The organism is Streptomyces sp. SID13666 (assembly GCF_010548325.1).
In the GTDB taxonomy this organism is placed as follows: Bacteria; Actinomycetota; Actinomycetes; order Streptomycetales; family Streptomycetaceae; genus Actinacidiphila; species Actinacidiphila fildesensis.
Genome location: NZ_JAAGLX010000032.1, coordinates 56,206 through 98,830 on the forward strand (window position 1 = coordinate 56,206; position 42,625 = coordinate 98,830).

The 42,625-nt window shown below is 69.5% G+C and carries 38 protein-coding genes, 1 tRNA gene and 2 pseudogenes (1 of these 41 cut by a window edge); 22 read left to right on the forward strand and 19 right to left on the reverse strand.

Annotation, left to right across the window (positions count from 1 at the left end; translation table 11 throughout):
• The 4 genes from murJ to G3I60_RS31210 all read right to left on the reverse strand — a co-directional run.
• Window positions 1–1,418: the 5' portion of a murein biosynthesis integral membrane protein MurJ gene (gene murJ / locus G3I60_RS31195; protein WP_164294633.1), read on the reverse strand. It extends 298 nt beyond the left edge of the window; the window shows 1,418 of its 1,716 coding nt (coding positions 1–1,418); its start codon is at window positions 1,416–1,418; the stop codon falls past the left edge of the window.
• On the reverse strand, window positions 1,415–2,692 hold the full coding sequence (locus tag G3I60_RS31200) for an O-antigen ligase (protein WP_239070476.1): 1,278 nt from the start codon (window positions 2,690–2,692) through the stop codon (window positions 1,415–1,417). The genes murJ and G3I60_RS31200 overlap by 4 nt, the downstream gene beginning before the upstream one ends.
• 95 nt (window positions 2,693–2,787) lie before the next feature.
• Complete coding sequence (locus G3I60_RS31205) at window positions 2,788–4,260, reverse strand: sugar transferase (RefSeq protein ID WP_138351297.1); 1,473 nt, start codon at window positions 4,258–4,260, stop codon at window positions 2,788–2,790.
• Entirely contained in the window at window positions 4,257–5,441 is a 1,185-nt protein-coding gene (locus G3I60_RS31210) for a glycosyltransferase family 4 protein (RefSeq protein WP_164608042.1), read from the reverse strand. Before G3I60_RS31210 ends, G3I60_RS31205 begins: the two co-directional genes overlap by 4 nt.
• Before the next feature lie 568 nt (window positions 5,442–6,009).
• Between G3I60_RS31210 and G3I60_RS31215 the strand changes: the two genes are divergently transcribed.
• The 6 genes from G3I60_RS31215 to G3I60_RS31240 all read left to right on the forward strand — a co-directional run bounded on the left by G3I60_RS31215 (window position 6,010) and on the right by G3I60_RS31240 (window position 9,556).
• Window positions 6,010–6,249, forward strand: coding sequence for a chaplin (locus tag G3I60_RS31215; RefSeq protein WP_138351299.1), 240 nt, complete (start codon window positions 6,010–6,012; stop codon window positions 6,247–6,249).
• A gap of 125 nt (window positions 6,250–6,374) precedes the next feature.
• Window positions 6,375–6,785, forward strand: coding sequence for a rodlin (locus G3I60_RS31220; protein WP_138351300.1), 411 nt, complete (start codon window positions 6,375–6,377; stop codon window positions 6,783–6,785).
• A 292-nt stretch (window positions 6,786–7,077) separates the two neighbouring features.
• Complete coding sequence (locus tag G3I60_RS31225; protein WP_138351301.1) at window positions 7,078–7,311, forward strand: chaplin; 234 nt, start codon at window positions 7,078–7,080, stop codon at window positions 7,309–7,311.
• Between the two features lie 136 nt (window positions 7,312–7,447).
• Window positions 7,448–8,218 carry a chaplin gene (locus tag G3I60_RS31230; protein WP_164294632.1) on the forward strand — a complete coding sequence of 257 codons (771 nt, stop codon included), beginning with the start codon at window positions 7,448–7,450 and terminating at the stop codon, window positions 8,216–8,218.
• A gap of 471 nt (window positions 8,219–8,689) precedes the next feature.
• Window positions 8,690–9,025, forward strand: coding sequence for a hypothetical protein (locus tag G3I60_RS31235; RefSeq protein ID WP_138351303.1), 336 nt, complete (start codon window positions 8,690–8,692; stop codon window positions 9,023–9,025).
• 117 nt (window positions 9,026–9,142) lie between these two features.
• Window positions 9,143–9,556, forward strand: coding sequence for a rodlin (locus tag G3I60_RS31240; RefSeq protein ID WP_138351304.1), 414 nt, complete (start codon window positions 9,143–9,145; stop codon window positions 9,554–9,556).
• A 110-nt stretch (window positions 9,557–9,666) separates the two neighbouring features.
• Here the strand turns inward: G3I60_RS31240 and G3I60_RS31245 are convergent, their stop codons facing one another.
• Window positions 9,667–10,116, reverse strand: a complete 450-nt coding sequence (locus G3I60_RS31245) for a hypothetical protein (protein ID WP_138351305.1) — start codon at window positions 10,114–10,116, stop codon at window positions 9,667–9,669.
• Entirely contained in the window at window positions 10,113–10,592 is a 480-nt protein-coding gene (locus tag G3I60_RS31250) for a hypothetical protein (RefSeq protein ID WP_164294631.1), read from the reverse strand. Before G3I60_RS31250 ends, G3I60_RS31245 begins: the two co-directional genes overlap by 4 nt.
• Before the next feature lie 39 nt (window positions 10,593–10,631).
• Between G3I60_RS31250 and G3I60_RS31255 the strand changes: the two genes are divergently transcribed.
• From G3I60_RS31255 to G3I60_RS31265, 3 genes are all read left to right on the forward strand, one after another.
• Window positions 10,632–11,588: a YafY family protein gene (locus G3I60_RS31255; protein ID WP_164294630.1), complete on the forward strand. Its 957-nt coding sequence runs from the start codon at window positions 10,632–10,634 to the stop codon at window positions 11,586–11,588.
• A 48-nt stretch (window positions 11,589–11,636) separates the two neighbouring features.
• Window positions 11,637–12,611 (forward strand): DUF389 domain-containing protein, encoded by a 975-nt coding sequence (locus G3I60_RS31260; protein ID WP_138351308.1) that lies wholly within the window; start codon window positions 11,637–11,639, stop codon window positions 12,609–12,611.
• A 229-nt stretch (window positions 12,612–12,840) separates the two neighbouring features.
• Window positions 12,841–14,847 carry a glycosyl hydrolase family 28-related protein gene (locus tag G3I60_RS31265; protein ID WP_239070468.1) on the forward strand — a complete coding sequence of 669 codons (2,007 nt, stop codon included), beginning with the start codon at window positions 12,841–12,843 and terminating at the stop codon, window positions 14,845–14,847.
• 29 nt (window positions 14,848–14,876) lie between these two features.
• On the opposite strand, the gene G3I60_RS31270 is transcribed toward G3I60_RS31265, so the two are convergent.
• Window positions 14,877–15,338, reverse strand: coding sequence for a DUF4267 domain-containing protein (locus G3I60_RS31270; protein ID WP_164294628.1), 462 nt, complete (start codon window positions 15,336–15,338; stop codon window positions 14,877–14,879).
• 70 nt (window positions 15,339–15,408) lie between these two features.
• Window positions 15,409–16,089 (reverse strand): hemerythrin domain-containing protein, encoded by a 681-nt coding sequence (locus G3I60_RS31275; RefSeq protein ID WP_198357286.1) that lies wholly within the window; start codon window positions 16,087–16,089, stop codon window positions 15,409–15,411.
• Window positions 16,090–16,260: 171 nt separating this feature from the next.
• Between G3I60_RS31275 and G3I60_RS31280 the strand changes: the two genes are divergently transcribed.
• The 3 genes from G3I60_RS31280 to G3I60_RS31290 all read left to right on the forward strand — a co-directional run bounded on the left by G3I60_RS31280 (window position 16,261) and on the right by G3I60_RS31290 (window position 21,449).
• Window positions 16,261–19,809 carry a BTAD domain-containing putative transcriptional regulator gene (locus G3I60_RS31280; protein ID WP_343241134.1) on the forward strand — a complete coding sequence of 1,183 codons (3,549 nt, stop codon included), beginning with the start codon at window positions 16,261–16,263 and terminating at the stop codon, window positions 19,807–19,809.
• 12 nt (window positions 19,810–19,821) lie between these two features.
• The gene (locus tag G3I60_RS31285; RefSeq protein ID WP_138351312.1) at window positions 19,822–20,739 is read left to right on the forward strand and encodes a MurR/RpiR family transcriptional regulator; all 918 of its coding nucleotides are present in this window, start codon (window positions 19,822–19,824) and stop codon (window positions 20,737–20,739) included.
• Between the two features lie 320 nt (window positions 20,740–21,059).
• A complete protein-coding gene (locus G3I60_RS31290; RefSeq protein ID WP_164294626.1) occupies window positions 21,060–21,449 on the forward strand; it encodes a hypothetical protein in 390 nt (129 codons plus the stop codon).
• 96 nt (window positions 21,450–21,545) lie between these two features.
• Here the strand turns inward: G3I60_RS31290 and G3I60_RS31295 are convergent, their stop codons facing one another.
• The gene (locus G3I60_RS31295) at window positions 21,546–24,419 is read right to left on the reverse strand and encodes a PKD domain-containing protein (protein ID WP_164294625.1); all 2,874 of its coding nucleotides are present in this window, start codon (window positions 24,417–24,419) and stop codon (window positions 21,546–21,548) included.
• Between the two features lie 193 nt (window positions 24,420–24,612).
• On the opposite strand from G3I60_RS31295, the gene G3I60_RS31300 reads away from it, so the two are divergent.
• Window positions 24,613–25,179, forward strand: coding sequence for a GNAT family N-acetyltransferase (locus G3I60_RS31300; RefSeq protein WP_239070470.1), 567 nt, complete (start codon window positions 24,613–24,615; stop codon window positions 25,177–25,179).
• Window positions 25,180–25,640: 461 nt separating this feature from the next.
• Window positions 25,641–26,225: a phosphotransferase gene (locus G3I60_RS31305; protein WP_164294623.1), complete on the forward strand. Its 585-nt coding sequence runs from the start codon at window positions 25,641–25,643 to the stop codon at window positions 26,223–26,225.
• Here the strand turns inward: G3I60_RS31305 and G3I60_RS31310 are convergent.
• Window positions 26,186–26,887 carry a response regulator transcription factor gene (locus G3I60_RS31310; RefSeq protein ID WP_164294622.1) on the reverse strand — a complete coding sequence of 234 codons (702 nt, stop codon included), beginning with the start codon at window positions 26,885–26,887 and terminating at the stop codon, window positions 26,186–26,188. The genes G3I60_RS31305 and G3I60_RS31310 overlap by 40 nt on opposite strands.
• Complete coding sequence (locus tag G3I60_RS31315; protein WP_138351319.1) at window positions 26,884–28,101, reverse strand: sensor histidine kinase; 1,218 nt, start codon at window positions 28,099–28,101, stop codon at window positions 26,884–26,886. The genes G3I60_RS31310 and G3I60_RS31315 overlap by 4 nt, the downstream gene beginning before the upstream one ends.
• 139 nt (window positions 28,102–28,240) lie before the next feature.
• Between G3I60_RS31315 and G3I60_RS31320 the strand changes: the two genes are divergently transcribed.
• Window positions 28,241–28,645, forward strand: a complete 405-nt coding sequence (locus G3I60_RS31320; protein ID WP_239070472.1) for a DUF4190 domain-containing protein — start codon at window positions 28,241–28,243, stop codon at window positions 28,643–28,645.
• Between the two features lie 182 nt (window positions 28,646–28,827).
• Complete coding sequence (locus G3I60_RS31325) at window positions 28,828–30,135, forward strand: alpha/beta hydrolase (RefSeq protein ID WP_343241131.1); 1,308 nt, start codon at window positions 28,828–28,830, stop codon at window positions 30,133–30,135.
• Between the two features lie 186 nt (window positions 30,136–30,321).
• Here the strand turns inward: G3I60_RS31325 and G3I60_RS31330 are convergent.
• A tRNA-Gly gene (locus tag G3I60_RS31330) sits at window positions 30,322–30,395 on the reverse strand.
• A gap of 465 nt (window positions 30,396–30,860) precedes the next feature.
• Here G3I60_RS31330 and dcd point away from each other — a divergent pair.
• Together dcd and G3I60_RS31340 are read left to right on the forward strand one after the other, a co-directional pair.
• Window positions 30,861–31,436, forward strand: a complete 576-nt coding sequence (gene dcd, locus G3I60_RS31335) for a dCTP deaminase (RefSeq protein WP_138351324.1) — start codon at window positions 30,861–30,863, stop codon at window positions 31,434–31,436.
• A gap of 1 nt (window position 31,437) precedes the next feature.
• Window positions 31,438–31,629: pseudogene (locus tag G3I60_RS31340) on the forward strand (phosphoribosyltransferase); the annotation flags it as partial.
• 202 nt (window positions 31,630–31,831) lie between these two features.
• Here the strand turns inward: G3I60_RS31340 and G3I60_RS31345 are convergent.
• A protein-coding gene (locus G3I60_RS31345) for an IS3 family transposase (RefSeq protein ID WP_164294620.1) occupies window positions 31,832–32,994 on the reverse strand; the annotation gives its coding sequence in 2 pieces (ribosomal slippage) (window positions 31,832–32,707 and window positions 32,710–32,994; 1,161 coding nt in all).
• 208 nt (window positions 32,995–33,202) lie between these two features.
• Here G3I60_RS31345 and G3I60_RS46915 point away from each other — a divergent pair.
• Window positions 33,203–33,301: pseudogene (locus G3I60_RS46915) on the forward strand (IS5/IS1182 family transposase); the annotation flags it as partial.
• Window positions 33,302–33,313: 12 nt separating this feature from the next.
• On the opposite strand, the gene G3I60_RS31350 reads toward G3I60_RS46915, so the two are convergent.
• Window positions 33,314–34,186, reverse strand: coding sequence for an aldo/keto reductase family oxidoreductase (locus G3I60_RS31350; RefSeq protein ID WP_164294619.1), 873 nt, complete (start codon window positions 34,184–34,186; stop codon window positions 33,314–33,316).
• A 130-nt stretch (window positions 34,187–34,316) separates the two neighbouring features.
• Between G3I60_RS31350 and G3I60_RS31355 the strand changes: the two genes are divergently transcribed.
• Window positions 34,317–34,763, forward strand: coding sequence for a helix-turn-helix domain-containing protein (locus tag G3I60_RS31355; RefSeq protein WP_164294618.1), 447 nt, complete (start codon window positions 34,317–34,319; stop codon window positions 34,761–34,763).
• Between the two features lie 106 nt (window positions 34,764–34,869).
• Here the strand turns inward: G3I60_RS31355 and G3I60_RS31360 are convergent, their stop codons facing one another.
• Window positions 34,870–35,712 carry an IS5 family transposase gene (locus G3I60_RS31360; protein WP_164294617.1) on the reverse strand — a complete coding sequence of 281 codons (843 nt, stop codon included), beginning with the start codon at window positions 35,710–35,712 and terminating at the stop codon, window positions 34,870–34,872.
• A gap of 483 nt (window positions 35,713–36,195) precedes the next feature.
• Between G3I60_RS31360 and G3I60_RS31365 the strand changes: the two genes are divergently transcribed.
• A complete protein-coding gene (locus G3I60_RS31365) occupies window positions 36,196–37,377 on the forward strand; it encodes a hypothetical protein (RefSeq protein WP_164294616.1) in 1,182 nt (393 codons plus the stop codon).
• Between the two features lie 136 nt (window positions 37,378–37,513).
• On the opposite strand, the gene G3I60_RS31370 is transcribed toward G3I60_RS31365, so the two are convergent.
• From G3I60_RS31370 to G3I60_RS44735, 4 genes are all read right to left on the reverse strand, one after another.
• Window positions 37,514–38,596 carry a methyltransferase domain-containing protein gene (locus G3I60_RS31370; RefSeq protein WP_343241129.1) on the reverse strand — a complete coding sequence of 361 codons (1,083 nt, stop codon included), beginning with the start codon at window positions 38,594–38,596 and terminating at the stop codon, window positions 37,514–37,516.
• Between the two features lie 92 nt (window positions 38,597–38,688).
• A complete protein-coding gene (locus G3I60_RS44730; protein ID WP_203674322.1) occupies window positions 38,689–38,829 on the reverse strand; it encodes a hypothetical protein in 141 nt (46 codons plus the stop codon).
• Between the two features lie 318 nt (window positions 38,830–39,147).
• Window positions 39,148–39,270 (reverse strand): hypothetical protein, encoded by a 123-nt coding sequence (locus G3I60_RS46570; RefSeq protein WP_269268894.1) that lies wholly within the window; start codon window positions 39,268–39,270, stop codon window positions 39,148–39,150.
• Window positions 39,271–39,350: 80 nt separating this feature from the next.
• Window positions 39,351–39,557: a hypothetical protein gene (locus tag G3I60_RS44735; protein ID WP_164294614.1), complete on the reverse strand. Its 207-nt coding sequence runs from the start codon at window positions 39,555–39,557 to the stop codon at window positions 39,351–39,353.
• Between the two features lie 396 nt (window positions 39,558–39,953).
• Between G3I60_RS44735 and G3I60_RS31375 the strand changes: the two genes are divergently transcribed.
• A complete protein-coding gene (locus G3I60_RS31375; RefSeq protein ID WP_164294676.1) occupies window positions 39,954–41,288 on the forward strand; it encodes a hypothetical protein in 1,335 nt (444 codons plus the stop codon).
• Window positions 41,289–42,625 lie beyond the last annotated feature (1,337 nt).

Genomic DNA, 42,625 nt, shown 5'->3' on the forward strand with positions numbered 1-42,625 from the left:
GCGCCGGCGATGCCGTAGATGCCCCAGTACCCGACGGTGACGGCTCCCGCGGTGATGGTGATCAGCAGTCCGGCACCCATGGCGGCGGCCGGGTACCAGGTGGGCCGGGCGGCCGAGAAGAACGGCCGGACCAGGGCTCCCACCATGCTCTGGCCCAGCAGGCCCAGCGCGTAGACCCGCATGACGGACGCCGTCGCGGCGGTGTCGGCCGCGTCGAAGGCGCCGCGCTGGAAGAGCAGTTGGACGATCTGCGGCGCACAGGCGATGACGAAGGCGGTGCCGAGCAGCACCACGATGCCGGCCAGCGTCAGATCGCGTTCCACCCGGCGCCGCGCCTTGTCCGGCTCACCGTCGGCCAGCGCCTGCGCGACCACCGGGAAGGTGACCGTGACGATCATCAACGAGAGCACCATCGGCAGTTGGGCGACCTTCTGCGCGTAGTTCAGATGCGAGATGGCGCCCGCGGGGAGCGAGGCGGCGAGGAACCGTTCGATCAGCACCTGCGCCTGGCGGCAGAGGCTGAAGATGATGACGGGAGCCAGCAGCGCGACCCCGAGGGGCGCGGTGCCCGCGTCCCCGGCGGCCCGTGCGGCGGCCCGCACCGAGCGCCGCGGGCGCGGGCCGCGCGGCGGCAGCCGGCGCAGGAACGACGGGAGTTGGACGAGCACCATCAGCAGGCCGCCGACCGCGACACCGGCCGCGGCGGCGCGCACTCCCCAGCGGGCGTGGAGCAGCAGCAGGGTGGCGATGATGCCGACGTTGTAGACGACGTAGATGGCCGCCGGCGGGACGAACCGGCGGTGCGCGCGCAGCGCGGCGCTGAAGTAGCCGGTGAGGCCGAACGTCAGGACGGTGGCGGCGGTGAGCCGGGTGCAGTCGACCGCGAGGGCGGGTTCCTTCAGACCGGGCGCCAGGATCCCGACGAGCACGGGCGCGCCCAGTTCGAGCAGCACCATCGCCGCGCCCAGGGCGAGCAGCAGCCGGGGCAGCGTGGCCGCCAGCAGCGTCCGTACGGGGTCCGGCCCTTGCCCCGCTCCGCGGCGCCGGGCCAGGGCCAGGCTGAAGGCCGGGATCAGCAGCAGGGCCATCGCGTCCTCGATGAGGACGGTGGAGGAGAGTTCCGGCACGGTCCAGGCGACCAGGAACGCGTCGGTGGCGGGTCCCGCGCCGAAGAGGTGGGCGATCGTCTGGTCGCGGACCAGGCCCAGCAGCGAGCCGAGCGCGGTGAGCGCGGCGGTGAGGGCCGCGGCCCGCGCCAGTACCCGTCCCAGGCCGGACGGTTGGGGCTGTTCCTTCGCCGCTCCCCCGCCGTCCGGCGCGGGGGAAGGAGCGGGGACGACAGCCGGGACTACGCCTTCGAGGACGCCGGATCGCGGTGGCTGCGCGGGAGGTTCGGGTGGCGCCGTGGTGTCCGTCATCGGACGGCCTCCGGGCGCAGTGCCCAGGCGGCGGCCAGTCCGAAGAGCATGGCGGTCAGCACGGTCGAGGGCCCGCCGATGTCCGCGTACAGGAAGTCGACGCACTGCCAGAGCAGCAGCCCGGTCGCGATCAGCCCGCACTCGGTGCCGCGGCCCGCGCGCCGGGCGCCCGCCAGCCGGCTCAGCCCGACGGCCAGCAGCGCCGCCCAGCTGCCGACGATCAGGGTGATCCCGATCAGCCCCTGCTCGCTGAGGATGAGCAGATACATGTTGTGCGGGGACAACAGGGGTTCGCGCGCGAACCCCTGGCCCGCGCCGTCGGTGTCGCTGCCGGACGACAGGTCGAGCGCGGCGTGCCCGTCGCGGTGGGCGGGGAAGCCCTTGAGGCCGACGCCGGTGGCCGGCCGCTCGCGCCACATGTCGGTGGCGGCGGCCCACAGGCTGTACCGGTCGGTGACCGAGGAGTCGGGCGCGTCCGTCACCTGCGTGATGCTGGCGACCCGGTCGCTGATCAGCTGGGAGCCCACCCCGGCGCCGCCGACCAGCACCACGCCCGCCGCGGCCGTCACCGCGAGGATCCGTACCGCCTGGCGCCAGCCGGCCAGCACGGTCATCACCGCGCACGCCAGCACGGTGGCGATCCAGGTGCCGCGGCTGAAGGACAGCACCAGCGGGACCACGAGCGCCGCGGCGCAGCCCAGCGCGACCGGCCGCAGCCGGCGGGGGGAGCCGGGCGCGGCCGGCGCGAGGGCCAGCCCGACGGAGATCATCAGCCCGTAGGCGACCACGGTGGCCATGCCCATCACGTCCGACGGCCCGAACGTGCCGACGGCGCGGATGTTCTCGCCGACGTACGAGGCGCCGGTTCCCGTCGCGTACTGGTAGACCCCGAACGCGCCCTGCACCAGGGCGAGCAGCACGACGGAGCCGGCCACCACCAGGAAGTCGCGGGTGGTGCGCAGCAGCAGCACCAGCGCGGTCGGCACGAGGACGAAGACCTGTAGGTACCGCACGAATCCGGCGACACCGGCGGCCGGATCGGCGGCGGCGAGGGTGGCCACCGCGATCGCGACGACGGGCGCGCCCAGGACGAGGGCGGCCGCCGCGGTCAGCGGACGCGTCCGCGCCCGCAGCGCCCGGACGGCGCAGAAGGCGACCAGCACTCCCGAGGCCGCGTCGGCGGGGGTCATCTTCCCGGAGGCGCTCACATCCCCCGCGCCGACCGGGGCCGCGAGCAGCAGCACGGTCGCGACCGCGGGCAGCAGCGGCCCCAGCCAGGCCCATCGGTCGACTGCGCGGCGGGCCGGGGGACGGGTGGCCGGCGCGTGCCGTACGGGGCGGGGGGCGGTGTCCGGGAGGACGGCCACGCTCAGCTCCCCCCGAACCGGAAGAGCGCCGTCGCGGTGCGCAGCAGGATGCGGATGTCCTGCCACAGCGACCAGCTCTCGATGTAGTGGTTGTCGAAGCGGGCCCGGTCCTCGATGGAGGTGTCGCCGCGCAGCCCGTGGATCTGCGCGAGGCCCGTGATGCCGACGGGCATCCGGTGCCGCTCCTGGTATCCGGGATACGTCTGGCTGAACTGGCGGACGAAGTAGGGCCGTTCCGGCCGGGGGCCGACCAGGCTCATGTCACCGCGCAGCACGTTCCACAGCTGCGGCAGCTCGTCCAGCGAGGTACGGCGCAGGAAGTGGCCGACGGCGCTCATCCGCCGGTCGTGGGAGACGTTCCACCGGGTGGCCGACTCCCGCTCGTCGCTCGGTCGCAGGGTGCGGAACTTCAGCAGGACGAACGGCCGGCCGTCCAGGCCGACGCGCTCCTGCCGGAAGAGCACCCCGGGGCCGTCGGAGAGCCGGACGGCCAGCGCGCTGAGTGCCAGGATCGGGGCCGCGGGCAGCAGCGCCAGGAAGGCGAGCAGGGCGTCCAGCACCCGCTTGGCGATCAGGCCGGCGCCGGGGCGCGGGTAAGGGTCGAGGCGGGCGCAGGCGAAGCCCCACAGATGGCCGGCCGCCGGCCGGCCGGCGGTCCTGGAGCCGGGCCCCGAGGTGACCTGCCACAGACAGCAGCCCCGGGCGGCGAGCAGCCGGACCAGGTTCGCGGCCGCCGGATTGCCCGCCGGGGGGCCGGCGAACACGGCGTAGCGCACCGAGTTCTGGATGATCGCCCGGTGGATGTCGCCGACGGAGCCGAGCACGGGCAGCGGCGAGTCCGTGCCCGGTGTGTTGTACGGGTGCACCACGCCGACCGGCCGCATGCCGTACTCGGGGTGCGCGTACAGCACGTCGGCCACCTGCTGGACGACGGGACCGGCCCCGACGAGCAGCGTCGAGCGCGGATGGCGGCGCGCCGACCAGCGCTGGAACCGGTAGACGACCGCGCGTGCGGCGCAGGCCAGCAGGCTGGTCGCGGCGATCGTGGTGAGCAGCACCGGCCAGCCGGGGGAGTGCGCCGGGCGGACGGCGGCGAGGGTGGTGGCGGACGCGCACCAGGCGAGGGCCGAGCAGCCGAGCAGCGCGGGCAACTCGTCGAGTGCCGCCGGGTCGAGGCCGGTTCGGTACAGCCCGGCGTAGGTGTGCAGGAGCGTCAGGCACACCAGGAGCGGTCCGAGCAGCAGCACCGGGGAACCCGGGCGGACGGCCAGCACGCCGGCGGCGGCCAGGCAGTCGGTGGCGACGAGCGGGACGACCGCGCGGTGGCGGACGGCGACCCGTGCGTGGGGGCGCCGCTGCACGGCGGCGTCGGACGGTCCCCGGGGTGGCGAGATCGGGGCGGTGGTGGCGGGCGCGACCTTGGTCTGCCGCACGTGCCGGGCTGGGTGGGGCGCGCTTGCGCTCTCCGTCGTCATCGCGTGATGCGTTCCCTGCACTCGGGTCGCGACGGATCGAGCATGTCGCGGTAGAGGTCCGCGACCGATGCCGTCGTCCGCCGCACGTCGTATGTCGTGCGCACGTGGTTGAGGGCCCGGCGGGCCGCGGTTGCGCACACGCCGGGGTTGGTCAGCAGGCCGAGCAGCGCCTGGGCGAGGGCGTCGGGATCCTCCGGCGGCACCAGGCAGAAGCGCTCCTGGCCGGGTGGCAGGCTCTCCCGCGCGCCGTCGACGTCGGTCATCACCACGGGGCGGCCGCAGGCCATCGCCTCCAGCGGGGCCAGCGCCATCCCCTCCCACCGGGACGGCTGGACGACCACGTCGGCGGCCCGGTACCAGGGGACGGCGTCGCGGGTGGCCCCGGCGAACAGCACCCCTTCGGGGGCGTCCCGGAGCAGCCGGTCGCGGTCGGGTCCTTCGCCCACCAGGACCAGCCGGGCGTCCAGCAGCCGGGCGGTGACCTCGGGCCAGGCCCGCAGGAGCAGGTCCTGGCCCTTCTGCGGACACAGCCGGCCCACGCAGACCACGAGGCGGTCGGCGGGACCCAGGTCGGTGAGGGCGGGCATCGAGGCGCGCAGTCCGCGGGCCGCGTCCGGCGGCCCGCCGTCGGGAGTGAAACGCTCGAGGTCGACGCCGTTGGGAACGACCGCCCAGCGGGCGTCGATCCCGGCGCGTTCCCCTGTCAGCCGTTCGCTCTCGCTGACACAGAGCACCCGGGTGGCCCAGCGCGCGGCCCACCGCTCCCAGCGCAGAGCGGCGTACGCGGTCGCCCCGCCGACCGCTTCGAAGGACCAGGCGTGCGGCTGGAACACCGTCGGGACCCGGCCGCGTACCGCCAGCCGTCCGGCCAGTCCGGCCTTGGCGCTGTGGGCGTGCAGCAGGTCGGGACGCACCTCGCGGACCACCCGGCGGGCGCGGGCGGTCTCGCCGGGAAGGCCTGGGCCGGGGGAACGGCCGGCCGCCCAGGGCACGACCTCGGCGCCCGCCTCGGCCGCGTCGGCGGCCAGGACGCCGCCGGGAGGGCAGGCCACGACCGCGCGGACCCCGTCACCGACCTGGGCCCGCACCAGGTCGGTGACGACGCGGGCGACCCCGCCGTCGACCGGCTGAACGAGGTGGAGCACCGTCAGCCGGCCCGGGTCCTGCTGGTGTTGCGGCATCGCGCGCCGTTCTCTCTCTCCGCGACATGAAGAATCGGATGTGTGCTGCCTGCCCTGTCCCGCCACATCAGTGGTCTGTCCCGCTAACAACGAGGGGTCTGCCGGGCAGGTAATCCTTGTTCGGCGCGCCGGCGCGAAATCGGAGCTCAGTGCCGCCGCCGGCCGACGGCGGAACCTGGTTCACCGACCGGCGCCCGCAGGTCGATCGGCGAACTCCTGTTCGTCCGCTCGCAAATGCCGGCAGAATGCTGGTTGCTCTCCACAGTCAACCATCAGAACTGGAATGCACCGTGACAGAGCGCGGATTTAAAATCACGTAGGACGCGCTGACCACGGCTCCTAGCACATTCTTACGACCAACTGATCAATCAGCGCGGTGTGTTGACGTACCGGAGTTTGTCGAACGGGGTCGCGAAAGAAACGATGCGGCTATTCGGCAACCCGTACACATGCGCGGGATTTCACCTTCCGGGGGAGGTACCCCCGGGCGTGCCGGTGCGTTGATAGTTCCGTTGGCCCATCCGGGCCAACGCCGCTTTCCAGCTCTCCAGTAGAAAAAGGTGCTCCCTTGTCACGCTTCGCCAAGGCAACCGTTCTGACCGCTTTCGCCGGTGCCGCTGTCGCCGGTGCGTCCGGTATCGCTTTCGCGGACTCCGGTGCCCAGGGTGCCGCTGTGGAGTCGCCCGGTGTCGGTTCCGGCAACCAGATCCAGGTTCCGGTGCACGTGCCCGTCAACCTGTGCGGCAACTCCGTCAGCGTGATCGGCCTGCTCAACCCGGTATTCGGCAACGTCTGCGTGAACCGCTGACCGCACGGCTCGTTGTCCGGGCCGGGGTCGTCACCATTCGGGTGAAGGGCCATAACTAAACCTGGGATGGACAGTTGATCAGTCCGACCCGGTACCGGGGCAATCTCGCACAAGAAGGAATAATCGTGATCAAGAAGTTCCTCGCCACGGCTGCGGTGGCTGTCTCCGTCGTCGGCGCCACCGCCGCGATGGCCGCGCCCGCGATGGCGATCGGCGACGACAGCGGTGCCAGCACCACCAACGGCAACGGTTCCGAGCAGTCGTACGGCAACACCTACACCAGCGGCTACATGAGCCCCTCGTTCGCGCTCGTCCAGGGTTCCCTGAACAAGCCGTGCATCGCCCTCCCGGCGAAGGCCAACGTCGGTTCGCTGGTCGGCCTGGTTCCGATCACGGTCCAGGACATCAACGTCCTGTCGTCGCCGCAGAACCAGCAGTGCACCGAGAACTCCTCGCAGATCAAGGGCGACGAGCCGCTGTCGCACATTCTGGACCAGATCCCGGTCCTCTCCGGCAACGGCGCGGGCAACCACTGATCCGCATTGCCTGAAGGCCCTGGCCGCCGGTGATCACCACCGGCGGCCAGGGCTGTTCTGCGTTGCCCGTAATTCGTACCTGGAGTCGTATTCAGTACGGCAATTCGTGAATTGCGGAAGCCGAAGTTACGGCATTCGGGTGGATGATCACGGCAGCGGCACGTGAAGGGTTTCTCCAGCCATCGGCAGTCGTTACCCCGGATGGTAGCGGCGTCACGGGCGGCAAGAAATTCCCCCGGGCAGCACGACGGTCGTGACTGTGATCGACGCCCCTACGGAAAGGGAGCTCAACGTGAAGTACTCGAAGGTTGCCGCAATCGCCGCAGGAACGCTGATGGTCATGGGTGGCGCTGCCCCCGCATTCGCCGACGCCGGCGCCCAGGCCGAGGTCTCGCACTCCCCGGGTGTGCTGTCGGGCAACAGCCTTCAGGTCCCGATCCACATCCCGGTCAACGTGTGCGGCAACACGGTCAACGTCATCGCCCTGCTCAACCCGGCGTTCGGCAACGCCTGCACCAACAAGTGACGTTGGTCCCCAGCCCGTGAGGGCGACCCGTTGCGGCCCCGGAGCGCTCGCCTGTGCTCCGGGGCCGCTTCGGTTGCGGCGTGCGGGAGGCCTTCCCGCGCGCTTCGTGAAACACCCATGGCAGGGAAGAGAGTCGATGCGACAGGCCTTGAGCAGGAGTCTGATCACCGTCGCCGCGGCGAGCGGAGTGCTCGCCATGACCGGCGGCTACGCACACGCCGATACGGAGGCGCAGGCGACCACCTCGAACTCGCCGGGCGTGCTGTCCGGCGACAGCGTCCAGGTCCCGGTGGACGCGCCGGTGAACCTGTGCGGCAACTCGGTGGACGTCGTGGCGCTGTTGAACCCGTCGATGGGCAACGGCTGCGGCAACGAGTCGGCCCCGGCGCACGAGCGGCACGCGGCGGTACCCGCGCAGCACACCGGGGCACCCTCGCACGGGAGCGCCCAGCACGGCGGCCGGCACCACAAGGAGCACAGCGGCCACCAGGGAATGCGGCACGTGGAAGGGAACACCACGTCGGGCTCGCCCGGTGTGGGCTCGGGCAACAGCGTCCGGGTGCCGGTCCAGGCCCCGGTCACCGTGTGCGGCGACTCGGTGAACGTCGTGGCGCTGCTGAACCCGGCCATGGGTACCGACTGCGGTGGGGACGAGTGGACCCCGCCGCCGACGCACCCCATGCCGCCGCCGGTCCGGCACACCCCGCCGCCGACGCACGTCACCCCGCCGCCGGTCGAGCAGGTCACGCCGCCGAAGCACGCGGCCGCGACCCGGCCCGTCGTTCCGGTGCGCGCGCAGCTCGCTCAGACGGGTTCCGGGGATCTCGGTACGGCCGGAGCGGTCAGTGCGGGGCTGCTGCTGAGTGGAGCAATGCTCTACCGCCGAACGCGCGCCGCACGGGTCTGATCGAATTGATCTGTTGACGCGATGGGGAAACGGCCTGCCCCGGTGTCCCGCGACAGGAGAGATTCGCGAGGTGCCCGAATCGGCGAATTCGCCGGCGGCTGGGGGCCCACCGCGGGCAGGCCGTGCGCAGGAATCTGCGGACTCCTCGTGCGTCTTCGATAGTACGGGCCGGACGCCGTGGTCCCCCCGGCCGAACCGCGACTTCACGCGAACGAGAATATGTCATTTCGCTTGTTTCACATGCGTTCGCCTGTTTCCGGTACTCCTGGCCGGAATCCGGAGAACTCAATTGATACTAGAATTGCATGAGTTCTTCACTTTCGAGTGATTACCAAGAAGGATCTTTCCTCATGGTTTCCGTTGCGCGGCGGGGTCGTTAGCCAGGGGGACTACGGCGTCGTGAGCCACCAGCCGCTCACCCGGCCACCACCTCTGTGGCCGACCCGGGCGCCGCTACTGAAAGGGTTGACAGTGAAGTTCTCCAAGGTTGCTGTGGTCGTCGCCGGTTCCGTGATGGCCGTGGGTGCCGCCGCGCCGGCGTTCGCCGCCGACGGGGCCCCGATGCCGACCAGCATCAACGGCGGCCTCGACCAGGCCTTCGCGGCGCAGCCGGTGCAGCAGGCGGGCGACGCCAGCCTCGGACCCGTGGTGGGCGCGGTCTCCAAGACCACCGACAAGCTGCGGTCGGACACCTCCACGGACTCGCTCCTGGGCCAGACGACCGACGCCGCCAAGAACCTGACGCCGGCGCTGGCCGGCGCCGCGAAGGCCACGTCGCTGCTCGGCGGCCTGCCCCTCGGCGGCTGACTTCACTGTGCGGGGCAATTTCCGCCAATGGAATGAAGCTCCGGAACCAAACCCGTTCTGAACGGTTGATCTCTTCGCCCCGACGTAGGGCATCCCCCCGCAGACAAAGGACTGATCATGATCAAGAAGTTCCTGGCCGGCGCTGCCCTGGCGGCCTCCGTCGTCGCCGTCGGTGCCGCCTCGGCCGCGCCCGCGATGGCCATCGGTGATGAGTCGGGTCTCAACACCGTGAACGGCAACGGGGCGGAGCAGTCCTACGGCAACACCCACACCGACGGCATGCAGAGCCCGCAGATCGGCCTCGTGCAGGGCTCGCTCAACAAGCTCTGCGCGGGCGTCCCGGTCAAGGCCAACGTCGGCTCGCTCGTCGGCATCCTGGTGCCGGTCACGGCCCAGGACATCAACGTCCTGGCGTCGCCGCAGAACCAGCAGTGCGCCGAGAACTCCACCCAGGGCAAGGGCGACGAGGCCGCGTCGCACATCCTGAACCAGATCCCGGTGCTCTCCGGCAACGGCGCCCACAACGGCTGACGCCCGCCACGCACCACTCCGGGTCGCCGGCCCATCTCCTCCGGCGACCCGGCCCCCTCACCCGCGCGTGGTCAGCGGCGGGCTGCCGGTGAGTGCTCAGCGGTGAGTGGTCAGCGGCGGGTGAACTCCATGATCCAGTTGGTCACCCAGGTCTGCTCCCCGTCCACCGAGAACGCCTGCTCCCAGCGCGCGGAGTCCTCCGTGATCCCCGACCAGATGAAGCGGGCCCTGATCTGCTGCCCCGCATGCGTGTCGTCCCCGTAGAACTCGCCGACGCCGTCGGTGAAGGTTCCGGTGACCGGTGGGAACAGCGTCCCGGTGCGCCTGCTGGCCCAGTACAGCGACCACTCCTTGCGCTCGGTGTCGAACAGCCGCAGGGTCAGCCCGGCGAACTCCTTGGTCGGGAAGACGATCTCGTCGAAGTTCGCGCCCCCCTCGAAGTGCCCCGACGCGTGGCTGACGGCCGGGAACTCCTCCCACTCGCTGGTCTCGTCGAGGAAGTCGGTGCGCCACCGGTTGGCGACGTCCCAGCTGCCGGTGAGGAAGTCGAAGTCGTTCATGAGCGGTCTCCTGTAGTGCCCTCGGCGAGCGAGTCGGCGAGATAGGCGGCAAGGTCGGGGCGGTCGGGCGCGAGCATGTGGCGTACCCATGCGTCCCGTTCATGGAGGATCGGCGGCAGCTCCCAGACGCAGCCGATCAGCGTCGGCTCCAGCCGGACGAAGTGCGTGGGGTCCTGGTCGGGACAGCCCAGCACCGGCTGGCCGCCCGCCGCCCCGGCGAAGTGCAGGGCGTTGTCCCAGGCCCAGCTGTACGCGTTGAGATACGCTCCGTCGTCCCCTCCCCTGTGGAGGACGATGAAGGTGGCCTGCGGCGTACCGTCCGGCTCGGGCAGCAGCTCCCGGAGGATCGCGTACGCGGCCTTCTCGACCTCGGGCTCGATCCCCGCCGGGTCGGCGGTGACGTGGTAGCGCTTGATGGAACGGCCCCCCACCTCGACCGGTGGCAGCACCCGCAGCAGTTTCTCCGTGAAAGCCATGGCTGGACCGTAGAGGCCCTTCACTGACATCTTGTGTCAGTGAAGTCCAGCCGTCTGCTCTCCGTTCTGCTGCTGCTCCAGACCCGGGGCCGGATGACCGCCGCCCAGCTCGCGCAGGAGCTGGAGGTGTCGGTGCGGACCGTCTACCGGGACGTCGACGCGCTGCACGCGGCGGGCGTCCCGCTGTACGGCGACGCCGGGCACTCCGGCGGCTACCAGCTCCTCGCCGGCTACCGCACCCGGCTGACCGGACTGAGCGCGGGCGAGGCGGAGGCGCTCTTCCTGTCCGGCATCCCGGGCCCCGCCGCCGAGCTGGGACTCGGCTCCGCCCTCGCGAACGCCCAGCTCAAACTGCGCGCGGCGCTCCCGCCCGAACTGCGCGCCCAGGCCGAACGCATGCAGTCCAGATTCCATCTCGACGCGCCCGGCTGGTACGCGGAGGACGACGACGTCCCGCATCTGCCGAAGGTCGCGGACGCGGTGTGGCACAGCCGGGTGCTCGACGTCCGCTACCGCCGCTGGAAGGCGCCGACCGATGTCGACCGGCGCCTGGAGCCGTACGGGCTGGTCCTCAAGGCGGGCCGCTGGTACCTCGTCGCCGGGCCGGGACCGTACACCTACCGCGTCGACCAGATCCTCGAACTCACCGTGCTCGACGAGGAGTTCCAGCCGCCCGAGGACTTCGGCCTGGTCGGCTACTGGCAGCGCTACCAGGCGGACTTCCACGCCCGTCTCCACCAGGGCGAGGCTCTGGTCCGGCTCGCGCCGGGCGCCGCGTCCCGGCTCACCGGAGCCGCCGCCCGCGCCCTGGCCGCCACCGGAACCCCGGAACCGGACGGCTGGACCCGCGCGACGCTGCCGATCGAGTCCCTCGACCACGCCCACGGCGCGTTCCTCGCCCTCGGCACGGACATCGAAGTCCTCGGCCCCCCGGAACTGCGCTCCCGGCTGGCCGGGACCGCCCGGACGCTGGCGGAGCGGTACGCCTCCGCGTGACAGCGGCGCCCGTCCGGGGACGAACCCGGGCACGGGCACAATGACACTGTGCTGCATGTGCGAGTGATCAGTCCCGTGGAACGCACCGACGAGGTGCTGAGGATCGCCACCGACTGCCCCGCGGTGGTCAACGTGATCAGACTGCCCGGCGCCGCGTACGCGCCGCCGGGCGACTTCGTCGAGTTCGACGTGGCCAGGGAGGCGGCCAACGGCGTGCTCGCGCAGTTGCGCGCGCTGGGGTTGAAGGACAGCGGCGGGATCACCGTCGAGGAGCTGTACCTGTCGATCTCCACCGCCGCCGAGAAGGCCGAGGAGCTGGCACCGGGGGAGCCCGACGACGCCGTCGTCTGGGAGGAACTGGCCGCGCGCACCGCCGCCGAGACCCGCCTCACCTGGGCGTTCCTGGCCTTTCTCGCGCTCGCGACACAGATCGCGGCGATCGGCGCGCTGCTGGACCAGCCGATCCTGATCGTCGGCGCGATGGTGCTGGGCCCCGAGTTCGGTCCGGTGGCGGCGGCCTGCTTCGGGGTGCTGCGGGGCGATCTGCGGCTGATCGGCGCGGCCGTGCGCACGCTCGTCATCGGCTTCGCCGTGGCGATCGCGATCACGACGGCCTGCGCGGTCATCAGCCGGCTGCTGGGCTGGATCACTCCATCGATGCTGGACAACAGGCCGACCACCGACTTCATCATCCATCCGGACAAGTGGTCGTTCATCGTGGCGCTGCTGGCCGGGGTCGCGGGAATCCTGTCGATGACCGCGGGCAAGTCCGCTGCCCTGGTGGGCGTCTTCATCTCGGTCACCACCGTCCCGGCGGCGGGCAACATCGCCGTGGCGGTCGCCCTCGCCCACTGGCACGAGGTCGCCGCCTCGTTCCAGCAACTCGGCGTGAACCTCGCCGGGATGCTCCTGGCGGGCACCGTCACCCTCTTCCTCCAGCGCTTCCTGTGGAACCGCTACGGCCTGCACATCACCACGGGCCACCGCCCGGACGGCACCGATGCAATGAATCAAGGAAGTTGACGCAAGACTTTGATGGACTGCCGCATTTAGAAGGCAAGTCGGCGGAATTCTTCGGTAGGAACCTTGTGGAACCGGGAGTGGGGTCCTACTGTCACCTCACCCTCATGGCGGCCGCTTCGCCGTGCGGGTCCCAGGCGTTCGTCCTCCCGAGAGAAACGAGCAGGCGATGTCACGGAGCATCACAGGTGCTGTGGCGAAATGGCCGGACGGACCGCGGCGAAGAGCCGCGATGGCTGTCGCGTCGCTGACGGCGGCGGCCGTCGGGCTCAGCGTTCTGGCCGGTGGGACGGCGTCGGCGGGACCTGCCGCGGTCGGCGGTGCCGGTCCGGTGGTGACACGCGCCGCGCTCGATCCGGCGCTCGTCGCGGGCCGGGGCGCGAGCGTGGGATTCGCCGAGCAGGAGGCGGAGAACGCCGCGACGAACGGCACGGTCATCGGCCCGGGCCGCACCGCGTACACGCTGCCGGCGGAGGCGTCCGGGCGCCGGGCGGTTTCACTGGCGCCGGGTCAGTACGTCGAGTTCACGCTGCCGGCCGCGGCCGACGCGATCACCGTGCGCTACAGCATTCCGGACGCACCGGGCGGCGGCGGGATCACCGCACCGCTCGACGTCACCGTGAACGGAAAGAACCGGACCACCGCGACCCTGACGTCGCGGTACTCCTGGCTGTACAACCAGTATCCGTTCTCGAACGACCCGAACGCCGGGCTGCTGCACCCCGATTACTGGGTCACCGAGTGCGCCTGTGTGCCCGCCGCCACGACGCCCGCCCCGCAGTTCGCGACGCCGTTCCGCCCCAACCACTTCTACGACGAGCAGCGCCTGACGCTCGGCAGGAAGTACCGCGCGGGCGACAAGGTGCGGCTCACCGTTCCCGCCGGGAGCAAGGCCTCGGCCACCACCATCGACCTGCTCGACTCCCAGCTCGTGGGCGCGCCGCACGTCGCCGCCGTCGCGGCGAACGTCCTGGCGTTCGGCGCCGACCCGTCGGGCCGGCGCGACTCGGCCGACGCGATCGACCGGGCGATCGCCTTCGCGCAGCGGACGCACCTCAAGGTCTACATCCCGCCGGGCACGTACCAGGTCAACCGGCACATCGTCGTCGACAACGTGACGATCGAGGGCGCCGGCAGCTGGTACACGATCATCAAGGGTCACCAGGTCACCCTCGCCACTCCACTGCCTGACGGCTCGGTGCACACCGGCGTCGGCTTCTACGGCAAGGACGCGGCGGCCGGCGGCAGCAACAACGTCCACCTGTCCGGTTTCGCCGTCGAGGGCGATGTGCGCGACCGGGTCGACACCGACCAGGTGAACGGGATCGGCGGGGCACTCAACAACTCGACGATCGACGGCCTCTACCTCCACCACACCAAGGTGGGCCTGTGGTTCGACGGGCCGATGACCAACCTGCGGATCACGAACAACGTCATCACCGACCAGATCGCCGACGGCCTCAACTTCCACACGGGTGTCACGCACTCGCTCGTGTCGAACAACTTCGTCCGCAACTCGGGTGACGACGGTCTCGCCATGTGGTCGGAGAAGACCGGGAACGCGGGCAACACCTTCGACCACAACACCGTGCAGACGCCGGTGCTCGCCAACGGCATCGCGATCTACGGTGGCACCGACAACACGGTCTCGAACAACCTGATCGCGGACCCGATCCGGGAGGGCAGCGCCATCCAGGTCGGCTCCCGCTTCGGCTCGGAGGCGTTCACCGGACATCTGTGGATCACCGACAACACCACGGTCCGCGCCGGCACGTACGAGCTGAACTGGAACATCGGGCTCGGGGCGATCTGGTTCCTCGCGCTGGAGAAGAACATCGACGCGGACATCCGGGTGACCGGTGACCACTTCCTCGACAACACCTACAACGCGATCATGCTGGTCTCCGACTGGCCGGTGAAGGACCTGTACTCGATCACGAACGTCCACTTCAAGGACATCAGGGTCGACGGCACGGGCACCTCGGTGGTCAGCGGCCGGGCCGCGGGATCCTCGTCCTTCGAGAACGTGGACGCCCGCAATGTCGGTGCGGTCGGGGTCAACAACTGCGGCTCGTTCCACTTCACGCCCGCCGGCTCGGAGTTCGCCCTGACCGATCTCGGCGGCAACGACGGCGGCGGTACGACGGGTCCCTGGCTCGCGCCCTGGGAGCTGCCGAACACCATCACCTGCGACGACCGTCCGGCGGTCGTCGCACCGCCGGCTCCGTCCGCGTGGTGACGTCCAACTGAGCGGGTGCTGAGCGGAATTCACCGGTTCAGCGCGGGGTCGGCCGTCCGGGAAGCCTTCCGGGTGGCCGGCCCCGCGGTCGTGGGGGCGCTCGACGGGGCGGGGCGCTCGCGAAGGAGCAGCCCGGCGGTCACCGCGACCGCCGCGGCGGTGAAGCCGTGCACCCCGTACGCGGTGCCGGTGGAACCGTCGTTGCTCAGCACGATCACCATGTCCCCGGCGGGGACGAAGGTGATCGCCAGCATCGCCCAGCCCAGCGCCTTCCGGTGTCCGGTCAGGAGAAGCGCGAAGATGACCAGTCCGGTCGCGATGTCACGCACGCCCTTGACGGCGAGGAAGGCCTTGCCGTCCTGCTGCGGCCAGCTCGGGAGACCGAATCCGGACGCGGTCGTCCGGGGGGCGAACAGATAGCTGAGGCCGACGTAGATGATGAACGCGCCGCCGATGATGGCGAGGGCGGTGGTGACGTTCTTCCAGGTCATGACAGGTCTCCGGTGCGTGAAAGGGTAGGGCTCGGGGGGCGGTGAGGTGTGCGGGGTTCTCAGCGGGGATTCAGCGGGTCCCGTTGCGGATGCGGCGGACCCTGCGGTGGTACGCGGGGCTGCCGACGACGTACCAGAGCAGCCGGGCCGGGAGCGGCAGCTCGCCGAGGATCTTCGCGCGCTCGGTCCTGTCGGCCTCTTCGAGGACCATGCCGAGGAAGAACAGCAGTTTGGGCTTGGGCGTGGTCGCCATGAAGTGATCGCCGAGCGCGTTCCACTCCTTTACGGACAGGTGCCGTTCGGCGAGCGGGAGCAGATTCTGCTCCTCGTCGTCCAGGTGCTCCACGAGGACGGCGCGGTGCTCGGTGAGCGCGGCCACCAGCACGTCGCGTTCCGCCTCGCCGGCCGTGGCCTCCCAGCCGGGCAGCGCCGCTTCGGCCCGGGCCAGCGTCGCGGCGATCCCTTCGTGCTGGGCCTCCATCCGCAGCACCAGATCGGCCTCGATGTCGACCCGGGCCAGGAGCGGCGGCCAGAGGTGGTCGTCCTCGCCGTGGTGATGGTTGGTCAGCCCGAGCAGGTAGTCGCGGAAGTGCGCGGCGAGCACGCCGGCCCGTGCGGTGTCGCCCGGGGCGACGGCTGCGATCAGCTCCGTGAGGAGCCGGGACTCCCGGCGGAGTCCGCGGTGGATGACCACCATCTCGTGGGTGTCGGGGCGGGCGTCGGCCTGGGGTGCTGCGTTCTTCGTCGTCATGTGTGAAGCCTCGTCGGCGGGTCCTGGAAGGGACTTGGAACGGACTTGGAATCAGGGCTTGGAATGCGGACCGGGAACTGTCGCCCGGGAACTGTGGCCCGGGGCTGGGAAATTCGGGCCCGACAAGATCCTTGGCCGCTTACGATGTGCGGCGACATGGTGTGCGTACGCGTGCTCGGTTCCTTCGGAGCCGAGCGGGACGGGGAGCCCGTTCCGCTCGGCGGCCGTCGGCAGCGGTCGGTGCTCGCCCTGCTGGTGGCGGCGCGCGGCCAGGTCGTCCCCGTCGACCGGATGGTCGAGGACCTCTGGCAGGACGCGGCGCCCGCCCAGGCGGTGACCTCGCTGCAGGCGTACGTGTCGAACCTGCGCCGGCTCCTGGAGCCCGGCCGGGCTCCGCGTACCCCGGCGAAACTGCTGGTCAGCGCGCCGCCCGGCTATGCGTTGCGGCTGCCGGAGGACGCGGTCGACGCCTGGCGCTTCGAGCGGCTGCTGCACGACGCCCGTGAACTCCTCACCACCCGGCCGCAGGCCGCGGGCCGGCTGCTGGAGGAGGCGCTGTCGCTGTGGCAGGGCCCGGCGTACGCGGAGACGGCCGACGAACCGTGGGCCCGCGCCGAGACCGCGCGCCTGGAGGAGCTCCGGAGGGTCGCCCGTGAACTGCGCGTCGCGGTGGGGCTGCGCTCCGGCGACGTCTCCGGGACCGTTCCCGAGGCCGAACTGCTCACCCGCGACGAGCCGTTGCGTGAGGAGGGCTGGCGCCTGCACGCGCTGGCGCTCTGGGCGGTGGGCCGGCAGGCCGACGCCCTGGCCACCCTCCGGCGGGCCCGCGCGGTCCTCGCCGCCGAGGTCGGCCTCGATCCAGGCCCCGTCCTGACCGAACTCGAAGAGGCGGTCCTCGCCCAGCGCGCGGAGGTCCTCCGGGCCGCGACGGACGCACCGGCGGATCCGACGACGGATCCGACGACGGATCCGACGACGGATCCGACGACGGGTCCGATACCGGATCCGATATCGGGTCCGACAGGCCTGACGGCCCCGACGGGTCCGACGAGTCCGCTCCGTACGACCGCTCCCGTACAACAGCCCGCCGAAGCAGACCTGTTCGTCGGCCGTGAGGCCGAACTGGAACTCCTCGCGGCCGCCGCGGGCCGGGCGCGCGCCGCCGGTCCGGGCGTCGCGCTCGTGACCGGCGAGGCGGGGCTGGGCAAGTCGGCGCTGCTGGAGCGGTTCGGCCACCGGCTGCGCCGTGACGGCTGGCTCGTCGCCTTGGGCCGCACCACCGACGCCGAGGGCGCGCCGCCCGCCTGGGCCTGGGTCGAGGCACTGCGGTCCGTCGCCGTGGAGTTCCCGCCGCCGGCCGGGTCGACCGCCGTGCTGGCGCCGCTGTTGTCCGACGGGACCACGGACTCCGCCGGCTCCGCCACCGGCTCCGTTCCTCAGGAGGACGCGGCCGCCGGCCGGTTCCGGCTGCACCGGGCGGTCCGGCAGTGGCTGGAGGCGGCGGCGGTCGAGCGGCCGGTGGCCGTCCTGCTGGACGACCTGCACTGGGCCGACGCCGAGACGCTCGCGATGCTGGCGGGCCTGGTCGATCTGCCGCAGGGCACCCCCGTCCTGTTCGTGGCCGCGTACCGGCCGGACGAGATCGGGGGCCCGCTCACCGACGGACTCGCCGGTCTGGCGCGGCGGTCCCCGCTGCGCGTGCCGCTGCGGGGACTGTCCGAGTCGGCCGTCGCGGAAGTGATCGGAGCGGTGACCGGTGCGGCGGGCGAGGCGCCGGTGGACGCCGGGACGGTGGCCGCGCTCGCCGAACGCACCGGAGGCAACCCCTTCTACGTCCGCGAGAGCGCCCGGTTGCTGGGGAGCGAGGGCGCCCTGGTGGCGCTGTCCGATGTGCCGGAAGGGGTGCGCGACGTGCTGCGCCGCCGGCTCGGACGTCTTCCCGACGCTGCCGTGGCCCTGCTGCGGCTGGCCGCGGTGGCGGGGCGCGAGGCGGATGTCGAGGTACTGGTCGGTGCCGCGGACACCGGCGAGGACGGCGTGCTGGGCGCGCTGGAGACCGGGCTCGTCGCGGGGCTGCTCACCGAGCCCGCGCCGGGCCGCGTCCGGTTCGTGCACGCGCTGGTCAGGGACACCCTGCTGGCCGACCTGAGCCGGCTGCGCGCCACCCGTATGCACGGCCGGATCGCGGCGGCCCTGGAGCGGCTCGCCCCGTACGACGTCTCCGCGCTGGCCCATCACTACGCCGGAGCTGCGTCCTCGGCCACCGCGGCCAAGGCCGTGGACTACTGCGTGCGAGCGGCCGCACTCGCCGAGGGTCGCTACGCGCACGACGTCGCCGCCGCTCTGCTCGCGCAGGCGCTGGAGTGCTTCGACCGCCTGCGCGCCCCCGCGGGCGGTGTCGGAGTCTCCGCGGACGGTGTCGGGGTTCCCGCGGGGGGTACCGGAGTCCCCGCGGGCGGTACCGGAGACCGGGACGACGACCGGATCGAGCTGCTCGGGAGGCTGCTGCGGGCCCAGGTACGGGCCGGGGCCGTCATGGAGGCGCGGGCGACACGGCAGACGGCGATCGATCTCGCGACCGCCGCGGCCCGGGACGATCTGCTGATCCGCGCGTTCACCGCCTGGACCGAGCCGACGCCCTGGCAGACCCGGCCGTACGGCATGGTCGACGAGCCCGTCGTCGCCGGACTCGGCCGCCTGCTGGAGCTGCCGGATCTGGAGCCCGCCGTGCGCTGCCGGCTGTTGGACGCGTACTCCGCCGAGCTCTCCGACGGTCAGGACCCGCGGGCGCGGGCCGCGGCCGAGGAGGCCGTCGTGATCGCGGAAGGCCTGGGGGATCCCGTGCTGCGGGCGCTGGCGCTCGCGACGCTTGCCCGCGAGCTCGACACCGAGCTGGAATGGCGTGAACGGGCGGAGCTGGGGGAGCGGATCGACCGCCTCGGCATCGCGCACGACCTGCCGATCTACCGCTGGTACGGGCTGTTCATCCGGTCGACCGCCCTGGCCGTCGAGGGCGACGTCACCGGCGTGTACCGGCTCACCGCCGAGTGCCTGGAGCTCGCCGGCGCCTACCGGATGCCCGGTCCCGCCGCGGTCGGCGAGAGCATGCTCGCGACGTTCGCGCACATCGAGGGCAGGGTGGCGGACGCCGAGCGGCTCTACGCCGAAGCGGCCGCCCGGATGGGCCGCCAGGGCTCCCCGCACGCCGCCGGCTATCTGCTGATCGCCACCGCGACGATCAGGGCGGGACAGGGACGGCTCGGCGAGTTCGTACCGCCGGCCCGGCAGGCGTTCGACGCCTACGGCCCGATCGCCTGCGATCTGCTCTCCGCGGCCCTGGCCGCCGCCGGGCAGCCGGCCGAGGCCCGGCAGGTGCTGGCGCAGGCACTGCCGATCCGCCCTGACTACTTCTTCAAGGTCTTCGCGACCTTCCGTGCGATGACCATGGTCGCGCTCGGCGAGAAGGAGGGCGCCGAGGAGCTGTACGCGGCGCTGCTCCCCTACCGCCACGCACCGCCGCCCAGCTCGGGCTCCACCGTGGCGATCCGGCCGGTCGCGTACACCCTCGGCGAACTCGCGCGGCTCCTCGGCCGCGACGACGAGGCCACCGCGCACTTCGCCCGCTCGGACGCCATCGCCGAACAGTGGAACACCGCCCTGGGGCGATTTCCCGGCCGTCCACAAGGCGTGAGCTATGTTGAGCAGGAGCGGCATGAATAAGGAGGCGCACCGGTGCCATCGGGGCAGCAGGCACGGGCACAGGCGGCTGCGATCACCCCGGGTGGGCAGCCCCTGGAGCTGGAGCGTGCCCCCGCGGACCGCGTCCACGCCCTGTTCAACGGCCATCGCCTGTCCCCCGGGCAGCGCCGTATCGCCCAGTACCTGATCGACCACCTCACCGAGGCCGCCTTCCTCTCGATCACGGAGCTCGCCGAGCGGGTGGGCGTCAGCCAGCCGTCCGTGACCCGTTTCGCCGCCTCCCTCGGCTTCAGCGGCTATCCCGCCCTGCGGGACGTGCTGCAGCCGATCGCGCTGAGCGCGGTCGCGGGGTCGCCGGAGAGCCGGGAGCAGGTCCGCCGCAACGAGCTGCAGGCGGCGGTCGACGCGGAGATCGAGAACCTGGAGAACGTGCGGCGGCTGCTCGCCGACACCGACCAGGTGCTGGACATCGGCCGTGAGCTGGCCCATTCGGTGCCCCTGACGGTTCTCGGCCTGCGGATCTCGGCGCCGCTCGTGGAGTACTTCGCCTATGCCGCCCGCCGGATCCACCCCGATGTGCGGGTGGTGACCCGCGGCGGCAGCGTCGCCTTCGACGCGCTGCTGCAGTCCCGGGCGGCCGGCGGGGCGTGGGTGCTGGCGTTCGCCATGCCCCGGCACGCCAAGGAGACCCTGGCCGCGCTGCGGGCCGCCCGCAGCGCCGGACTGCGCATCGCGCTGATCACGGATCTCACCCTGGGCCCGCTGGTGGACGAGGCGGACGTCGTCCTGACCGCAGGAACCGGCTCGCGGCTGGTCTTCGACTCGTACGCGGCCCCGGGCATGCTGTCCGCGGCCCTGCTGCAGGCCATGGCCGACGCCGATCCGGAGCGGACGCAGGCGCGGCTCGAGGGGTACGAGCAGGTCGCCGATCAGCACGGTTTCTTCCTCTGAGAACCCTCTGGAAACCGCTTTCACCGTCCGCCCGGCTCCGCCTTGCCCGGAATGTATGAATTTTTTCATACCCTTGCGTACTCGACGGTATATATGTTTACTGCAATCGGCGCCTGGGCCCACCGGACGCCATTGGAGAGCGTGACCCGCCCTCCCGACGGAACACCCGGGCCGACGCTCCCTCCTCGTGGCGCGCCCGGGGTGTTCACACCGGGCGCTCGCATCCCGCGGAGCGCCCACGGCAGCCTCGGTCAACCCCTGGGCCGAGGCAGCCAACAAACCTCTTGATCAGAGTTCGGCACTCTTCGGAAGCGACGAGAATGTCCCAGACGACCCTCACCACGCTCAGCCCGGACTGGCCCTGCCAGGTCAAATCCCCCGGGAACCCCGACTGGGAACGCACCGCCACCCGCTGGCTGCGTGACCTGCTGCCGGCCCGCTACGCCGGATACTCCACGCTCACCCGCCACCCGGCCCTCCTCGCCCGCCACGCACAGCTCCAGCTGCAGTACGAGATGCGCGCGGTCCAGGTGGCGATGACCACCAGCCGGGCCGAGCTGCCCACCATGGGCATGGTCGAGGCCGTCATCGAGAACACGATCCGCCTCTACGCCGTCGAGCTGGAACAGCTGAGCCGCCTCGCCCGCGGCGTCCGCCTCGTCACCGACGCCCTCGTAGCGACCACCGCCACGGCCCCACGCCGCCGCTGACCGTTCCCAGGGAGTCCCCACCAGGGGACGGACCGAGCCCTCGGGCCCGGCCACCGCTCCTGCGGTGCGCCGGGCCCGAGGGCGGGCGGGTTCCGGCTACCGGGTGTAGCCGTAGTAGTAGCCCGAGAGGTCGACGACCAGATCGACCGGGGAACTGCTGCCGTTGTAGAACTCGATCGCGCCGTCCGTGCCGGTGGGCATGACCGAGGCGTTGGCCACGGTCTGTCCGGCGCTGAAGTTGATGTTGGATGCGGTGGGCCGAGCCGTCCCGGCGGGATAGGCGGTGATGAAGCCGCCGCCGACGTTGTTCGTGACGGTCATGTTCAGTTCCGCCGCCGTCATGCCGGTGGCCGGCACCCCGTTGCGGTTGGCGATCTGCAGTCGGACGGTCTGGTGGGGACCGAGCTTCGCGGCCCCGCCGCCGGTGCCGGTTCCGGTACGGGTGTCGAGGACCCTGGTCAGCGAGGTCGGCACGACGACCGAGGCGGTGCCCAGGTCGTTGTAGTAGCCGACCAGGTCGGCGACGAAGTTCACCGTTCCGCCGCTGCCGTTGTAGAGCACGACCTTCCCCTCGTGGACGGGAACGAGGATCAGGTTGGACACGGTCTGGCCCGGCGCCCAGTTGGAGTTCGACGTCCCGGGTCGGACGTAGCCATGACCGTAGGCGGTCAGATAACCCGCCGCCTTGGCATCGGTCGTTGCGACGTTGAGCAGTACCGCCGCGGCATCGGACGGCACTCCGTTGGACCCGGTGACGGACAGGACCACTTCGCCCTTCCTCGCCACGGGAGCCTTCGGCGCGCCGGTTCCTTCGCGGGTGTCCAGAACCCGGACCGGACCGACGGGGGAGTAGGTGTCGCCGAGCTGGCCGCCGTTCGCATTCATGCCGAGCTCGATCCCGAAGGTGTCGACGACCAGGCTGATCGGGGCGCTGCTGCCGTTGTAGAAGTCGACCACGCCGTTCGCGCCGGCCTTGGCCATCGTGATGTTCGGGACGGTCTGTCCTGGGCCGAAGTTGAGTGTGGAAACGCTGGGCCGCGGTGTCCCGTCCGGGTGGACCGTGAGGAAGCCGCCGGCCTTCGTGTCGGTCACCGTCACCGTGACGTAGGCGCCGACCGCGTTGGAGGAGAAGGCGCCGAGCTGAGCCAGCGACAACTTGACGGTCCCGTGGGCCGGGACACTGCTGTTGTACGACCAACGACTGTCGTAGGCCCGTTCAGGAGTGATCGGAACGATCTCGTTGCCGACGGTGACAGTGGTCTTCGCGGTCGACGTCCGGCCGATCAGGTCGGTCGTGGTGGCGGTGGCGGTGTAGGTGCCCGCATGCGCATAGAGGTGGTTCACCGAGGACGTCGGCGAGAGCCCGATCGACTGGCCGTCGCCGAAGGCGAGGTTCCCGCTCTGGAGCTGCCAGCTGTCGGCTCCGGCGGAGTACATGAAGACAGCCGTGCTGGGCGAGATGACCGCAGGCTGACCGTAGATGTTCGGCGCCCCCGTGAGTGTCACCACTGCGGCGTCGGCCGTCAGTGCCTTCACCTGCGTCGTCCTGGTCAGGGTCTGGCCGTCGGTGTTGGTCGCCGACGTGCTCACCGTGTAGGTGCCCGGGGTGGTGTAGCTGTGCGAGGCCACGCCGCCGCTGACCGGTACGGGGTCGCCGCCGTCGCCGAAGTCCACGACCGTGTTGACCGGTTCGCCCCAGCTGTCGGTCGGGCCGGCGGTGACCGCGAAAGCGAACGGCACGGCGCCGGCCGCCGAGGCGGGGCTGTACGACGGAGCCAGGGTCAGAGTGCTCTGACGCTCGAAGGCTCCCCGGTCCATGGTCCCCGCCCCGGTACCCGTGTTCGCCGTGTTCGGGTCGTCGACGGGCCGGGGGTTCCCGAAATAGTCCGTACTGGTCACGCCCAGGGCATGGGAGTCACCCGAGTCGATCAGCGGGGACCCCTCCGGCTGGAGAGTGGTGAGGATGGCGGTGGTGGGTACGTCGAGGTCCTGGTCGGCCTGGCCGGGTACGGCGGCCGCAAGGTCCGCAGCCTTGGCGTAGCCGGTGCCGCCCCAGGTGTAGTCGAAGCGGGGAGCCGCGGCGGCGAGCGCGTTGTAGGCGGTCTTCACGGTGCCCGTCGAGGCGGCTGCGACCGTGATCAGCGGAGCCGCGGTGCACAGCGGCGTTCCGGACGGTGCGATCGCCCGCACCGCGTTGTTCTCCACCGTTCCCGACGAACTCCCGGCGATCGACAGCCCGGGGGAGCAACTGCCGGCGATGATGGTGTTACCGGTCACCGTGAGCCCGGAGACATCGGTCGCGCTGATCCCACCGGCACGGTCGGTGACGAGCCGATTGGACGCGACGGTGACGCGCTCTGCCCCGGAAGCGATGGACACGCCGTGTCCGGTGCCGTTATAGGTGTGGTTCCTGGTGATCGACACGTCCGAAGAGGCGCGGTCGACGGAGATCCCGTCGACCGGCGCCGCGGGGGCGTCCGGCGTCAGCTGCCCGATGTCATTCGTGTCAAGGGCGACGCGGGTGGAGCCCAACACAGCGATGCCCTCCCCGCGTCCGTACACCACGGCGATCCCGGCAAAGCGGATGTCGTGGGCACCGGACACGGTCACCGTGGCCGCGGTGCTGGTATCCGGCCGCTCAATTATGGGATGGGGGGAGCCGACGAGATTGGTGACGGCGGAGCTCTTGAAGGTGATGGGTGCCGTCGGTGTGCCCGAGCGGGTGATGGTGACCGAGCCGAAATACTTGCCCACGCCGATGATGACGGTCTGCCCGGGACTCGCGACATCTGCCGCCTTCTGAACGGTGCAGAACGGAAGTGCCTGTGTCCCCGCCCCGGTGTCGCTGCACTGCGTGCGACTCACATACAGATTGGCGACCGGCTCATCCGCCAGCGCGGACAGCGGGAACAGACCACCGCTGCTCAGCAGCGCAGCCGTGGATATGACAATTTGACGCCGATAGCGCATAACGCGCATAAATCCCCCACCGCTTACCCAGGACCCACCAGAACTCTGATGCACAGAGGCTCGCCGGATAGTACTGCGCCTCTGCGGAAGGTCCTGCCCCGGGCGGTCGCTCCCGTTCCCGACCCCGTTCCCGACCCCGATCCCGGTCCCCATCCCATTGCAGGGAGCCGTTCTGCGAACAACCATGGCCGTCATGGAGCGACCGAGGCAGATCATCGAGTGCGGAGACTTCGTCCTGCGAAGCTGGCGGGGACAGCGCGACTTCGCTGCGGCGTTCACGTTGATCGAGGAGTCCGTGGACCACCTGCGCCCCTGGGAGGCGTGGGTCACCCGGCACAGCGAGGAGAGCACCCGCGACTTCCTCGCGAAGTCCGAGTCGAAGTGGGCGAGCGGTGACGTGTACAACTACGCCATCGCCCAGGACGGCACCCTCATCGGCATGTGCCAGACCTACCGCGGAGCCGACCCCCAGGGCCGGCGCATCGGGTACTGGCTGCACCCTGCGGCCACCGGCCAGGGCATCGCCACCAGAGCGGCCACCGCCATGGTCACCGAGATGTTCACCCTGCCGGACGTCGAATACCTGGAGATCACCCACGACCTGGCCAACACCTCGAGCGCCGCCATCCCGCGCCGGTTGGGCTTCACCGAAGTCCGCCGCGAACAGGCAACACCGCCCGCAGCTCCCGCCGGCAGCGGGATGGAAGTGGTCTGGCGGCTGCACCGCCCTGCCCCGCCCGTTAACGGCAGTCGGGAATGACAGGGAATTCAGGACCGGGCACGATCGCACGCGGCCGCATAACAAGGCGTCCAATAACAACGTGTCCGCTGACAACGTGTCCGTACAACAAAGAAGCCCCGGGCCGTGAGGCCTGGGGCTTTGAATGGAGCGAGTGACGGGAATTGAACCCGCGCTCTGAGCTTGGGAATCAACGAGTGCTGCGGGGCTGATGTGCTGTCTGACCTGCGAAAACGGGGGCTCGGATGGCTCCTGGGGCGGTCCGGGTTGCACCGTTGTTGACCGGGGTTTTCCGCTCAGGAGGGCACGGCTGGGGCACGCGGTGGCCGAGGCGGCCTGTCGGATCTGCTCCGTGGCCTGTGCACGCCGTGTGACGGGACGGCCAGGTTGTGGGAGCAAGGGCGCTCGGGAATGGGCCTTTTCCTTCGTGGCATGGTTCGGCCCTGCCACGCTGGTCGTCGTGACGGCCTGCTGTGCCCGACATGCTGACCGCCGACGTGACGACGCCGGAGCAGGCGGTGGAGAAGTCGGAGCGGCTGTCCGCAGCGGTAGAGAACAAAGGCACTGGCAGCGCGTTCGGCGCGGCGGCCTCGGCCGCCCTGGAGCAGCGGCGGGTGCTGATCGGCAAGCATGCCGATCGTCGGCCTCAGGACGCGGTCCCCGTGGGCCGGCACGGGTGGACACACGGTGATGTCCAGTACCGGAACCTGCTGTGGAAGGAAGGGGAGTTGGCCGCCGTCCTCGACTGGGACCGCGTCGGCGTCCGTCCGTACGCCGAAGAGGGCGTACGGACCGCCCAGGTGCAGTTCGGCGTGGATGGAGTGTTCGACCTCGCTCGGGTGGCGGCCTTCGTGTGCGGCTACCGGTCCGTGGTGCCGCTGGAGGCAGCCGCGCTGTCAGATGGTGTGCGCCGACTCTGGTGGAAGCGGATGACGGACTTCTGGCAGCTGCCTCCGGGTCGGCCCCTCCGCTCACGTAGCTGTCGCGAAGGGAAAATCGGTAGTGCGGAGCTGTGGCCCGCGGGCTGTCAGTCGGTGAGGCCGGGGACTACCAGGCCGGACTCGTAGGCGATGACCACCGCGTGTGTCCTGTTCTGTGCGCCGAGCTTGGTCAGCACGTTTCCCACGTGGGTCTTCACCGTCTCCAGGCTCACCGTGAGCGCCCTCGCGATCTCCGGATTGGACAGGCCCGTGGCCATGCTCCGCAGCACTTCTTCCTCCCGGTCCGTCAGTGCCGCTTTCGGTAGCGCCTCGGCGGAGTCCAGGGGGCGGGCGGTGACCATGCGGCGCAGTGCTGAGGGGAAGAGGATCGCTTCTCCCGACGCCACCACCCGTACCGTCTCCGCGATCTGGCGGACCGGGAGTCGCTTGAGCACGAACCCGGCGGCGCCCGCGCTGAGTGCCGCGGTGACGTAGTCGTCGTTCTCGAAGGTGGTGATCACCACGACCTTCGGCGGTGCGGTGGCCGGGTCGGCGAGGAGTTGCCGGGTGGCCTCGATGCCGTTGCAGCGCGGCATGCGTACGTCCATCAGGACCACGTCCGGACGCAGTCGCCGTGCCTGTTCGACCGCGTCGATGCCGTCGGCGGCTTCTCCGACCACCGCGATTCCCGGTTGCGCCGCGAGCAGCATGCGCAGACCGCTGCGGGTCACTTCGTCGTCGTCCGCGATCAGGAGGGTGATGGGGTTGTCGGCGGGACCAGCGGCCGTGCTCGTGTCGGGGCCGGTCATGCCGATGCCGGTATCGGCAGGCGGACCACCAGGCGCCAGTGCCGTGTCCCCTGCGGGCCCGCCTCGATCTCGCCGTGCAGCAGCCGCACGCGTTCGGCGAGACCGGGCATGCCGTGCCCGGACGTCGGGAAGGGGCCCGCGCCCGTCCCCGGCCCGGTCCTGTTGACCACGCCCAGCTCAAGACTGTCCGGGGTGGCCGCCACGCGGAGCTCGATCGGACCGCCCGCTCCGTGCCGCAGCGCGTTCGTCAGGCCCTCCTGCAGGATCCGGTACGCCGCTCGGGAGAGCGTCCCCTGCACCTGCGCCCAGTCGCCCGACAGTTCCGGCTCCACCGTCGCGCCCGCGTGCCGCAGCCGGTCGACCAGCTCGGGCAGGTTGGCCAGGGTGCGGGTCGGTGCCGTCTCCGCCCGCTGATCGCGCAGCACACCCAGTACGTAGTCCAGGTCCTCCAGCGCGGCCCGGGACGACTCCTCGATGCTGCGCAGCGCGGCTCGCGCCGTCGCCGGGTCGGTGGCGAGCACCTGGCTCGCCACCGCCGCCTGGATTGTGGTCGCCGTCAGTGTGTGACCGATCGAGTCGTGCAACTCGTGAGCCAGCCGGTTGCGTTCGGCCAGCGCCTGTTCCCGCTCGGCTGCCAGCGCGAGCCGCTCGGCCGCCGAGGGCCCCAGCAGCCTGGGCGCCAGCCGGCGCAGGGCTCCTGTCACCACCACGCACACCACCGCGGCCAGCAGCAGGCAGCACAGCCCCCGCGTCCAGTTCTGCCGGCCGCCCTCCGCACGCAGTGACCAGCCGAACAGACTCAGCTCCGCCTCACCACGGAGCCAGCCGAACGGAAGGCTCACCCCCATGATCAGCAGCACCCCACTGACCAGTGCCCCCGTCCACCCCAGTGTCACGTGCAGCAGCAGCCACAGCGGAGTCCGCCAGCGGTCGCCGCCCGATGCCGCAGGATCCGGCAACGGCACCCCCAGCAGCCTGCGGACGAACGCGATCAGCGCCCGCCGCGTGGTGCGGGCCAGACCGATCGTACCGATCAGCGCCGCCCAGACCAGGAGAGTCAGAACGGCTTTCACGCCATAGGGAGCGGACGGCCACACCAGGGTCGGCAGCATGGCGAAAGGCAGCAGCGGAATGCTCGCCAGGGCACCGCAATAGGCGAGGAACATACCCGTATACGTGGAGCCGCGCAGCAGCGGCCGGATTCCCCAGATCATGATCCGACCAGTATGACCGGCCGGAGGGCCCGGGCCCTCCCCCGATCGGGGGAGGAAATCCTCCCGCCTTTACGCGATGTGCGGTCACGTCCCCCGAAACCAGAATCGGCCCCCTGAGCACTCGACCGGAGGATGGCTGATGAACACACAAGGGACCCAGATGTCGCCGTACGACACGGCACCGGCCAGGACCGGCGGGACGGTCCCATACCGCCCCCACCCTCAGGGCCCCAAGAACCGGCCGGCCGGAGCCGCCATGGTGTTGGGCGTCACCGGCCTGGGCACCTCGGTCTTCATCTTCGGCGGCCTGCTCGGTGTTGTCGGCCTGGTCCTCGGCATCGTCGCCCTGGTGAGAAGCGGGCCGACACGGAGCGGCCGGGGCAAGGCCATCACCGGCGTGGTGGCGTCGGCCGTCGCGATCGTGGTAGCCGTCCTGGTTGCTTTCTTCATGGTCTGGTACGCGAACGAGACGCAGGAGTGCTACCAGCCCGGCAGTTTCCAGCAGTACGAGCAGTGCGTCAGCCAGCAACTCACGGGGAACTGATCCTGATGCGGAACTCACGAATAGCGTCTGTGCTGGCTTCCGGTGCCGCGGCGGCTCTTCTTTCGCTGTCGATTCCCGAAACGGCCTTCAGCGCATCCGAGCCCACCGCAGCGCAGCACAAGCCCCGATGGCAGTGGTGCGATGCGGGCAGCCCCGCCTCCTTTCAGTGCGCGACTCTCCAAGTGCCACTGGATTACAGCGATCCCGGCGGCAGGACGCTCGACATCGCGATATCCCGGATCAAGGCGGGCAGCGGGAAGGAGCGGCGCGGAGTTCTGCTCCTCAACCCCGGCGGACCCGGCGGACCCGGCCTGGGCATGCCCGTGGACCCGGCACTGCGCCTCTCGCGGAAGGTGAGGAGGCAGTACGACCTCATCGGGTTCGACCCCAGGGGTGTCGGGCACAGCTCTCCCGTCAGCTGCGGGCTGACCGTCGACGACCGGGACACCGAACGCCCGTACAAGGCCAGGACCTTCGCGAGGGATGTGGAGCGGGCCCGTACCGTAGCCGCCAAGTGCCAGGCTGCGGCGGGCGGCACACTGCGCCACCTCACCACCCGCAACACCGCGCGCGACATGGACGCGATCCGTGTCGCGCTGGGCGAGAAGAAGATCTCGTACCTGGGGATGTCCTACGGCACCTATCTCGGCGCCGTCTACACGCAGTTGTTCTCCCGGCGGACCGACCGGTTCGTGCTGGACAGCGCGGCCGACCCCGCGGGCTACGGGCGCGGCATGTTCACCGCGATGGCCGAGAGGGCCGAGCCCGCGTTCACACGGTGGACCCGGTGGACGGCCCGGCGGCACACGGCGTACGGCCTGGGCCGCACACCGGCCGAGGTCCGCAAGACCTTCTGGGACCTCGTCGACAGGGCCGACCGCACCCCCATCGAGGATCGCGGGGCGCTGTTGACCGGTGACGGCATCCGCGCTCAGCGCGCCGTGTTCGCCCGCGTCCAGCAGGCCGCCGCCTGGGTCGCCGGACTGAAGGAGACGGCCGACGGCAAGAAGCCCAGGACCTCCGGGCAGGCACCGGGCCCCGTCCCTCCGGTGTCCACTCGCGACGTTCCCCCGGACAACAATGACGCGAGCGCCTGGGCCGTGCTGTGCGCCGACACCCGGGCGTCATGGCCGAGCGATCCGCAGCAATACCGCCACGACGCGATCCGCGACAGGACCCGGTATCCGCTGTCCGGCGATTTCGACGCCAACATCAAGCCGTGTGCCTTCTGGAAGCCGGGCAGCGAGCCCAGAACGACGGTGAACAACAAGGTCCCCGCGCTCATCGTGCAGAGCGAGTGGGACCCCCTGACGCCCCTGGCCGGAGGCCGGGCGATGCACCGGGCACTGCACGGCTCCCGGATGGTCACCGTCGCCGGCGGGGAGGGGCACATCGTCAACGGCAGCAATCCCTGCGCGGACACGAGTGCCATGGCCTACCTGGCCACGGGCAGGCTCCCGGGCAAGGACCTGACCTGCCGGGTCGGCTGAACCTCGTTCGTGAGCAACAGGCCGAGCAGCGAGTTCACGAACTCCGATCCCCGAGAACCTTGCAGGTCAACGCGGTCAACCCACACCTGGCGCCAGAACGCTTTTCGTGCCGGAAGATCGACATCAGGTGGGGTGAAGAGGTCTAGACAATAGAGAAGCCCCGGGCCGTTGGCCTGGGGCTTTGAATGGAGCGAGTGACGGGAATCGAACCCGCGCTCTGAGCTTGGGAAGCTCATGTTCTACCATTAAACTACACTCGCGCGGCACGCCGGTTTGGGGCGTAGCACCGTCGCACACTGTACCGCATGGTCGGCCCTGGGCGTGTTTTCGTCCGGGGCCTTCGTGTTGTCGTGGGGCGGGGTGGGGGGTCGGGATGTGGCTGCGGGGGGCGGGGGTTGGGGCGTAGCGTGGGCGTCGGAGCGGCGCGTGGAAGATGGCCCGTCTCATCCCCTAATGTGGCTTTTGTCGTCCACGGAAGTTGGGGAAGGGAAGCGATGGATCGCACCGTCGTTCGTTGTGCCGAGGGGCACGTGTTCAGCACCGCGTCGTTCCCGATGCAGAATCTGGGTGTCGGCCGGCTGGGTCCCGGGCGGTTGTTGAGGTGTCCGCGCTGTGCGCGGTTGCGGCATGCGGTGCCGGTGGAGAACGGAAAGTAGCGCAAGTGATGCCGCGCGGCTCCGGTCAGGATTGGGCCGGGGCCGCGTCGTCCGCGTAACCTTCGGGACGTGCTTCTCTCAGACAAGGACATCAGGGCCGAGATCGACAGCGGACGGGTGCGGGTCGACCCCTTCGACGAGTCGATGGTGCAGCCGTCGAGTATCGATGTGCGGCTGGATCGGCTCTTCCGCGTGTTCGAGAACCACCGGTACCCGCATATCGACCCGGCGGTGGAGCAGAGCGATCTGACCCGGCTGGTCGAGCCGGAGGGCGACGAGCCGTTCATCCTGCATCCGGGTGAGTTCGTGCTCGCGTCGACCTACGAGGTCATCTCGCTCCCCGACGACCTCGCGTCGCGGCTGGAGGGGAAGAGCTCGCTGGGCCGGCTGGGGCTGGTCACGCACTCGACGGCCGGCTTCATCGACCCCGGGTTCTCCGGGCACGTGACGCTGGAGCTGTCGAATCTGGCGACGCTGCCGATCAAGCTGTGGCCGGGGATGAAGATCGGTCAGCTGTGCCTCTTCCGGCTGACCTCACCGGCCGAGCACCCGTACGGCTCGGAGCGGTACGGATCGCGCTACCAGGGGCAGCGGGGGCCGACGGCCTCGCGGTCGTTCATGAACTTCCACCGGACGCAGGTCTGACATGGCGGCCGTGCGGGAGAACCTGACGTACGAGGGCTTCGGGCATGCCGTGCGCCAGCTGGCGCAGACGATCGCGGACGACGGCTACGAGCCCGACGTCGTGCTGTCGATCGCGCGCGGCGGGGTCTTCGTGGCGGGCGGTCTGGCCTACGCGCTGGACTGCAAGAACATCCACCTGGTGAACGTCGAGTATATGTCGCTGGCCGCTTAGCATTCGGCGGTTGATCAGGGCAAACGTGCAGCTCATCACCTATATGGCTAGTGTTGATCACCCTGTTCGTTGCCGACATTTACCGGTGATCACCGGCCTTGTGCTGAGCACGTGCTGAGTGGCGAAGGAGCCACGTGTCGCTGCCTACGCTGGGGTCTGGTGCAGGGTTGGGTGACAGGTTTGGTCACGCGGCTTGGAGGGCCGGTGTGGTCATGACGGTCTCGTACTCGACGGGGGTGAGCCGGCCGAGCGCGGCTTGCCTGCGGCGTCGGTGATAGGTCTTCTCGATCCAGGTCACGATCGCGATCCGCAGTTCCTGGCGGGTGCTCCACTTCCGGCGGTCGAGGACGTTCTTCTGCAGCAGGCTGAAGAAGGACTCCATGGCCGCGTTGTCGCCTGCCGCCCCGACCCTCCCTATCGAGCCTGCGATCCGGTGCCGGTCTAGCGCCCGAACGAATTTTCGGGACCGGAATTGCGACCCGCGATCACTGTGCAGAACGCACCCGGCGACGTTGTCACGTCGGGCCACCGCGTTGTCCAGGGCCGCGACAGCCAGGCGGGACTTCATCCGCGAGTCGATGGAGTAGCCCACGATCCGCTTGCTGAAGACGTCCTTGACCGCGCAGAGATACAGCTTCCCTTCAGCCGTGGGATGTTCGGTGATGTCGGTGAGCCAGAGCTGGTTCGGCCGGTCGGCGGTGAAGTCGCGGCGGACGAGGTCGTCGTGCACCGGTGGTCCAGTCTTCTTGCCCTTGCCGCGCTTCTTGCCGAACACGCTCCACCAGCGGTTGTCCCGGCAGATCCGCCACGCGGTCCGGTCCGCCATGCCGGCTCCCACGGAACGGGCTTCGTCGGCCAGGAAGCGGTAGCCGAACTCCGGGTCCTCGCGGTGGGCGTCGAACAACGCGTTCGCGCGATACGCCTGCTCGATCGAGGCGTCGGTCACCGGCTTGTCGAGCCAGCGGTAGTAGGGCTGTCTGGCGAGCTGGAGGACCCGGCACGTGACCGTGACGGGAACCCCGCCGACGGCCAGCTCCTTCACGAGCGGGTAGATCCTTTTCCCGGCAGATTCGCCTGCGACAGATAGGCCGCAGCCCGGCGCAGGACCTCGTTCTCCTGCTCCAGCAGCTTGATCCGCCGGCGCGCTTCCCGAAGTTCCGCGCTCTCCTGGCCGGTCACTCCGGGCTTGGTCCCCTCGTCGATGTCCGCCCGGCGCATCCACTTGAACAGCGTCATCGCGTGGACTCCGAAGTCGGCGGCCACCTGCTCGACCGTCACACCTGGACCACGGTTCCGCGCAACCCGCACGACGTCCTGGCGGAACTCTTCCGGATAAGGCTTGGGCACAGCGACATCCTTCCCACCCGCCCCACAGGGCAAGCCAGATCAGACGTCACCCGATCGTGCGGCAGACCCATCTTTTGGTCACCGGCGAAGCAGAGTTCGTGTCACTAAGAGCTCGCGCAGATAGGCGCCATGGGGGCCTCGGCGAGAAGGCGAGCATAGGTGCCGGTGATCATGGAGTTGCGACACTCTGTGACCATGGGGGAGACCTGTGCCCGTCCTTCCAACATCGCTGACCGACCCGTTGTGGGACCAATTCGCCGCGCTGCTGCCCGAGCGGCGGAGGGTCAATCCGGCCCATCCACTGGGAAGTTCCGCGGGGCTATCGGCCGATCTTGGCCAGTTCGACCAGATCCTCGTCGGAGAGCGAGAGTCCTGCGCCCGCGATGTTCTCGCGCAGGTGCGCCACCGACGAGGTGCCGGGGATCAGCAGGATGTTCGGCGACCGCTGCAGCAGCCAGGCCAGGGCGACCGACATCGGCGTCGCGTCCAGTCGGTCGGCCACGGCCGTAAGCGCCGAGGACTGCAGCGGGCTGAAGCCACCGAGGGGGAAGAAGGGCACGTAGGCGATGCCCTGCTCGGCGAGCTCGTCGATCAGCGCGTCGTCGTGGCGGTGGGCGAGGTTGTACATGTTCTGCACGCACGCGATCGGCGCAATCGCCTGCGCCTCGGCGACCTGTTCCACCGTCGCGTTGCTCACGCCGAGGTGCCGGATCAGACCCTGCTGCTGGAGTTCGACGAGCGCCTCGAACGCCTCGGCGAGCGAACCTGCCACGGGGCCCTGGGCGTCGCCGAGTCGGAGGTTGACCACATCCAGCGCATTAAGGCCGAGGTTCTCCAGGTTCTCCTGGACGGCCCGGCGCAGCTCTTCGGGCCGTCGGGCCGGGGGCCAGCCTCCCTCTTCGTCCCTGGTCGCACCGACCTTGGTCACGATGTGCAGCGAGTCACGGTACGGGTGCAGCGCTTCGCGGATCAGCTGGTTGGTGATGTGCGGCCCGTAGGCGTCGGCGGTGTCGATGTGGGTGATGCCGAGGTCAACGGCTTCGCGGAGGACGGCGAGTGCGCCGTCGCGGTCGGCCGGCGGCCCCATGACCCAGGGGCCGGCGAGCTGCATGGCGCCGTAGCCGAACCGGGTGACGGTCAGGTCGCCCAGGGGCCAGGTGCCGCCGGGAAGGGAGGCGGAGGGGGTGCTCATGGTGTGCCTTTCGTGTTGAGACAGGGGGTGGTTCCTAACAGCGCCTTGCCCCATCATTGACATGTAGCTTCCTGCTGGGAAGTAGGTACTTCGGAGTGCGTAAGGCACCCGCGGGTGAGAGGAGCGGTCCATGGCAACGATGACGGCGGTCCAGAAGAGGGCACAGGCCAAGGTGGAGTACGACGCCTTCCTGGCGGTCTGCCCCAGTCGCAAGCTGCTCGACCGGCTCTCCGACAAGTGGGTCACGCTGATCCTGGCGGCGCTCGGCAGCGGCGGCGGCTCGCATCAGCCAGGCGCCGACTGCTCCGGCGAGCCCCGGTCGATGCGCTACTCGGAGCTGCTGCGCCTGCTGGTCGGCGTCAGCCAGAAGATGCTCACCCAGACGCTGCGCTCCCTGGAGCGCGACGGTTTGATCACCCGCACCGCGACGCCGACCGTGCCGGTCACGGTCGCCTACGAGCTGACGGATCTCGGCCTGTCGCTGCACGAAATGATGCGCGGCCTCAAGACCTGGGCCGAAGAGCACATGGACGATGTGCTCGCCAACCGCGAGGCCCACGACACCCGTGTCGCCTGAACCACGGGGGCAAGACGTCGCCCGTCGTCATTTTAGGTTTGCCTGATCCGGGTTGCCGGTCGCCAGGAGCAGTCTCCGCGTAGGAGGCCGCGCAGACAGGCGGGGTTCATGGGCGGCGCCACGGGCGGTCGTCCCAGCGATGGGTAGTCCAGGCCCGGCGGATCAGGCTGCGGACGGTGATGATCGCGTCTGCGAGGTCGAAGAAGGCGTCGATCACGATGGTCCGACGTTCGTAGCAGCGGGCGAGCCGGTGGAAGGCGTTCTGCCAGGCGTGCGTGCGCTCGACGTACCAGCGCTGACTTGCCTGGATGGGCGCTTTTACACCCTTGCGGGCGATCTGGCCGTGCAGGCCGCGTTCGGCGAGGGATGTGCGCGTCGTGGCTGAGTCGTAGCCGGCGTCCAGATGCACCGTGATGTCATCGGGCAGCGGGCCGAGGTCGTCCAAGAGGTCGAGCGTCGGGGCGAGCAGTGGGGAGTCGTGGCAGTTCGCTCCGGCCAGGACGCGTCCCAGCGGGATTCCGTAACCATCCGTCATACCGGATCGTTTCAGGCCCTGTTTGCCTCGATCGACCGGGGAGCGCCCGGCTGCCTGGCCGCCGCCGGGTGCCTTGGTGATCGATCCGTCGATGGCGATCTGGTCCAGCACGAGGCCCACGATCCGGTCGTAGGCTTCCAGGACGATGTGCTTGAGGCGGGCGAAGACACCGAGTCGGATCCACTCGTTGCGGCGGTTGCGGATTGTGGTGGCCGAGCAGGTCGTGTCGGCTATGCCTTCGTAGGAGCAGCCGAACCGTAGGAGTTGGAGCAACTTGTCGAACACGATCCGGTCGCTGATCCGAGGGCGGTGGCAGCCCAGCGGGTGGTCCGGATCGTAAAGCGGCCGCTTCGGCAGGAGCGCAGAGAATTGGTCCCAGAGTGGGTCTGTCAGCCATGATGGCAGTGCAGGCACAGGTCTCCCCGATGGTCACAGAGCGTCGCAACTCCATGATCGCGAAGTCCTGTGCCTGTTCTGCCATCGGGGCGCTCTACTCCGCCTATCTGCACGAGCTCTAAGTTCAGAGATCGACCGGGGCGATTGATGTCGAGGAGATCCGGGCGGCCGCGCGCCGACGAAGCAAGACCCCTCAGCGAGCAGATTCGGCGCGGTAGCACCGCTGGGCCGGTGCCGCCGCCGAAGCTCGCCGCCAGAGATATCGGGTTGATACCGCCGATATTGAGTCGGGTTGTCGCCACGATGGTGCGATCACCTGAGGCACCGTCAACGCGCGGTTTGGGCATAGCGGGACTAGCCTGGGAATAGACGCATCGCGTCAGTTGCCTGTCAATGGCGGGATCGATAGCGCGGGGCTATAAGTCCACTCTTCGTTCGGCAATCGAATCTGTCCGGCGTCGCTTCGGGGTTGCCCTGCCGTCGGCAGCGGTAGGAGGCGTCGTGTCTACACAGAGGGAGCAACGGGAATATTCAAGTGAAATCTGGAAAGATGCCGCAGATCGCCTAAACGCAATTGTGTCTGAACTACTGACACTGTCTGAAACTGCGCCTTGGCGCGCGAAGCAGCTAGAGGTTGTCCCGGAAGACTTCATGGCTCCGTTGGACAGGGCCACTGAGGAATACCTCGAACACTCTCATGAGCTAGGTCTCGTACTGGCGAGCGGCAGGCAAGAACGTGCGGAGGAAGACGGGGCGTACGATGCCGACGAGGCCCTTCTGGGCGTTGCGGCCACGGACATCGCCTTCGCGCAGGCGTTGGCGGAGGTCTTCGATGAAGAATCTGCCGACGTGGTGAGTAAAAGTCCTTTCCTCTCCACGTTCGCGAGCGCAGACCACGATGGCACAACGGCGCTTCAACTTCGAATCTTTGAGGCTTACCACGCTGTCCGGGGGAACACAGCGATGGGGGCCAGCGCCCCCGAGGGAGATGGAACGGTCAACGCCTTCGTGGAAGATACTGTCAAGGGACTGCTGGACGAGTCGGGCAAGAAGATATCAGGTACCTTGTTGAGAGTCGTAGCTCCTGTAGCAGTTGGAGATGCCGTTTCGGCGCTCATGCAGGCGATTCCCCAAGGGCTAGCGAGTGCTGTCAGCCGGGTTGCAGCCGAGTTTAGTGGCGTTCTTGCGCCAATTCGCCGAAAAATTCTACTCCTTGTGGGAGAGGGTCTGGAAAAACTCTCCTCCGTGCTCGGCTCCGGGAGTGATGTCGGCATCGGGAGGCTCTGTGATTGGATTAAAGGGCAGTGGGGAGAACTAAGCGACGACATAATCGCCGCCCGAGCACTCGGGGTTCTCCTCGGTGGGCAAAATGTTCTGCAGGCTGGTTGCGGAACTCTCGTCGGTGCTAGCCCGAACCAGATAACTGCAGCCGAGGAAAGCCTGCAGCAATTGCAGAAACTCCATCGTCGACGTCTCCAGATTGTTGGTACCATCAATATCGGCCTCGGTGTTACTTCCCTGGCGATACCTGGGCCCGCTCAAGTCTTTGTGCTTGTCGGTGCCGTCCTGCTCGTCTTTAGTACTACTTACATGTGCGGCGACGCGCTGGATTCACCCATAATGGATGGTTTTCCTCAATGCACCGAGGGTGTGATCCGTCGGATCAAGGCCGCCACGACCTGAGTAGGTGGCACGCGGCCCTGGGTGAAACCCGCACATCAGGTTCGGAAACGATCCTGCTTCTCAATGGCCCCCACCATGGGGTCTTTCGGTGGGGGCCATCACAACGTAGGGCACAAGGCCGGGCTTTTTTCTGGGATCAGGGCGCCACAGGATGGTCAGTGTCGTCGAGCCAGGCCGATTGCTTGAAGGAGGTGACGGTGAGGCCGAACCTTCCTGGTGCAGGGGAGTCGTTATCTCTCCACCAGTGGTGTGCTGTTTCTACTTCATCCCATAGGCGGCGTGGGCCGTGCTGCCAGACGGTGAACTGGTCGTCGCGCTCTCCGTCATAGTCGATAGCGGCCCATGAGGTGGCGTCGGTGGTGGCTACCCACAGTCGCGTCATGACGCCGTCCACGTCCGGGTTCTGCTGGCGGGTGTACCAGACATCGCCCAGGCGCATTCCGATCGCGAACTGGGCGTCGATGTCCTGGCCGGCCACCTCCCACGGCGCCAGGCTGGTCTTTGACTCGGTGGGCTGGTGTTCGTCCCGTACGACGTCGCGGTAGATGCGTAGGTCGGAGCGCTGGCCGCGCATGAGCATGAACGCCCCATGGGGGCTGAACCGGCCCTGGCCAATTCCGTCGCGTACCTCCAAGCGGAGCAGTCCGTAGGTGATCCATGGGTTGTCCCACGCTGTGACGATCACGGCTCCGGGCTGGGCCTGCTGTACCCATGTGTGCGGCACGCGTCGAACCGAGCAGGTACAGATGACCCGGTCGTACGGGGCTCGCGGAGGCCAGCCCTTCGCCCCATCGGAGCACACGACATGCGGGTACTTACCGGCGTTGTGGAGGGCTGTACGGGCCCTGGCGGTTACCGCGCCGTCGATCTCCAGAGTCGTGACGTTCGCTTCTCCGAGTCGCTGCGAGAGCAGGCCCGCGCTCCAACCGGTGCCGGTGCCGATCTCCAACACATTCGCGCCGTCCTGGGCGTCCAGGTCCTCAAGCATGCGGAAGACGATGGAGGGCGCGGACGCTGAGGAGGATGCCCAAACGTCACTGTCCTGGGGCTCGGCGCCATCGTTGACCTGCGTCACTACGGGTGCGTCCGCGTATGCGGCGGCGTACCAGCGCGCGGCGTCATTTTTCAGATCGCATGGTTCGTAGCCGTTGTCCCCGTCGTCCAGCCAGATTCGCTCGGGCAGGAAGTGATGGCGCGGTACGGCGTCGAACGCTGCCACCCACTCGGGGGCCGGCTGATGACCGAGGTCGTTTGAGACCGCGCGGAGCAGGCCGCGTTGGGCTGCGGCCTGCTCCTGCTGGTGCGTGTTGGTCACTTCTTGTCGCCGCCCTTGTGCTTGGGCTCCGGAGCGGGCTTCGACCCGTCCGGGGATGGCTTGCTGGTCCCCGGGTCTTTCCCTCCGGAGTGTTTGCCGTCACCGCCGCTTCCGCCCTTGCCGGTTCCCCATCCCATGGTGGTCTCCTTCGTCTCGTCGGTGAGCTACAGGTGGCGTGCCTATGCGGCGGTGCGGCCCTTGGCCGGGATCGGCGAGGGGTCCGGCGGCCGGGGCGTCGGTGTCTGGGGTCGGCGGGGTCCGGGTGGCGGCGGCTTTGCCATGGGATTTTCCTTCCTGGAATGCTGCCCGCTCGGTGAGATGCCGCGCGGGGTGTTGCGGGGGTACGCCCGGCTCCGGCCGTCACGGTCGGGGGAACCATGACTCCTGGGTGGCTGGAGCCGGGCGCGCTGGTACCGGTCCCCGTCCGAGTGCGGGACATCGGCGGGGACCGGGGTCTAGAGGCTGGGCGGCGGAGTGTCCGGCATCGCCACAGCGAAGTTCGGTGCAGGTGGTGCGGTGGGCTGCCCCGCCACCAGCAGGACGGCAACCGCGGGGGCGCCGAGCACGTTGAGGAGCATCAAGAGCGCTCCGACGGTGCGGCCGTCAGTGGAGGGAGAGGGCGGGCGTCGATGGCGTGGCTTCTCGGCCACGGAGCGGATCACTGGGTACCGCCCACAGGTTCGAGGGCTGACAGCGGGGCACTCCACTCGACACCGCCACCCGATGGCCGCAACCATGCGAACTCAGTGGCTTCCGCGCTGGTCGGGTAGCAAGTGCCGATCTGCTGCACCTCGCCGACTCGATGGGTGCTCGTGTCCAGGACGAGGGTGTCTTCCTTGATCCAGTCCCACTCGCTGCCAGTCACGCGGCACCACCGCCCGGTGCTTGCCCCTCGTGTGGTCCGCCGGACCGTCTCTGGAACGTGTCCCAGCCACTGGCCGCGAGGCTGAGCGCCCTGGCGCTGAGTTCCTGATCGCGTCTCTGGATCGGCGTCGAACTGGCATGGAGCGCTGTGCGCGGTGGCTTGGTCAGGTGGTCGGCTCCGGTCATGGTGTCGTCTCCGTAGTGGGTGGGGCGTCCTGAAGATCCGCGACGGAGGTCACGGGACTGCCTGCGGTGACACGCTGAGTGCGCGGTGGCTGAGAGTGCGCGGGTTGTTCGTTGCGCGGCTGATGTTGAGTGAACTCGGGTACGCCGTCTGAGAGAACGGGCAATGCTGGACGGGACCGTGAATGCCGTGAACGACGATGGAGGTCATCGCATGGCACCACGCACGCGCACACCGAATACCGCCCTGCGCACGCTTCTGACGGAGGCGCAGTGGACAAGGGGCCAGCTCGTGCGGGCAGTCGTACGCGTCGGAGCCGAGCAAGGGGTGACGCTCACCTACGACGATTCGACCGTGTCCTACTGGCTCAAGGGCTCCTTACCAGGACCGGAGATCAGGCCGTTCATCTGCGAAGCCTTCTCCCGGCGGCTGCGGCGCCCAGTAACGTCCGCCGAAGCGGGATTCGGGAGCGAGACCGAGTCTGACGGTGCCGATCTGGTGTCGGATCTGGTGGACCTCGGAAGGGCGGACATGGACCCATCGCGGCGCGGCGTGCTGGCGGCCGGCCTGTACTCGGCTGCGCTGATGGTGCCCAGGTACACCGATCTGTCGGGCAGGCTGGAAGCCTCCACGGCCGGACGCACGATACGGGTGGGGCCCGGCGAGGTTGCCACCGTCCGCACGATGACGGATCGCATCGCGGACATCCTCGATGAACTCGGCGGCGGTCACGCCCGGCCGATGGCGGCGGCGTTCTTGCTGAACACCGTGTCGCCGTACCTCCGCGCCGACGGGTCGGAGTCAGTGAAGAGAGACATGCTCGCCGCCGCGTCGGACCTGGTCTATCTGACGGGCTGGATGGCCATGTACGAGCGCGAGCACGGCCTCGGACAGCGCTACTACGTGCAAGCACTCCACCTGGCCGGGAGCGCCGAGGACCACCTCACCTACTGCCGCACGCTGCGTGGCATGGCGTTGCAGGCATCGAACCTGGGCCATGGCCCCAAAGCTCTGGAGCTGGCTGACTCAGCCGCCGAGGCTTCCCCGCAGGCCGGCCCCCGCCTGCGGGCGTTCTTGGCCGGACAGCAGGCCCACGGTGCGGCGATGGTCAAAGACCGGCGGCAGGCGTTCGCCCGGCTTGCCGAGACCGAGACGGCGCTGTCCAAGGCCGACGGGCGGAACGATGCGGTGGGTGGCTACGACCAGTCTGCCTATCAGTTCCACGTCTCCCACGTCCTGTACGAGCTGGGCGATCTGTCCGGTTCGGTGAAGGCGTTGCAGCACTCCAACCGCGTCCGGCCTCCGCAGGAACGACAGGGCCGCGTTCACGCCAACGGGCTCCTGGCACAGCGGCAATTGGAACTGGGCCACGTGGAAGCCGCCTGCGCGACATGGGAGACCTTCCTCGACGACTACGCCGTGATCTCTTCGGCGCGAGGCGACGACCACTTCCAAACGATGCGCCACCGGATCAGGCCGCACCTGGCCAACCGGACTGCGCGGAACCTGCATCAACGAGCCGTTGAGGTCGCTGCACTGAAGTCATGACGGCACGCATGAAGAGCGGGGTGGGACGCCAGCCGTCGAACGCTAGCCACGAAGGCGGGTTCGGCGGCTGGATCGGCGCGGGAGGCTCGTTGTAGCTCCACCTGGTTCAGCCACTCCATTTGCTTGCGCCTCAAGGCGCGTTGCGGTGTCTGCCGTGGCCATGGTCTCCGGTGTGGGGTTGCGTTGCTCCTGGTGGTGGTTGTGCTGGGCAGGCTTCCCGCGGCTTCGTGGGTAGCGGTCTCGTGGGCTGCGTGGTCGTGTGGGTGTCCGGCTGCGTCTGCTGCGTGTCGTGGGTGGGGCCTGGGTGGGCTGCTGTGGGGCTGCCGGGGTTGCTTCCTGCTCTGGTTGTCCGCTTCTTCTGGCTTGCGCGCTGAGCGGCCCGGGGCCGCCGGAGCGGGGCGTAGACAGGAGCGGTGGCGGCCTTGGGCCGCCAGCGCGCACGGCCCGCTTTAGCGGGCCGCCTTGATCCAGTAAAGAAACTCTTAACAGCTCTGCCGCTGACCGGCCTTGGCTGCTGCTGCGTACGTGGCTGGTGCTGCCGGTCGGCCTGCTTGTCTGCGCTTGCCCTCGTCGTCTGCGACCGGTTGAAGGCACTGGGTAGCCCGGCGATGCGCTTCCGGCAGGCTGGCTGTCGTTGTCGCTGGTTCTGCCCGCTGGCCCTCCGGGTCGTGGTCCCTCACCTGCTGCGGCCGTCGTACTCCTCGTCGTGCTCTCGGACCTTGACGCCCTTCGCCCCTGGCTTCTGCGTGGTCGGTCACACCGATGCGCCTGCTGGCACCTCTATGTGCGTCCCCCGGCTCCGAGGGGAGAGCGGCGTGATTTTCAGAAAGTTCGCGCACGGCTGTCACATCGGGCCTTCTCGGGGGACTTGCAGCAGTCAGAGACAGGCGTGAGGGCGCGGAAAGACGGAGGGCTTGACGAGATGGATCACTTTGTTGGCATTTGCGCGGATGAATCGATGACAGTTATCCACAGGGGGGCCGGAGTTGCCCGGCGGTGGGCTGGTTTGTGGCCGGTGTTTTCCGAAATCTATCCACAGGGGAAATCCGGAAACTGGGGTATCGGGCCGCTGGGTTGGTGGTCGGCCGGTGTGGCTGGGCGGGGTGTCCGCTTTCCCTGAGTGGATGGCCCTTCGGCCGCGCGGTGCGGCTCCGAAGGAAGGCGGCTCAACGCATGAATGTGACGGGCATCACAAATGATGGACAGTCGCAACTGGCGGGGAGCGTCATTCGGAGCGCGCGCTATTCGTCGCCGTGCGCCGCGCGGCGAGGTAGGCGCCCCAGTCAGGTGCCGCTCGTCGGTGCCATTGCTCTGCCGTGATCACGTGCATGCCGGTG

Excerpts from the sequence above, each read along its gene's own strand:
- G3I60_RS31295 (WP_164294625.1), bottom strand. The coding sequence starts at position 24,419 with ATGCGCTATCGGCGTCAAATTGTCATATCCACGGCTGCGCTGCTGAGC.
- G3I60_RS31275 (WP_198357286.1), bottom strand. The coding sequence starts at position 16,089 with ATGACGACGAAGAACGCAGCACCCCAGGCCGACGCCCGCCCCGACACC.
- G3I60_RS31265 (WP_239070468.1), top strand. The coding sequence starts at position 12,841 with ATGGCTGTCGCGTCGCTGACGGCGGCGGCCGTCGGGCTCAGCGTTCTG.
- G3I60_RS31210 (WP_164608042.1), bottom strand. The coding sequence starts at position 5,441 with ATGCCGCAACACCAGCAGGACCCGGGCCGGCTGACGGTGCTCCACCTC.
- G3I60_RS46570 (WP_269268894.1), bottom strand. The coding sequence starts at position 39,270 with ATGCTCCTCAACGTGCTCGGCGCCCCCGCGGTTGCCGTCCTGCTGGTG.
- G3I60_RS31350 (WP_164294619.1), bottom strand. The coding sequence starts at position 34,186 with ATGAGCACCCCCTCCGCCTCCCTTCCCGGCGGCACCTGGCCCCTGGGC.
- G3I60_RS31270 (WP_164294628.1), bottom strand. The coding sequence starts at position 15,338 with ATGACCTGGAAGAACGTCACCACCGCCCTCGCCATCATCGGCGGCGCG.
- G3I60_RS31305 (WP_164294623.1), top strand. The coding sequence starts at position 25,641 with ATGCTGACCGCCGACGTGACGACGCCGGAGCAGGCGGTGGAGAAGTCG.
- G3I60_RS31310 (WP_164294622.1), bottom strand. The coding sequence starts at position 26,887 with ATGACCGGCCCCGACACGAGCACGGCCGCTGGTCCCGCCGACAACCCC.
- G3I60_RS31250 (WP_164294631.1), bottom strand. The coding sequence starts at position 10,592 with ATGGCTTTCACGGAGAAACTGCTGCGGGTGCTGCCACCGGTCGAGGTG.
- G3I60_RS31315 (WP_138351319.1), bottom strand. The coding sequence starts at position 28,101 with ATGATCTGGGGAATCCGGCCGCTGCTGCGCGGCTCCACGTATACGGGT.
- G3I60_RS31375 (WP_164294676.1), top strand. The coding sequence starts at position 39,954 with ATGGCACCACGCACGCGCACACCGAATACCGCCCTGCGCACGCTTCTG.
- G3I60_RS31245 (WP_138351305.1), bottom strand. The coding sequence starts at position 10,116 with ATGAACGACTTCGACTTCCTCACCGGCAGCTGGGACGTCGCCAACCGG.
- G3I60_RS31320 (WP_239070472.1), top strand. The coding sequence starts at position 28,241 with ATGAACACACAAGGGACCCAGATGTCGCCGTACGACACGGCACCGGCC.
- G3I60_RS31230 (WP_164294632.1), top strand. The coding sequence starts at position 7,448 with ATGCGACAGGCCTTGAGCAGGAGTCTGATCACCGTCGCCGCGGCGAGC.
- G3I60_RS31290 (WP_164294626.1), top strand. The coding sequence starts at position 21,060 with ATGTCCCAGACGACCCTCACCACGCTCAGCCCGGACTGGCCCTGCCAG.
- G3I60_RS31300 (WP_239070470.1), top strand. The coding sequence starts at position 24,613 with ATGGAGCGACCGAGGCAGATCATCGAGTGCGGAGACTTCGTCCTGCGA.
- G3I60_RS31240 (WP_138351304.1), top strand. The coding sequence starts at position 9,143 with ATGATCAAGAAGTTCCTGGCCGGCGCTGCCCTGGCGGCCTCCGTCGTC.
- G3I60_RS31355 (WP_164294618.1), top strand. The coding sequence starts at position 34,317 with ATGGCAACGATGACGGCGGTCCAGAAGAGGGCACAGGCCAAGGTGGAG.
- G3I60_RS31205 (WP_138351297.1), bottom strand. The coding sequence starts at position 4,260 with ATGACGACGGAGAGCGCAAGCGCGCCCCACCCAGCCCGGCACGTGCGG.
- G3I60_RS44730 (WP_203674322.1), bottom strand. The coding sequence starts at position 38,829 with ATGGGATGGGGAACCGGCAAGGGCGGAAGCGGCGGTGACGGCAAACAC.